54 protein-coding genes, 6 tRNA genes, 2 rRNA genes and 1 pseudogene (2 of these 63 only partly in view) are annotated in these 57,203 nt (G+C 40.4%); 26 read left to right on the forward strand and 37 right to left on the reverse strand.

Annotated features, from left to right (window positions below; genetic code table 11):
* From NYR60_RS09115 to NYR60_RS09450, 3 genes and pseudogenes are all read left to right on the forward strand, one after another.
* Positions 1-1,586 (forward strand): 23S ribosomal RNA (locus NYR60_RS09115) (it extends 1,315 nt beyond the left edge of the window).
* A gap of 175 nt (positions 1,587-1,761) precedes the next feature.
* A 5S ribosomal RNA gene (rrf, locus tag NYR60_RS09120) occupies positions 1,762-1,877 on the forward strand.
* 438 nt (positions 1,878-2,315) lie between these two features.
* A pseudogene (locus NYR60_RS09450) lies at positions 2,316-2,459 on the forward strand (glycosyltransferase family 8 protein); the annotation flags it as partial.
* A 157-nt stretch (positions 2,460-2,616) separates the two neighbouring features.
* Here the strand turns inward: NYR60_RS09450 and cysI are convergent.
* The 6 genes from cysI to cysG form a co-directional block, all read right to left on the reverse strand.
* Positions 2,617-4,383 (reverse strand): assimilatory sulfite reductase (NADPH) hemoprotein subunit, encoded by a 1,767-nt coding sequence (cysI, locus tag NYR60_RS09125; protein ID WP_279466876.1) that lies wholly within the window; start codon positions 4,381-4,383, stop codon positions 2,617-2,619.
* Positions 4,384-4,410: 27 nt separating this feature from the next.
* Complete coding sequence (locus NYR60_RS09130; RefSeq protein WP_279466877.1) at positions 4,411-6,222, reverse strand: assimilatory sulfite reductase (NADPH) flavoprotein subunit; 1,812 nt, start codon at positions 6,220-6,222, stop codon at positions 4,411-4,413.
* 301 nt (positions 6,223-6,523) lie between these two features.
* Complete coding sequence (locus NYR60_RS09135) at positions 6,524-7,816, reverse strand: sulfate adenylyltransferase subunit 1 (protein ID WP_279466880.1); 1,293 nt, start codon at positions 7,814-7,816, stop codon at positions 6,524-6,526.
* 93 nt (positions 7,817-7,909) lie between these two features.
* Positions 7,910-8,836, reverse strand: a complete 927-nt coding sequence (gene cysD, locus NYR60_RS09140; RefSeq protein WP_279466881.1) for a sulfate adenylyltransferase subunit CysD — start codon at positions 8,834-8,836, stop codon at positions 7,910-7,912.
* 14 nt (positions 8,837-8,850) lie between these two features.
* Positions 8,851-9,585 carry a phosphoadenylyl-sulfate reductase gene (locus tag NYR60_RS09145; RefSeq protein ID WP_279466884.1) on the reverse strand — a complete coding sequence of 245 codons (735 nt, stop codon included), beginning with the start codon at positions 9,583-9,585 and terminating at the stop codon, positions 8,851-8,853.
* 13 nt (positions 9,586-9,598) lie between these two features.
* Positions 9,599-11,023 (reverse strand): siroheme synthase CysG, encoded by a 1,425-nt coding sequence (gene cysG / locus NYR60_RS09150; RefSeq protein ID WP_279466886.1) that lies wholly within the window; start codon positions 11,021-11,023, stop codon positions 9,599-9,601.
* Positions 11,024-11,295: 272 nt separating this feature from the next.
* Between cysG and NYR60_RS09155 the strand changes: the two genes are divergently transcribed.
* From NYR60_RS09155 to NYR60_RS09170, 4 genes are read left to right on the forward strand one after another with little or no spacing between them, the layout of a single operon-like run.
* Positions 11,296-12,300: a sulfate ABC transporter substrate-binding protein gene (locus tag NYR60_RS09155; protein WP_279467982.1), complete on the forward strand. Its 1,005-nt coding sequence runs from the start codon at positions 11,296-11,298 to the stop codon at positions 12,298-12,300.
* Between the two features lie 18 nt (positions 12,301-12,318).
* Positions 12,319-13,131 (forward strand): sulfate ABC transporter permease subunit CysT, encoded by an 813-nt coding sequence (cysT, locus tag NYR60_RS09160; RefSeq protein WP_279466887.1) that lies wholly within the window; start codon positions 12,319-12,321, stop codon positions 13,129-13,131.
* 13 nt (positions 13,132-13,144) lie between these two features.
* Positions 13,145-13,960, forward strand: coding sequence for a sulfate ABC transporter permease subunit CysW (cysW, locus tag NYR60_RS09165; RefSeq protein ID WP_279466889.1), 816 nt, complete (start codon positions 13,145-13,147; stop codon positions 13,958-13,960).
* Between the two features lie 10 nt (positions 13,961-13,970).
* Positions 13,971-15,041, forward strand: coding sequence for a sulfate/molybdate ABC transporter ATP-binding protein (locus NYR60_RS09170; RefSeq protein ID WP_279466890.1), 1,071 nt, complete (start codon positions 13,971-13,973; stop codon positions 15,039-15,041).
* 35 nt (positions 15,042-15,076) lie between these two features.
* On the opposite strand, the gene NYR60_RS09175 is transcribed toward NYR60_RS09170, so the two are convergent.
* The 4 genes from NYR60_RS09175 to ilvC form a co-directional block, all read right to left on the reverse strand.
* Complete coding sequence (locus NYR60_RS09175; RefSeq protein ID WP_279466891.1) at positions 15,077-15,841, reverse strand: biotin--[acetyl-CoA-carboxylase] ligase; 765 nt, start codon at positions 15,839-15,841, stop codon at positions 15,077-15,079.
* 8 nt (positions 15,842-15,849) lie between these two features.
* Positions 15,850-16,878 (reverse strand): UDP-N-acetylmuramate dehydrogenase, encoded by a 1,029-nt coding sequence (murB, locus tag NYR60_RS09180; protein ID WP_279466892.1) that lies wholly within the window; start codon positions 16,876-16,878, stop codon positions 15,850-15,852.
* A 148-nt stretch (positions 16,879-17,026) separates the two neighbouring features.
* On the reverse strand, positions 17,027-18,109 hold the full coding sequence (gene ompA / locus NYR60_RS09185; protein ID WP_279466893.1) for a porin OmpA: 1,083 nt from the start codon (positions 18,107-18,109) through the stop codon (positions 17,027-17,029).
* Between the two features lie 410 nt (positions 18,110-18,519).
* Positions 18,520-20,001, reverse strand: a complete 1,482-nt coding sequence (ilvC, locus tag NYR60_RS09190; protein WP_279466895.1) for a ketol-acid reductoisomerase — start codon at positions 19,999-20,001, stop codon at positions 18,520-18,522.
* 234 nt (positions 20,002-20,235) lie between these two features.
* On the opposite strand from ilvC, the gene NYR60_RS09195 reads away from it, so the two are divergent.
* From NYR60_RS09195 to NYR60_RS09210, 4 genes are all read left to right on the forward strand, one after another.
* Positions 20,236-21,477, forward strand: a complete 1,242-nt coding sequence (locus tag NYR60_RS09195) for a paraquat-inducible protein A (RefSeq protein ID WP_279466896.1) — start codon at positions 20,236-20,238, stop codon at positions 21,475-21,477.
* 152 nt (positions 21,478-21,629) lie between these two features.
* The gene (locus tag NYR60_RS09200) at positions 21,630-22,730 is read left to right on the forward strand and encodes a transglutaminase-like domain-containing protein (protein ID WP_279466898.1); all 1,101 of its coding nucleotides are present in this window, start codon (positions 21,630-21,632) and stop codon (positions 22,728-22,730) included.
* Complete coding sequence (locus NYR60_RS09205; protein WP_279466899.1) at positions 22,702-23,055, forward strand: mercuric transporter MerT family protein; 354 nt, start codon at positions 22,702-22,704, stop codon at positions 23,053-23,055. Before NYR60_RS09200 ends, NYR60_RS09205 begins: the two co-directional genes overlap by 29 nt.
* The gene (locus NYR60_RS09210; protein ID WP_279466900.1) at positions 23,052-23,366 is read left to right on the forward strand and encodes a heavy-metal-associated domain-containing protein; all 315 of its coding nucleotides are present in this window, start codon (positions 23,052-23,054) and stop codon (positions 23,364-23,366) included. The genes NYR60_RS09205 and NYR60_RS09210 overlap by 4 nt, the downstream gene beginning before the upstream one ends.
* Before the next feature lie 124 nt (positions 23,367-23,490).
* Here the strand turns inward: NYR60_RS09210 and NYR60_RS09215 are convergent, their stop codons facing one another.
* Complete coding sequence (locus NYR60_RS09215; protein ID WP_279466901.1) at positions 23,491-24,813, reverse strand: aldehyde dehydrogenase family protein; 1,323 nt, start codon at positions 24,811-24,813, stop codon at positions 23,491-23,493.
* A 101-nt stretch (positions 24,814-24,914) separates the two neighbouring features.
* Between NYR60_RS09215 and NYR60_RS09220 the strand changes: the two genes are divergently transcribed.
* Positions 24,915-25,784, forward strand: coding sequence for an AraC family transcriptional regulator (locus NYR60_RS09220; RefSeq protein WP_279466903.1), 870 nt, complete (start codon positions 24,915-24,917; stop codon positions 25,782-25,784).
* A 234-nt stretch (positions 25,785-26,018) separates the two neighbouring features.
* Here the strand turns inward: NYR60_RS09220 and artM are convergent, their stop codons facing one another.
* The 5 genes from artM to NYR60_RS09245 form a co-directional block, all read right to left on the reverse strand.
* Entirely contained in the window at positions 26,019-26,702 is a 684-nt protein-coding gene (artM, locus tag NYR60_RS09225) for an arginine ABC transporter permease ArtM (protein ID WP_279466905.1), read from the reverse strand.
* Complete coding sequence (gene artQ, locus NYR60_RS09230; RefSeq protein WP_279466907.1) at positions 26,702-27,373, reverse strand: arginine ABC transporter permease ArtQ; 672 nt, start codon at positions 27,371-27,373, stop codon at positions 26,702-26,704. Before artQ ends, artM begins: the two co-directional genes overlap by 1 nt.
* Before the next feature lie 5 nt (positions 27,374-27,378).
* The gene (locus NYR60_RS09235; protein ID WP_279466909.1) at positions 27,379-28,098 is read right to left on the reverse strand and encodes a transporter substrate-binding domain-containing protein; all 720 of its coding nucleotides are present in this window, start codon (positions 28,096-28,098) and stop codon (positions 27,379-27,381) included.
* A 19-nt stretch (positions 28,099-28,117) separates the two neighbouring features.
* Entirely contained in the window at positions 28,118-28,852 is a 735-nt protein-coding gene (gene artP, locus NYR60_RS09240; protein WP_279466911.1) for an arginine ABC transporter ATP-binding protein ArtP, read from the reverse strand.
* A gap of 207 nt (positions 28,853-29,059) precedes the next feature.
* A complete protein-coding gene (locus tag NYR60_RS09245) occupies positions 29,060-29,557 on the reverse strand; it encodes a YbhB/YbcL family Raf kinase inhibitor-like protein (protein ID WP_279466913.1) in 498 nt (165 codons plus the stop codon).
* A 73-nt stretch (positions 29,558-29,630) separates the two neighbouring features.
* On the opposite strand from NYR60_RS09245, the gene NYR60_RS09250 reads away from it, so the two are divergent.
* Complete coding sequence (locus tag NYR60_RS09250; RefSeq protein WP_279466915.1) at positions 29,631-30,593, forward strand: calcium/sodium antiporter; 963 nt, start codon at positions 29,631-29,633, stop codon at positions 30,591-30,593.
* Positions 30,594-30,657: 64 nt separating this feature from the next.
* Here the strand turns inward: NYR60_RS09250 and NYR60_RS09255 are convergent, their stop codons facing one another.
* Positions 30,658-30,942 (reverse strand): helix-turn-helix domain-containing protein, encoded by a 285-nt coding sequence (locus tag NYR60_RS09255; RefSeq protein WP_279445789.1) that lies wholly within the window; start codon positions 30,940-30,942, stop codon positions 30,658-30,660.
* The gene (locus tag NYR60_RS09260; protein ID WP_279466916.1) at positions 30,923-31,234 is read right to left on the reverse strand and encodes a type II toxin-antitoxin system RelE/ParE family toxin; all 312 of its coding nucleotides are present in this window, start codon (positions 31,232-31,234) and stop codon (positions 30,923-30,925) included. Before NYR60_RS09260 ends, NYR60_RS09255 begins: the two co-directional genes overlap by 20 nt.
* A gap of 256 nt (positions 31,235-31,490) precedes the next feature.
* On the opposite strand from NYR60_RS09260, the gene NYR60_RS09265 reads away from it, so the two are divergent.
* Positions 31,491-33,239 (forward strand): protein-disulfide reductase DsbD, encoded by a 1,749-nt coding sequence (locus NYR60_RS09265; RefSeq protein ID WP_279466918.1) that lies wholly within the window; start codon positions 31,491-31,493, stop codon positions 33,237-33,239.
* Between the two features lie 58 nt (positions 33,240-33,297).
* Complete coding sequence (locus tag NYR60_RS09270) at positions 33,298-33,867, forward strand: elongation factor P hydroxylase (RefSeq protein ID WP_279466920.1); 570 nt, start codon at positions 33,298-33,300, stop codon at positions 33,865-33,867.
* A gap of 43 nt (positions 33,868-33,910) precedes the next feature.
* On the opposite strand, the gene rsmI is transcribed toward NYR60_RS09270, so the two are convergent.
* Positions 33,911-34,765: a 16S rRNA (cytidine(1402)-2'-O)-methyltransferase gene (gene rsmI / locus NYR60_RS09275; RefSeq protein ID WP_279466922.1), complete on the reverse strand. Its 855-nt coding sequence runs from the start codon at positions 34,763-34,765 to the stop codon at positions 33,911-33,913.
* 72 nt (positions 34,766-34,837) lie between these two features.
* Here rsmI and NYR60_RS09280 point away from each other — a divergent pair, with 72 nt between their 5' ends.
* Genes NYR60_RS09280 through dolP form a run of 4 tightly spaced genes read left to right on the forward strand, consistent with a single transcriptional unit; the run spans position 34,838 to position 38,131 of the window.
* Positions 34,838-36,586: a penicillin-binding protein activator gene (locus tag NYR60_RS09280; protein ID WP_279466924.1), complete on the forward strand. Its 1,749-nt coding sequence runs from the start codon at positions 34,838-34,840 to the stop codon at positions 36,584-36,586.
* Complete coding sequence (locus NYR60_RS09285) at positions 36,561-36,932, forward strand: YraN family protein (protein WP_279466925.1); 372 nt, start codon at positions 36,561-36,563, stop codon at positions 36,930-36,932. Before NYR60_RS09280 ends, NYR60_RS09285 begins: the two co-directional genes overlap by 26 nt.
* 6 nt (positions 36,933-36,938) lie before the next feature.
* Entirely contained in the window at positions 36,939-37,517 is a 579-nt protein-coding gene (locus tag NYR60_RS09290; protein WP_279466926.1) for a D-sedoheptulose-7-phosphate isomerase, read from the forward strand.
* Positions 37,518-37,543: 26 nt separating this feature from the next.
* Positions 37,544-38,131: a division/outer membrane stress-associated lipid-binding lipoprotein gene (gene dolP / locus NYR60_RS09295; protein WP_279466927.1), complete on the forward strand. Its 588-nt coding sequence runs from the start codon at positions 37,544-37,546 to the stop codon at positions 38,129-38,131.
* A gap of 60 nt (positions 38,132-38,191) precedes the next feature.
* On the opposite strand, the gene dsbA is transcribed toward dolP, so the two are convergent.
* Entirely contained in the window at positions 38,192-38,830 is a 639-nt protein-coding gene (dsbA, locus tag NYR60_RS09300) for a thiol:disulfide interchange protein DsbA (protein ID WP_279466928.1), read from the reverse strand.
* Positions 38,831-38,873: 43 nt separating this feature from the next.
* Entirely contained in the window at positions 38,874-39,143 is a 270-nt protein-coding gene (locus NYR60_RS09305; RefSeq protein ID WP_014992260.1) for a YihD family protein, read from the reverse strand.
* A gap of 85 nt (positions 39,144-39,228) precedes the next feature.
* Between NYR60_RS09305 and mobA the strand changes: the two genes are divergently transcribed.
* Positions 39,229-40,320: a molybdenum cofactor guanylyltransferase MobA gene (gene mobA, locus NYR60_RS09310; protein ID WP_279466929.1), complete on the forward strand. Its 1,092-nt coding sequence runs from the start codon at positions 39,229-39,231 to the stop codon at positions 40,318-40,320.
* A gap of 42 nt (positions 40,321-40,362) precedes the next feature.
* Here the strand turns inward: mobA and accC are convergent, their stop codons facing one another.
* The 7 genes from accC to NYR60_RS09345 form a co-directional block, all read right to left on the reverse strand.
* Complete coding sequence (gene accC / locus NYR60_RS09315; protein WP_279466930.1) at positions 40,363-41,706, reverse strand: acetyl-CoA carboxylase biotin carboxylase subunit; 1,344 nt, start codon at positions 41,704-41,706, stop codon at positions 40,363-40,365.
* A 154-nt stretch (positions 41,707-41,860) separates the two neighbouring features.
* Positions 41,861-42,325: an acetyl-CoA carboxylase biotin carboxyl carrier protein gene (gene accB / locus NYR60_RS09320; RefSeq protein ID WP_279466932.1), complete on the reverse strand. Its 465-nt coding sequence runs from the start codon at positions 42,323-42,325 to the stop codon at positions 41,861-41,863.
* A gap of 172 nt (positions 42,326-42,497) precedes the next feature.
* A complete protein-coding gene (locus NYR60_RS09325; RefSeq protein ID WP_279466934.1) occupies positions 42,498-43,286 on the reverse strand; it encodes a glycosyltransferase family 32 protein in 789 nt (262 codons plus the stop codon).
* Positions 43,279-43,743, reverse strand: a complete 465-nt coding sequence (gene aroQ, locus NYR60_RS09330) for a type II 3-dehydroquinate dehydratase (RefSeq protein ID WP_279466936.1) — start codon at positions 43,741-43,743, stop codon at positions 43,279-43,281. The genes NYR60_RS09325 and aroQ overlap by 8 nt, the downstream gene beginning before the upstream one ends.
* A 65-nt stretch (positions 43,744-43,808) precedes the next feature.
* Positions 43,809-44,633, reverse strand: coding sequence for a 2,3,4,5-tetrahydropyridine-2,6-dicarboxylate N-succinyltransferase (gene dapD / locus NYR60_RS09335; protein WP_279466937.1), 825 nt, complete (start codon positions 44,631-44,633; stop codon positions 43,809-43,811).
* 222 nt (positions 44,634-44,855) lie between these two features.
* A complete protein-coding gene (locus NYR60_RS09340; RefSeq protein ID WP_279445798.1) occupies positions 44,856-45,077 on the reverse strand; it encodes a sulfurtransferase TusA family protein in 222 nt (73 codons plus the stop codon).
* Between the two features lie 21 nt (positions 45,078-45,098).
* On the reverse strand, positions 45,099-46,127 hold the full coding sequence (locus tag NYR60_RS09345) for a YeeE/YedE family protein (RefSeq protein ID WP_279445799.1): 1,029 nt from the start codon (positions 46,125-46,127) through the stop codon (positions 45,099-45,101).
* 239 nt (positions 46,128-46,366) lie between these two features.
* On the opposite strand from NYR60_RS09345, the gene NYR60_RS09350 reads away from it, so the two are divergent.
* The 6 genes from NYR60_RS09350 (at position 46,367) to NYR60_RS09375 (ending at position 46,992) form a co-directional block, all read left to right on the forward strand.
* Positions 46,367-46,442 (forward strand) — tRNA-Gly (locus tag NYR60_RS09350).
* An 11-nt stretch (positions 46,443-46,453) separates the two neighbouring features.
* A tRNA-Leu gene (locus tag NYR60_RS09355) sits at positions 46,454-46,540 on the forward strand.
* A 26-nt stretch (positions 46,541-46,566) separates the two neighbouring features.
* Positions 46,567-46,642: transfer RNA gene (locus NYR60_RS09360), tRNA-Gly, on the forward strand.
* Positions 46,643-46,664: 22 nt separating this feature from the next.
* A tRNA-Leu gene (locus NYR60_RS09365) sits at positions 46,665-46,751 on the forward strand.
* A gap of 32 nt (positions 46,752-46,783) precedes the next feature.
* A tRNA-Leu gene (locus NYR60_RS09370) sits at positions 46,784-46,870 on the forward strand.
* Positions 46,871-46,916: 46 nt separating this feature from the next.
* Positions 46,917-46,992: transfer RNA gene (locus NYR60_RS09375), tRNA-Gly, on the forward strand.
* A gap of 244 nt (positions 46,993-47,236) precedes the next feature.
* On the opposite strand, the gene uvrD is transcribed toward NYR60_RS09375, so the two are convergent.
* The 9 genes from uvrD to NYR60_RS09420 all read right to left on the reverse strand — a co-directional run.
* Positions 47,237-49,435 (reverse strand): DNA helicase II, encoded by a 2,199-nt coding sequence (gene uvrD / locus NYR60_RS09380; RefSeq protein WP_279466938.1) that lies wholly within the window; start codon positions 49,433-49,435, stop codon positions 47,237-47,239.
* A 191-nt stretch (positions 49,436-49,626) separates the two neighbouring features.
* Positions 49,627-50,880, reverse strand: a complete 1,254-nt coding sequence (gene lolE / locus NYR60_RS09385; RefSeq protein WP_279467983.1) for a lipoprotein-releasing ABC transporter permease subunit LolE — start codon at positions 50,878-50,880, stop codon at positions 49,627-49,629.
* Positions 50,876-51,556: a lipoprotein-releasing ABC transporter ATP-binding protein LolD gene (lolD, locus tag NYR60_RS09390; protein ID WP_279440831.1), complete on the reverse strand. Its 681-nt coding sequence runs from the start codon at positions 51,554-51,556 to the stop codon at positions 50,876-50,878. The genes lolE and lolD overlap by 5 nt, the downstream gene beginning before the upstream one ends.
* A 209-nt stretch (positions 51,557-51,765) precedes the next feature.
* Positions 51,766-52,938, reverse strand: coding sequence for a lipoprotein-releasing ABC transporter permease subunit (locus tag NYR60_RS09395; RefSeq protein ID WP_279466939.1), 1,173 nt, complete (start codon positions 52,936-52,938; stop codon positions 51,766-51,768).
* A 129-nt stretch (positions 52,939-53,067) separates the two neighbouring features.
* Complete coding sequence (locus tag NYR60_RS09400; RefSeq protein WP_279466941.1) at positions 53,068-54,018, reverse strand: 2-hydroxyacid dehydrogenase; 951 nt, start codon at positions 54,016-54,018, stop codon at positions 53,068-53,070.
* 56 nt (positions 54,019-54,074) lie between these two features.
* Positions 54,075-54,929, reverse strand: coding sequence for a 3-deoxy-8-phosphooctulonate synthase (gene kdsA / locus NYR60_RS09405; RefSeq protein ID WP_279466942.1), 855 nt, complete (start codon positions 54,927-54,929; stop codon positions 54,075-54,077).
* Positions 54,930-55,014: 85 nt separating this feature from the next.
* Positions 55,015-55,881, reverse strand: a complete 867-nt coding sequence (locus tag NYR60_RS09410) for a SirB1 family protein (RefSeq protein WP_279466943.1) — start codon at positions 55,879-55,881, stop codon at positions 55,015-55,017.
* Positions 55,882-56,754 carry a peptide chain release factor N(5)-glutamine methyltransferase gene (prmC, locus tag NYR60_RS09415; protein ID WP_279467984.1) on the reverse strand — a complete coding sequence of 291 codons (873 nt, stop codon included), beginning with the start codon at positions 56,752-56,754 and terminating at the stop codon, positions 55,882-55,884.
* Between the two features lie 4 nt (positions 56,755-56,758).
* A protein-coding gene (locus tag NYR60_RS09420) for a glycoside hydrolase family 43 C-terminal domain-containing protein (RefSeq protein WP_279466945.1) crosses the window boundary here: on the reverse strand, positions 56,759-57,203 show its 3' portion. 95 nt of this gene lie beyond the right edge of the window; the window shows 445 of its 540 coding nt (coding positions 96-540); the start codon falls outside the window, past its right edge; it ends in the stop codon at positions 56,759-56,761.

Here is a 57,203-nt window from a genome sequence, read left to right on the forward strand (position 1 = left end):
TGTCCAACGTTAATCGGGGCAGGGTGAGTCGGCCCCTAAGGCGAGGCTGAAAAGCGTAGTCGATGGGAAACGGGTTAATATTCCCGTACTTGGTATAATTGCGATGTGGGGACGGAGAAGGTTAGGTAATCAGACTGTTGGATGTCTGTTTAAGCCGGTAGGTGGGAATTTTAGGCAAATCCGGAATTCTGTTAACACCGAGAAGTGATGACGAGTCTCTACGGAGATGAAGTTACCGATACCACGCTTCCAGGAAAAGCCACTAAGCTTCAGGTTATACTAAACCGTACTATAAACCGACACAGGTGGTCAGGTAGAGAATACTCAGGCGCTTGAGAGAACTCGGGTGAAGGAACTAGGCAAAATAGCACCGTAACTTCGGGAGAAGGTGCGCCGGCGTAGATTGTAAGCGTTTACCGCTGAAGGTTGAACCGGTCGAAGATACCAGCTGGCTGCAACTGTTTATTAAAAACACAGCACTCTGCAAACACGAAAGTGGACGTATAGGGTGTGATGCCTGCCCGGTGCTGGAAGGTTAATTGATGGTGTTATCGAAAGAGAAGCTCCTGATCGAAGCCCCAGTAAACGGCGGCCGTAACTATAACGGTCCTAAGGTAGCGAAATTCCTTGTCGGGTAAGTTCCGACCTGCACGAATGGCATAATGATGGCCAGGCTGTCTCCACCCGAGACTCAGTGAAATTGAAATCGCCGTGAAGATGCGGTGTACCCGCGGCTAGACGGAAAGACCCCGTGAACCTTTACTATAGCTTGACACTGAACATTGAATTTTGATGTGTAGGATAGGTGGGAGCCTTTGAAGCAGTCACGCCAGTGATTGTGGAGGCGTCCTTGAAATACCACCCTTTAACGTTTGATGTTCTAACGAAGATTGCGGAACGCGGTCTCGGACAGTGTCTGGTGGGTAGTTTGACTGGGGCGGTCTCCTCCCAAAGAGTAACGGAGGAGCACGAAGGTTTGCTAATCACGGTCGGACATCGTGAGGTTAGTGCAATGGTATAAGCAAGCTTAACTGCGAGACAGACAAGTCGAGCAGGTGCGAAAGCAGGTCATAGTGATCCGGTGGTTCTGAATGGAAGGGCCATCGCTCAACGGATAAAAGGTACTCCGGGGATAACAGGCTGATACCGCCCAAGAGTTCATATCGACGGCGGTGTTTGGCACCTCGATGTCGGCTCATCACATCCTGGGGCTGAAGTAGGTCCCAAGGGTATGGCTGTTCGCCATTTAAAGTGGTACGCGAGCTGGGTTTAGAACGTCGTGAGACAGTTCGGTCCCTATCTGCCGTGGGCGTTGGAGAATTGAGAGGGGGCTGCTCCTAGTACGAGAGGACCGGAGTGGACGCATCACTGGTGTTCCAGTTGTCTCGCCAGAGGCACTGCTGGGTAGCTACATGCGGAAGAGATAAGTGCTGAAAGCATCTAAGCACGAAACTTGCCTTAAGATGAGTTCTCCCAGTCTATAAGACTGTAAGGGTTGTTGGAGACTACGACGTAGATAGGTGTGGTGTGTAAGCGTAGTGATACGTTGAGCTAACACATACTAATTGCCCGAGAGGCTTAACTATACAACGCTCAAGTGTTTTTGGGCGTAGAGCGAAGTGAAAAGCTAGAAAAGACTAAAAACTAAAGAAGATGAAAAAATCAGTAAACAGCTTGTTTCGAATTTAAAGTGCGAATAAAAAGCAGATAAAGAACGAAGAGAAAGACAAATAAAGAAGATAAAGGTCATCAACAGAATATTCTGGCGACCAGAGTGCTGTGGCTCTACCTGATTCCATTCCGAACTCAGAAGTAAAACGCAGTAACGCCGATGGTAGTGTGGGGGTTCCCCATGTGAGAGTAGGGCATCGCCAGATTGAATTTAGCGCGAAAGCGAAGAGAGAACCCTAGAGTTAGTGATAGCTCTGGGGTTTTTGCTTTTTCGACACTTTATTTTTTCATTGTTTTATTCCTTTTATTGATTCATTTCTTTCTGCTTTTTTCTTTATTCTCTCATTTATTTATTCCTCGATTTAGCCCGAACTGTTTTATACATATGTGTATGATTTTTTATTGGATTTGCAACAAATAAAGGAAATTTGACCGCGTGTTTTGGGAAAATGATTCCATGTGTTGTTGAAGACTATATTTTGAGTAACCGTTACTTTTAAGCATTTCGATATTAGACTACTATCCTTATTTTCTTTAGTTCTGCGTGTTGTTAAATAATAAAAATGGCGAGAAATTCCAGATTTACAATAAAAGTGTTGGAAGCCATTGAATAATATAATCGCCAAGGTGGGTATTTAGGAGATCAAGATATTTTAAATATGCTGTTTCGGCATACTTGGTTGTCTTTACATCGAAAATATAATGATCAATTTGGTAATTATTATTACTTACAGCAATTAAATCATTTTAAATTGTATTCGGAGATTATAGATATTGATGGATTGTAGCCGTTAGTTATTCACTATAATTGTGCTTATAAATCGTTGGTTGTCGGCTGTGAAAATCGATTGGATATTAGAATAAACGTTAAGAATAAAAAAGCGGTCAATCTGCCCTACTTTACAGATTGACCGCAAGGTGGCGTGTTATGCCACGAGTTTTAGATTATTGTTGTTTTGTTGGAATAATTTTTGTGGCATCCCAGAAATCAATATGAGCATTGACAACCGGAGCAATGATATTAGTACGAATAACAAAGTCACCGAAAGCCTCATTCGCTTGACGTTCAGTTGCCCAGCGTGCAACTAATTGGTCAATTTCATTTACGATTTCCGGTAAAGTAATATTTTCTTTATATAAGCGAGGAATACGTAAACCGGCACGATCACCCCCGATATGCAGGTTATAACGTCCAATTGCTTTACCAACTAAGCCGATTTCCGCTAGCATTGCTCGCCCACAGCCATTTGGGCAGCCGGTGATACGGGTAATAATACTTTCATCGGAAACGTGGTGTTTACTCAGAACTTTATCGAGTTCAGTAATAAAATCCGGTAATACGCGTTCCGCTTCTGCCATGGCTAATGGGCAAGTTGGTAAGGATACGCAAGACATCGCATTCTCACGCAATTTTGAGATTTCTTGGATTAATCCGTATTGACGAGCTATCGCCTCAATTTGTGCTTTATCTTGTTCCGCCACATTAGCCACAATCAGATTTTGATTAGCTGTGATACGAAAATCACCTTTGTGTACTTTAGCGAGTTCCAGAACACCTGTCATTAAAGGTTTTTCTGGTTTATCGGTAATACGCCCACTTTCGATAAATAAGGTTAAGTGCCAGTTATTGTCGATACCTTTTACCCAGCCAATACGATCGCCTCGTTCTGTAAACTCATACGGGCGTGTCGGTTCGAATTTGATATTCATACAACGCTCTACTTCCGCTCTAAAGCCGTCAAGCGTCATATTTTGTACGGTATAACGTACACGAGCATTTTTACGGTCGGAACGGTTACCGAAATCACGTTGAGTTTTGACTACGCCTTCGGCTGCAGCAAGCGTGTGTTCCAATGGTACGAAGCCGAGTGAATAGGCCACATTTGGATAAGTTTTGGTATTACCGTGTTCGAAGGATAATCCGCCACCGACTAATACGTTAAAGCCACATAGTTGTCCGTTTTCATCTTGAATCGCAATAAAGTTTAAATCGTTGGCATATACATCCACATCGTTAAGCGGTGGAATAGCAACCGCGGTTTTGAATTTACGCGGTAGGAAGGTTTTACCGAGAATCGGCTCTTCTTCAATTTTGAGTAAATCGTCCGAACTTTCGACTTTTTTGCCATCGACCCAAACATCTAAGTAGCCACGAGAACGAGGTAGGAGATGTTCAGAGATTTTTTTCGCAAACTCATACGCTTGTTGGTGTAATTCGCTTTCAATCGGATTTGAAGTACAAAGTACATTACGATTCATATCAGCTGCAGTCGCAATAGAATCTAAACCGATACTATGTAACAAACGGTGCATCGGTTGTAATTTGCCTTTGGGTACACCGTGATATTGGAATGTTTGGCGATTGGTTAAACGAATCGACTGATAACGAGTATGTTCACGGGCAAATTTATCAATTTCAATCCATTGATAAGGTTTGATAATACCGCCAGGTAAGCGGCAGCGTAGTAGCATAAATTTTAACGGCTCAAGTTTTTCTTCTAAACGTTCGGCACGAATATCACGGTCGTCTTGTTCATACATTCCGTGGAAGCGAATTAATTGGAAATTATCGCCTTTAAAGCCACCGGTTAAACCGTCTTTTAAATCATCTAAAATCGTACCACGTAAGAAATTACTCTCTGTTTTTAAACGTTCGTTGTCAGACAACGGTTTCTCTTGCCACTCTAAGCCTTTGGTTTTTTTATCACTCATTTTCTCACTCCTAAATTCCACTGTTTTTTAATAAACATCACGTTGATAACGTTTTTCTTCACGTAAATTATCTAAATATTCTTCTGCCTCATCCGCATTCAGATTACCTTGTTGGGCAATTACATCTAATAAGGCTTGATTAACATCTTTCGCCATACGGCTTGCATCGCCGCACACATAAATATAAGCCCCTTGTTGTAGCCATTGCCATAGCGTTTTGGCTTCTTCACGGATTTTGTCTTGTACATAAATTTTTTGCTCCTGATCACGTGACCATGCAAAGCTATATTTATGTAGGAAACCGTCTTTAGCAAATTGTTGCCATTCGGTTTGATAGAGGAAATCGGAAGCAAAATGTTGATTACCAAAAATCAGCCAGTTTTTACCTTCAGCTTCATCAGCAGCACGTTGTTGTACAAAGGATCTGAATGGTGCGATACCAGTACCGGAACCGATCATAATGATCGGTTTGGAAGAATCTTGTGGTAATTTGAAATTGTCGTTATGTTTAATAAAAATTCGCACTTGTCCGTCTTCTTCCACACGATCGGCTAAATAACTTGATGCACCGCCGGCACGTGCTTTGCCATTATGTTCATAGCGAACAACCCCAACACTAAGATGTACTTCTTCGCTAACTTCAGCTTGTGCGGAAGAAATCGAATATAGGCGAGGGGTAATCGGACGCAATAAAGCAATAAATTGCTCAGCAGAGAGTGTTGCCGGATAGCGATTAAGTACATCGACAAGCGGTGTATTTTGTACAAAATTTTGTAATTGCTCACTGTTCGCTACAATCGCGTCTAATTCTGAGTGATTGGCGAGTGCTGCATAGTTTCTAACGAAAGCCACTGTGTTTTGAGTTAATTCAAATTGCGTTTGTAAAGCAGTAGATAACGGTAGCGTTTGATCTTGCAGAGTTACTTGTTCTTCTCCAGTTAAACCGATAGCAGTCAGGATTTCATTTACCAATGCAGGATCGTTTTCAAAATAAACACCCAGTACATCGCCAGATTGGTAGCTCAAATCGGATCCGCTTAAATCAAACTCTAAATGACGTACATCTTTTTCTGCATCCTTAGCCGTGATACGTTGATTAGTTATTAAGGTTGCAGGAAAAGGGTTCTCTTTATTGTATTTTGATTGGTTCGTTGCTACGGAGCTTTGAGATGTTGTTGATGCTAAATTCGCCGTTACACCTTCGTTATTTTTAGCTTTAATGATGTCGACAATCTCATTGATCCACTGATCCGCAGTTGCTTGGAAATCTAAATCGGCATCAACGCGATCAAATAAACGAGAACCACCTAACTCCTCAAAACGACGATCAAAATCTTTGCCGGCTTGGCAGAAATTTGGATAAGAAGAATCGCCTAAGCCTAATACGGCAAATTGCAAGCGGTCTAATTTCGGTGCTTTTTTACCATTGATTAGCTTTAATAACAGCACACCTTCTTCCGGTGCTTCGCCTTCGCCTTGTGTAGATGTTACCAATAATACGAGTTTTTCATCGGCAATATTTTTGGCTTTATAATCTTTTAGAGATGTACGTGTGACATTTACTCCGATAGCTGTTAAACGCTCCGTTAATTTATCGGCAACTGATTTAGCATTGCCGGTTTGTGAAGCGGAAAGGACAGCCACTTTCAGTGGTTCTGTTGCCACTAAAGCGGTCGAATCAGAAGTGTTTTTTGCAAAATGTTCACCAATACTCTTTACACCTTGAGCTTTTGCCCAGGCATAACCAGATAGCCACGCCAGTTGTAAATGATTTAAATTTGCTAAAACTTGGACAGTTTCAGTAGATAAAGGTAATTCCCCTTTATTTTCAACGCTCATATAAAATCCCCACGTTTAAAAAATATTTCAATAGTGTATTTATAGAGGGATTTTATTATTCTTAAAAATACTAACAGGGAATAGTTTAGAGCTGAATGGAATATAAAATGTTAAATGAGCGGTTAGATTAGCATTTATAAGAGAATTTATGGTTAGCTAAGATAAAACTTGAGATTCTTATTCATTTTAGGAATATTAATAAAGATTTTGCTATGTGTTTATGTCGTTTATAAGCATAAAAAAGCGGTCTAAATTTGCAAACTTTTAGCAAATTTAGACCGCTTGTGCTTAAGGTGAATCTTTATTCAGTCGCGAGAATCATCCCTGCAGCAACTGTGTGATAGGTTGCTTCATCAATTAAAATAAATGAGCCCGTCGCAACATTTTGTGCATAAGTGGTAGCGGTAATCGGCTTTTGTAAGCTGAGTTGTAACTCGCCGATATCATTTAATTTTAAACTGTCCGCTTCCGCTGAATTACTCAAGGTTTTTACATCCAATACGTGATCAACAGCGGTCACTTTGGCAAACACAGTTTGTGTAGTGTGTTTTAGCACATATTTACGAGCTGGATTTAACGCTCGTTGATCAAACCAGCATACCGTAGCGATTAAGCGTTTTGTTGCGGTAATCGGTGAATGTTGTGCCACAAAAGTATCGCCACGAGAAATATCAATATCATCCGCTAAACGAATCGTGACTTGCTCACCAGCAACCGCACTTTGCACGATACCATTCGGGCTAATAATTTCCGATACGGTCGAGGTGTAGCCATTCGGTTCAATTCGAATCGTATCGCCAACACTCACCGAACCTGCCTCAATTCTGCCTTGATAACCCCGGAAATCATCCGCTTTATCTTGATCTAAACGGCTGACTAGTTGCACCGGAAAATGAAAATCTGCTGTGCGTTCCGATAAATTCTCGTTGCTCGGTAAGTTTTCTAAAATGGTGAGTAACGGCTCTCCGTCATACCAAGGTGTGCGTTCGCTTTTATGAACGATATTGTCGCCTTGCAACGCAGAAACCGGTACAAATTGCACCTGTTGAATGCCAAGCTGATCGGCTAACTTGCGGTAAGCGGTGGTAATTGCTTCAAATTTTGCAACATCAAAATCCAATAAATCCATTTTATTTACCGATACAATAACATGTGGTGTCCGTAAATGTTTTAGGATTGCCGAATGACGTTTGGTTTGTGGCAACAACTCCAACTCTGCTTGGCTAAAATCTAATTGCGAAGCATCAATCAACACCACAGCAGCATTAGCAGTTGAAGCACCGGTCACCATATTACGCGTATATTGTTCGTGTCCCGGAGTGTCGGCAATGATAAATTTGCGTTTGGCGGTGGAGAAATAACGGTATGCCACATCAATTGTGATACCTTGCTCACGTTCTGCTTCTAAGCCGTCTGTCAGAATCGAAAAATCAATCACTTCACCGGCATTTTTAGATTTATTTAAACTTAATAACTGATCGCTTAATAACGCTTTGCTATCGTAAAGTAAACGCCCGATTAAGGTACTTTTACCGTCATCTACGCTACCGGCGGTGATGAAACGAAGTGGGGCATATTGGTTTAAATTGCTCATAATTTATTATCCTTTTATTCCTAGCACGGCAAAGCCACACTAGGTTACATCTTGTGTTCCCCCGTTGGGGCAAATTAGCTTGTTGAGTAGAATTTAGAAGTAACCTTGTTTTTTACGTTGTTCCATTGCTGCTTCGCTAGCTCGGTCGTCCATACGAGTGGCGGAGCGTTCTGAAATTTCGGCGACTGCGGTTTCTTTGATAATATCTGCCGGTGTCGCAGCGGTGCTAGCAACTGGGCAAGTACAGCTAATATCACCTACGGTACGGAAACGTACCGAAACCAGCTTGCTTTCCTCATTCGCTTGCTTTGGTGTGAGAGGAGTAACCGGCACGAGTAAGCCGTTGCGTTCTACTACTTCACGCTCATGTGCATAATAAATCGGCGGTAACTCGAGTTTTTCACGTTCGATATATTGCCAAATATCGAGTTCCGTCCAGTTAGAAATCGGGAATACACGCATATTTTCGCCTTTATGTAATTTAGCATTATAAAGCGACCATAATTCCGGGCGTTGTGCTTTGGGATCCCATTGACCAAATTCATCACGGAACGAGAAAATGCGTTCTTTGGCACGAGCTTTTTCTTCATCTCGTCTTGCACCACCCATTAAGGCATCAAAACCGTTGGCTTCAATCGTTTCTAATAAAGTGACCGCTTGTGCCGCATTACGAGAATCGGTTTCTTTGCGTAGCACCACCGTACCTTTAGCTATTGAATCTTCGACGTGACCGACGACTAATTTTGCATTTAATTTTTTCACTTGTTCGTCACGGAATTGAATCACTTCAGGATAATTATGTCCCGTATCGATATGCACTAATGGGAAGGGTAAAACAAGTTCTCTACCTTCCAACTGAAAGGCTTTACGAGCTAAAGCGAGTAATACGACTGAGTCTTTACCACCGGAAAATAGTAATGCCGGATTGCTACATTCCGCCACCACTTCACGAATGATGTAAATTGATTCCGCCTCAAGCCAATCTAAATGTCCGTTTTCAATATTATTTTGTGTTGTCATATTTTCAGATCCTTTTATTTATGTAATCCACACTCTTTACTGTCTTTGTTTTCCCACCACCAACGACCGGCTCGGATATCTTCTCCGGCTTTGACCGGACGGGTACAAGGCTCGCAACCAATACTCGGGAAACCTTGTTTATACAGTTCGTTATATGGAATTTGATGTTTTAAGATATACGCCCAAACTTCTAATTCAGACCAATCGAAAATCGGATTATATTTATCGATACCTCGGCTCGTATCTTGTTCGTGTAAAGCAAGTTCGGTACGAGTCACTGATTGTTCTCGGCGCTGTCCGGTTAGCCACGCATCCGCATCTTGTAAGGCTCGATTAAGTGGTTCGATTTTACGGATAAAACAACATTCTCGGCGTAATTCCACGCTTTCATAAAAGGCAAATTTACCTTTTTGTTGATCATATTCCGCCGCTTTTTGTGTATCGGGATAATAACGTTGGAAATCTAAAGCCGGATAAGTTTCTTTGACCTTATCGACCAAGGCTAATGTTTCCGGATTTAAACGCCCGGTTTCCAAAGTAAACACGGTTATGTCTGCTTGGCTTTTGGCGATCACATCGGTAATCAGCATATCTTCCACCGCTAAACTGCTAGCGAATTTCACATTGTGATGTTGTTGGCTAATCTGCTGCATACGCTCATATAAAGCGGTTTCTTTTTGGTTAAGATTTGCAAAATCCGCTTCGGACGGTGTTGGGATGGCCCATAATGTCGGATTAAAAAAATTCATATGATTCTCTCCATTATGCGGCTTGTTTCCATAGCGTTTCTTGGGTTGAAACAAATTGCACAGCTTCTTTGCCGAACCATTCAAGTTCTTTTTGTAATTTGACCACTTCGCCAATCACAATCAATGCCGGTGTTGGGGCATTTTCGGCAAGTTCTGCCAATTCACTTAATACGCCGGTTTGTACTTGCTGATTTGGCAACGTACCGTTACTGATAATTGCCACTGGTGTATCGGACGGTTTACCGTGTTTTTGTAATTCTATGGATAACTCGGCAGCTTTAATCATCCCCATATAAACCACTAATGTTTGATTGCCTTGGGCAAGCGTTTCCCATTTAAGTTGACTACCGTCTGGCTTCAAATGACCGGTAATAAACATTGCAGTCTGTGCGTGATCTCGATGGGTGAGCGGAATCCCAGCATAAGCGGTTGCTCCTAGTGCGGCAGTAATGCCCGGTACGACACTAAACGGAATATTTTCTGCTTTAAGCACTTCCAATTCTTCGCCGCCACGCCCGAATACAAACGGATCGCCGCCTTTCAAACGCACTACACGTTTGCCTTGTTTGGCATATTTCACCAGTAACTGATTAGTATCTTCTTGTTTGACGCTGTGTTTACCGGCTCGTTTACCGACAAACACTTTATCCGCATCACGGCGAACCAATTCTAAAATCGCCTCGGAAACTAGAGCGTCATATAACACCACATCCGCCTGTTGAATCGTTTGTAAACCTTTTAAGGTGAGTAATCCGGCATCGCCCGGCCCCGCACCAACTAACGAAACTTCGCCTAAAACCGGATTATTGTTATGTAATTCCGCTTCCAATACCGCTTCCGCTTGTTCGATTTGATGATTTTCAGTCAGACGCTGAAAACTTTGATGGGTAAATAATTTTTCCCAAAAACGGCGACGTTGGGTTAATTGTGGGAATTGGGTTTTGACCGCACTACGCCAACGAGTCGCAATATCTGCCATTGCACCTAAATTATGTGGAATTAACGCTTCTAGTTTTTCACGTAACAAACGAATTAATACTGGTGCTGCACCGCCGCTTGAAATCGCAATTTGCACCGGAGAACGGTCGATAATTGAAGGAAAAATATAACTACAACGAGGTTGGTCATCCACCACATTGACTAAACGTTGTTGGCTTTCAGCGGTTTCAAACACAAGTTGATTTAACGTATTGTCATCGGTTGCTGCAATCACTAAATAGCTAGAGGTAACTTGACTCGCTTCAAATGTTTTCGCAATCCATTCCACTTTTCCCTCATCCGTTAATGATTGCAGTGATGAATGGAGTTTGTCCGCCACCACTTTGACTGATGCACCGGCTTTTAATAATGCATCGATCTTACGCACAGCAACATGTCCGCCACCAACGACCAATACCGATCGGTTTTTTAAATCTACAAAAATTGGTAAGTAATTCATTTTTTCTCCACTCGCTTAAAACAAGCCACGATTTGTTGCATTAAGTTATAAGAGAAATTTGTTATTCTGAAAAATAATAACAGGATATAGATTATAGTCTTTTGGAATAAATCGCAGTTTTAAAGGCTTGATCTAAGGTCTTTTGTTTTAAAATAAGCAATTTGTGATGTTTTTTACTATTTTTATTCCATATGGTTATATCAATAAAGTTTCGGTTCTTTGTTAAAGCGACTTGAGCGGTTAGATTTTTAATCAATATGAGGATTTATATGATGATTGTAAAAAAATTCTACTTTTTAACCGCTTGTTTAATGCTGTCAGCACAGACTTATGCGGTTGAGTTATTAAACATTTCTTATGATCCGACCCGTGAGCTATACAAAGAATATAACCGCCTGTTTGCTGACTATTGGCAACAGCAAAGCGGTGAACAGATCACGATAAAAACATCACATGGCGGATCCGGTAAACAGGCTCGGGCAGTGATAGATGGTTTACAAGCGGATATTGTCAGCTTGGCATTAGCTGGCGATATTGATGCGTTGAACAAATATCAAGATCTTATTGATCCAAATTGGCAACAACGTTTGGCGGAACGTAGCTTACCGTATTATTCAACTATTGTGTTTTTAGTGCGTAAAGGGAATCCAAAACGGATCTATGACTGGCAGGATTTAGTGCGAGATCCGAGTATTGAAGTGATTACTCCAAATCCGAAAACTTCCGGTGGAGCAAGGTGGAATTTTTTGGCTGCTTGGGCGTATGCAAAACAGCATTTTGGTACAGAACAGCAGGCATTAGATTTTGTAAGTCAGTTGTATAAGCAAGTACCGGTATTAGATACCGGAGCAAGAGGGGCTACTATGAGCTTTATCCAACGAGGCTTAGGTGATGTCTTACTTGCTTGGGAAAATGAGGCTTATCTCGCTTTACAGGAAGAAGGCGGTGAGCAATTTGAAATAGTCACCCCAAAAGTTTCGATTGCTGCTGAACCGCCGGTTGCTGTGGTGGATAAAGTGGTAGATAAAAAAGGCACTCGTAAACAGGCGGAGGCTTATCTGAACTATTTGTATAGTGAGGCAGCACAACGCCTGATTGCCAAACATTATTATCGCCCTGCAAGCGGTCAAATTTTAGCGGAATTTCGCCAACAATTTCCTGATTTGACTCTGTTAAAAATGCACGAGATTTTTGGTGGCGGTTGGGAATTGATTCAGCCGAAATTTTTTGATGACAGTGCGATCTTCGATCAAATTTTAGAAAAAATTTATCAATAAATAGGCTAAGGAAATGTTATGCAGCAAACTCGAATTATTCCAGGTTTTAATCTTTCGTTAGGCTACACGCTGACCTTTTTAAGTCTTGTCGTACTGATTCCGTTAGCTGGTCTATTTATCTTTTCCGCTCAAATTTCAGCCGAACAATTTCTTAAACTGATTAGCAGTAAGCAGTTGCTACTTGCACTAGGTTTATCTTTTAAAACCGCACTAAGTGCCGCACTCATCAATAGTTTTATCGGTTTATTGCTTGCTTGGGTGTTAGTTCGCTATCAGTTTTGGGGCAAGCGTTTGATGGATACCTTTATTGATATGCCGTTTGCCTTACCAACAGCGGTAGCAGGTATTGCTCTTACGGCGATTTACGCTCGCAACGGTATTATCGGGCAATTTTTTGAAATCAAAATTGCGTATAGCTCATTAGGTATTACCTTAGCGTTATTATTTGTGACCTTACCTTTTGTCGTTCGTACGCTACAACCGGTGTTGGAGGATTTACCGAAAGATGTCGAAGAAGCAGCCTCAATTTTAGGAGCAAATGCTTTTCAAACCTTTCGCTATGTGATTTTTCCGGCAATTTTACCGGCTTGGATTACTGGTTTTACCCTCGCTTTTGCACGGGGCATCGGAGAATATGGTTCGGTGGTATTTATTTCCGGTAACTTACCGTTTAGAACTGAAATTCTACCGTTGGTAATTATGTCTAAGCTCGATCAATACGATTATATCGGTGCGGCAACTATTGGTGCATTAATGCTGATCATCTCATTTGTACTGATTTTTGTGATCAACCTGATTCAGCGTTACTTTGCTAAGCGGACAGCAAAATAAAAAGGAAAGAAATATGCAAAACTTACGTAAAAAACGACCGCTTGCCGAAACGCTCTTGATTGGTATAGCGATGATCTTATTCATTGTTTTCTTACTGTTACCGTTATTAGTTGTCATCTCACAAGGTTTGGCTAAAGGGCTAGATTTTTTCCTTGCAGCTATTGGCGAACAAGATACGCTTGCTGCCCTAAAACTGACTTTATTAGCTGCTGCGATTGCCGTACCGCTTAATGTGATTTTCGGGATTGCCGCAGCTTGGGCGGTAACTAAATATCAATTTAAAGGCAGACAATTTTTATTAACGCTCATTGATCTACCTTTTTCGATTTCACCGGTGGTGGCAGGACTGATTTACGTATTGTTATTCGGCGCACAAAGTTGGCTGTATCCGTACTTACAAGCGGTCGATTTTCAAATTGTTTATGCGATTCCGGGCATTATTTTAGCCACATTATTTGTTTCTGTCCCTTTTGTCGCACGAGAACTGATTCCAATTATGGAAGCACAAGGCACAACCGAAGAAGAAGCGGCGGCAGTATTAGGTGCAAACGGCTGGCAAATTTTCTATCACGTTACTTTACCGAATATCAAATGGGCATTATTACACGGTGTGGTGCTTTGTACCGCCCGTGCGTTAGGCGAATTTGGGGCGGTTTCGGTAGTATCTGGACATATTCGCGGATTAACCAATACCTTACCGCTACAAATTGAGATTTTATATAACGAATACAATATCGTGGCGGCATTTTCGGTTGCGATTTTATTACTCGGTTTATCTTTAATTTTATTATTTCTTCGTCAATGGACGGAAGCGAAGTTAGCACGATAGTGGGGCAGATATGGCAATTAGCGTTAAACAAATTAATAAAACATTCAATCAATTCCAAGCACTCAATAATATTGATTTTACCATTCAAAACGGCGAATTAACTGCTTTACTCGGACCTTCAGGCTGTGGGAAAACAACCTTACTACGTATTATTGCCGGGCTGGAAACCGCAACAAGCGGTCAAATTTTGTTTGATGATTGTGATGTAACCCGACTTTCAGCAAAAGAACGGGATATCGGCTTTGTGTTTCAACATTACGCTCTGTTTCGTCATATGACAATTGCCGATAATATTGCCTTTGGTTTGCGAATGAAGCCGAAACAAGAACGTTTGTCGGAGGCTGAAATTCAAGCAAAAGTTAAACATCTTTTGGAGCTGATTCAGCTAGAACATATTGGCGGACGCTATCCCGATCAGCTTTCCGGTGGTCAGCGTCAGCGAGTTGCCTTGGCAAGAGCCATTGCGACTGAACCGAAAGTGTTATTGTTAGACGAACCATTCGGTGCTTTAGATGCGAAAGTGCGTAAAGATTTGCGTCGTTGGCTACGTGATTTTCATCATGAGATTAATCTCACCAGTATTTTTGTCACTCATGATCAAGATGAGGCATTGGAAGTATCGGATAAGATTATTTTGATGAATAAAGGGCAAATTGAACAAATTGGAACGCCGGAACAGGTTTATAAACAGCCCAAAAGTGCGTTTGTGGCAAATTTTCTAGGGGATGTGAATATTTTACACGGTTATATTTTAGCCGGTGTATTACATATTGATACGTTTAACAAGCCGATTGAGCAATGTTATGCCGCCGATGATGTGGTGGTGTATGTACGTCCGCACGAAATCGCCATTAGTAAAATGCATAAAGAAAATTCGTTGAAAGGCATTATCTCCCGAGTGCATACCGCAGGTCCTACGGTATTTTTAGAAGTGTTACATAAAAATCACGAACCGATAGAAATATCCGTCAGTTATGCTCAATTCAGACAAGAACAATTTGCTGTGGGTGATGAAGTCTATTTCCAACCATTATTACTCAATTTCTTTGTACAAAATGAATTGATTGAATTTATGATTTAATGGCTTATCTGAGAAGAGCGGATTAGGCTAGGAATTTATTCCGCTCTTAACGACATTTCCCCAATCCCAAATGGTGTAATCACACCATTTTGATCAAGTAGTAATTCGCCATGTCGGTTAATACCACGTGAAATACCGTGAATTTCGTTGCCTTCAGTTACCAGTTTTACTGCTTGATCTCGAAAAATATCAAACATTTGCCAACGCTCTGCGTAGTGGTCAAAGCCGACAAGCGGATAAATTTTGAGATTTTTTTGTAATTCATAAGCCAGTCGACAAACAAGCGTATTACGATCAAATTGGTAATGTGATAAATCAGACCACGCTTGGGTGACGATATTTGCGTCTACTTGGGTCATACCCAAATTTAAACCGATACCGATCACTAAATGGATTCCGCTACGATCCACTTTAGTTTCAATCAGAGTCCCACCCATTTTTTTACCACAATAGTAAATATCATTCGGCCACTTGATTTGGATATTTTCAACCTGTTGTGCTTGCAAACTTTCGGCAATAATCAGCGAAATCACCAAACTCAAAGAGGATATATGTGCAGCGTCTTCGGTCGGGTAATGCCACAAAATTGAAAAATAGAGATTTTCGCTTTGCGGTGAATACCAAGTCCGCCCACGCCTGCCCCTACCGGCGGTTTGTTGTTCTGCTAAACAAACAGAGCCTTGTGGCAGGCTTTGATAATGTTTGAGCAAATATTCGTTGGTCGAATCAATTTCATCAAACACTATAGCTTGTCCGCATAATAATGCGCCTTGGATCTGAGATTGGTTTAATTTGCTCATCACTTTAGTTATCTTGTGATTTCTTCGCTATTTACTTCGCCATTTTTACCCATAAAACGCACTTCCGGATGCAGTTCAACTCCAAATTTTTCACGCACGCGGCGACGTACTTCTTTCGCTAATGCTACTACATCCGAACCGGTTGCGGATTGCTTATTAATGAGTACCAATGCTTGTCTTTCATGTACTGCCGCACCGCCGATTTGGAAGCCTTTTAATTCACATTGATCAATCAACCAACCTGCCGCTAATTTGACTGTGCCGTCTGTTTGCGGATAGTTTGGAATATTCGGGTAAGCGGTCTTAATTTGTACAAATTTTGCAGCCTCAATGACAGGATTTTTGAAGAAGCTACCGGCATTACCAAATTCATCCGGATTCGGTAATTTTGCCGAACGTACCGCACACACTTCGTCAAACACTTGTTGAGCCGTTACGCTTTGTGGATCAAATTGTGTTAATGAGCCGTAACTTAATACCGGTTGCCATGCTTTCGCCAATTTGATTCCGACCGAAAGAATCGCAAATTCGTCTTTGTATTGGTGCTTAAACACGCTTTCACGATAGCCAAATTGGCACTCTGGTTTGGTTAAACGGAAAATTTCGCCGGTGCGTAAATTCAGCACTTCAACAAAATCACACACACGTTCAAATTCCACCCCGTAAGCACCGATATTTTGAATCGGTGCAGAACCGGCAACACCCGGAATTAAGGCTAAATTTTCTAATCCGGCGATATTGTTTGCCAAGGTCCATTTTACTAACTCATGCCAATTTTCGCCGCCTTGCACATGCAAATAGTGGAACTGATCATCTTCGTGATGTTCGATCCCTTTTAATTTATTAATCAATACGCAACCGTCGAAATCGCCTAAAAAAATTACATTTGAGCCTTGCCCTAAGATGATGACTGGCTGATGATTTTTAACAGCGATTTGCCATTCGTTAAGTAATTGTTCAGCACTGCTAAATTCGACTATTTTGCTAGCGTTTGCCGCCAAATGAAAGGTATGGAAAGAGATCAAGCTATATTTCATTTTTTATATATCAGTGAATTAAAAGAGTAGAAAGTGTATCACAAACATGAGGAAAAAAGAGCGTTTAACGTTTTAATTGAGGATAAAAAATAACCCCCTTACTGAAGTAAGGGGGTTACTAAATTAAACTTTTAAAAAGTTAACTAAATTACATAGTTACTTCTTTAGCGCCTTGAACTTGAACTTCAACACGACGGTCAGGTGCTAAGCAAGCGATTAATGCTTTACGACCTTTAACTGCGTCACATGTTGCACCAGTTACTGGGTTAGCTTCACCGTAACCTACAGCAGTTACGTTTGCAGCCGGAGTACCTTTAGAAACGATGTAGTTAGCTACAGTTTCAGCACGACGTTGTGAAAGTTTTAAGTTTGAAGCTTCTTTACCGATACGGTCTGTATAACCATTAACTTGGATAGCAGCGTTCGCTAAACCAGCGTTGTTGATTTCAGTTTGCATTGCATCTAAAGCTGTTGCTGCAGCCGGTTTTAAGTTTGATTTACCGAATGCGAATAATACATCAGAGCTGAATGCGAAGTTTTTAGTTTCAACTGCTGGTGCTGCAACTGGTGCTGCACCTTGACCGAAACGGTATGATAAACCTGCAGATACAGAGCTGATATCTGGACGGTAGTCAGTCGCACCCATACGGTTTAATGTAGCTTGGCTTGCTTTACCAGCGTTGTTTAACCATTGGTATTCAACACGTGCTGCTAATTCAGGAAGAATTGCGTATTCAACACCAGCACCTAAAAGTAATGAACTTTGGAAACGACGAGTTTTTACTTTCTCTTGTGAAGCGTTGAATGTTTTATATGAATTATTTACTAATGCAATACCTGCTTTACCGTAAACATCTAAGTTAGGTAATACTTCGTAGCTAGGTTTTAATGCGATAGTTGTACCGTGTGCAGCATGGCGGAAAGTTTGTTTATCTTTTTTACCATTTAGTTTTTCTGTACCACGAACACGACCAAAATAGTCATAACCTAATTCAGCAGCTAAACCAAAATTATTTTGGTTTAAGATTTGGTAACCACCAAAAACACCGTAAGTTACAGAGTTTTTGTTGATACCATATTTACCATCTTTCGCAGCATCTAATTGTTCGATACCATCGTGGAATGATGCCCAACCTGCTTTGGCACCAGCGTAGAAAGTGTTTTGTTCTGGAGCTGCTTGAGCTACGGTTGCAGCTGATAATACTGCTAATGCAACTAATGATTTTTTCATTTTGATGATCCTCTAAATTTTATCGTCATCTATATTAAAGACAAACCCCAATAAAGGGATAACGAATAAAGCTATAATAACTATTTCTATCGCTATATAAAAATAGCATAGCTTTTATTACACGAACATTGTACCAAATAAAATTTGAAAAATACAATAGAACCTATAATTAAGGTTGTTTTTTATTCAAAAAAGACTAAAAAAGTGTGATTTTTACTCTATTTTGAAGAAAAGCAGATTGTTCGTTACTTTGGTTGATATTGATTTACAAAAATAGCCCGTAGTTTATAGGCTTTTCTTAAAATATATTCTTATTTATATTAAAGAATAATTTTGCAGAATGTAACTTCAATTAATATTAATACAAAGATAATATAAAGCCCCTTTTGAAGGGGCTTTATATTTAAAGATTAACCTTGTGAAGAAATACGCTTCATATCCGTCATATAACCACGTAATTCTTGACCGATTAATTCAACCGGGTGATTACGGATTGCATCGTTGATATCACGTAAGTAAACATTGTCGATTTCAGCTGCCGGTGTTGGTTCACCTAAGTCACCTTTTTGTAACATCGGGATTAATTTCTCTGCAAGAATTGGCGTTGCAACGTGAGAGAATAAGTAGTTACCGTATTCTGCCGTATCTGAAATTACTACGTTCATTTCGTATAAACGTTTACGAGCGATGGTATTTGCGATTAACGGTAATTCGTGTAATGACTCATAGTATGCAGATTCTTCGTAGATACCGCTTGCAACCATTGCATCGAATGCCATTTCTACACCTGCTTTCACCATTGCAACCATAACTACGCCGTTATCAAAGTATTCTTGTTCAGAAATTTTGATGCCGTCTGCTTTCGGTGAGTTTTCGAATGCGGTTTTACCGGTTTCTTCACGCCATTTGAATAAGTTTGCATCACCGTTTGCCCAGTCTGCCATCATGGTTGATGAGAATTCACCGCTGATGATGTCGTCCATATGTTTTAAGTAAAGGTCGTTTAATTGAACTTTGATTTCTTCACTTAATTCAAAAGCACGGATTTTCGCAGCGTTTGATAAGCGATCCATCATTAAGGTGATACCGCCTTGTTTTAACGCTTCGGTAATGGTTTCCCAACCATATTGGATTAATTTGCTTGCGTATGCTGGGTCTTTACCGTCTGCCACTAATTTGTCGTAACATACGATTGAACCTGCTTGTAACATACCGCAAAGGATGGTTTGTTCGCCCATTAAGTCAGATTTAACTTCTGCCACGAATGAAGATTCTAATACGCCTGCACGGTCGCCACCGGTTGCTGATGCCCACGCTTTTGCGATTGCCATACCTTCACCTTTCGGGTCATTTTCAGGGTGAACAGCGATAAGTGTTGGCACACCAAAACCACGTTTATATTCTTCACGTACTTCTGTACCCGGGCATTTTGGTGCAGTCATCACAACGGTAATATCTTTACGAATTTGCTCACCTTCTTCAACAATGTTGAAACCGTGTGAGTAGCCGAATGCAGAACCTTGTTTCATTAACGGAACAACATCTGCAACTACTTTTGAGTGTTGTTTATCCGGCGTTAGGTTGATCACTAAGTCAGCGGTTGGAATTAATTCTTGGTATGTGCCAACTTTGAAACCGTTTTCGGTTGCACGAGTATATGAAGCACGTTTTTCTGCGATTGCTTCTGCACGTAACGCATAGCTAATATCTAAACCGGAATCACGCATATTTAAACCTTGGTTTAAACCTTGCGCACCACAACCTACGATAACGATTTTTTTGCCTTTTAAGAAATTGCAACCGTCTGCAAATTCGCTACGGTCCATAAAACGACAGCGACCTAATTGATCTAATTTTTGACGTAAGTTTAATGTGCTGAAATAGTTAGCCATTTTGTGCTTCCTTATAAAATTTGTATGATGTTGAGTGTGTTTATGTGTTGTGTTTACACATTGTTGTTTTGTTATGGAATTGATTATACGCTCATTTAATATTGCGTAAATTGATATTATTGGGATTTTATATTGCAAAATTTGCAATTCACTTATGGCATTAATTAGATGAAAAATGACCGCTTAGCTAATGAATGTTAAACTAGTAAGAGAAGAAGATAATAGGATAAATAGATGAGAATAAATCAGATTAGCTTACAGCGTTGTCCTGAATGTGAAACGATTGTAAAAGTGCCGGCAAATGTGCCATTTCAGACGGCGGTTTGCCCGAATTGTCATGATGTATTACGTCCGGCAAACAGCTGGAGTTTACGCCGTTGTGCGATTATTGCGATTGCGATTTTAATTTTATTACCATTTGCACTCACTTTTCCGTTAATGAGTATTGATTTACTGGGCGTACCCGTTCATGCAACTGTATGGGGAGGTGTGTGGAAAATGGCAACCGAAGGTTATCCTTATACCGCCTTTATGGTGTTACTTTGTTCGGTAGTCTTTCCGATTGCTTTTGCATTATTGATTTTATCCATTCGCTTACAGCGATTGTTATTACAGCGTCCTCGATATACGTTGATATTATTATCTAAAATTCAAGAATGGGTGATGTTAGATGTTTATTTAGTTGCACTTGCGGTCGCAGCATTTAAAATTCGTGATTATGCTGATCTAACCTTTAGTATACATTTAACCGCATTTTTAATTGTTACCATTCTGACCACCTTACTTTTTATCAAGATAGATCCGAAACGAATGTGGGAAGAATTTTATCCTGAATATCATCCGTTAACTGCTAATCATCAAGGGCAAGTGTCTTTATGTCCGACTTGCGAATATAGTTTCGATGAAACGATTGTTGATTTAAAAGGTCGCCGTCGTTGTCCTCGTTGCGAAAGTAATTTAGCGATTCCCGATGGCGTAAAATTACAGCGTGTATGGGCAAGCTTAGTTGCCGGTGTGATTATGATGATTCCGGCAAATACGTTACCGATTTCCGCCACCGGATTAGCAGGTTCGGTTTCTGCCGATACGCTTTTTTCGGGCGTGCTAACTTTCATTGGATTAGGCAGCTATACGGTTGCCGCTATCGTTTTTATTGCCAGTATTGCCGTGCCATTCAGTAAAGTGGCGATAATTTTATATCTGTTGTTAGCGATTCATTATAAATGGAAACACCCGATTCATTGGCAAATGAAAGCATTACATTACGTGCATTTTGTCGGACGTTGGTCAATGCTGGATTTATTCGTATTGGCGTTGATGATGTCGTTGTTAGAACGAGGACAAATTCTTAGCTTCTCGGTCGGTGACGCGGCATTTTTCTTTGGTGCAGCAGTATTCCTCACAATGATAGCTTCTAGTAATTTGGATTCTAGAATGTTATGGCGAATCCACTATTCCAATGAGCCAAAACACTAATGACAAGCGGTTGAATTAAGCTAAAAATTAGCAAAATTTGACCGCTTATTTTTTGTTTGTATGCTTTCTTATTTATAAGTTTTGATCTATTATGCAATGGTCTCATTCATTCTGAATGAAATATAACAAGTTTGTTTATTTAAGGACTCATTATGAAAAAACTACTCTTAGCCACATTGCTGGCAAGCTCGGCTACATTCGCTAACCAAGTTCCAAATTATAACACCACCAGCCACACCTACGAATTTAATCAATCTTACGATCTTGTCGTGCCGCAAGGCTCAAAAGGCGAAACCAATTTATGGGTACCATTACCGTTCAATAATGATTACCAAGATGTCAAATCGATTGAATTTGAAGGTAACTATAACAAAGCCTATATCACAGAAAATAATCAATACGGTGCAAAAACGCTATTCGCGAATTGGGACGAAAAAGCTCAAAAACGTTTATTAAAAGTGAAGTTAGTGGTGCAAACTAAAGATCGTGAACCGATGGCAACAGGGGCTTTAAATGGCTATCAGCCGCCTGAAAAAATTATTTATTCGGTAGATGTGCAAGAGTATCTCAAACCGACTACCCATATCAAAACAGACGGTATCGTGAAGCAATATGCGGATAAAATTGTCGGCAAAGAAACCAATCCGCTGAAAAAAGCCGAATTGATTCACAAATGGATTGTGGAAAATATGGAACGTGATAATTCTGTATTAGGTTGCGGTGACGGTGATGTTGAAAAAATGCTGACTACCGGTGTGTTAAGAGGCAAATGTACTGATATTAATTCAGTATTTGTTGCTCTAGCCCGAGCTTCAGATATTCCGGCACGAGAAGTATTCGGTATTCGTTTAGGCGCTGCACCGAAAATGTCGAAGTTCTCCAAAACCGCTTTCGGCAGTTCAAAAGACGGTATTGCGAATGAAAATAGCGGACAACATTGCCGTGCCGAGTTTTATTTAGCCGGTTTCGGTTGGGTTCCGGTTGATTCAGCAGACGTGGCAAAAATGCGTTTAACTGAGAAAAAAGCGGTCAATGATGCCGATACACAAGCCGTTTCAAAATATTTATTCGGTAACTGGGAAGCTAACTGGATGGGCTTTAACCACGCGCGTGATTTTGACTTATATCCACAACCGGAATTAACTCCAATTAATAATTTCGGTTATCCATACGCTGAAGTGGGTGGTGATCCGCTTAATTCATTTGATGCAAAAGAGTTTGGTTATGAGCTTATCTCAAAAGAACTCAAATAACCGCTTTTTCGCTTCGCTTACCGCCGCATTATTGGCGGCGGTAAGCTCAACGGTCTGCTGTATAGCACCTTTGGTTTATTTGGTATTCGGTATTTCTTCGCCGTGGTTGGTTAGCCTTAGCGAATACGAATATTTACAGCTACCGTTATTGTTTGTTTCGCTCGGTGCGTTCGGTTATGGCTTTTGGTTACTGATGTTTTCCAAGAAAATTATCTGTACTAAATATTGTTCTCGCCGCACGTTGATCATTTTATATTGGATTACTTTTGCGATTATTTTGTTTTTCCTGAGCTATCCATTTGTTTTACCTTGGTTATTAGAATGAAAAAATTACTGTTTATTTTGCTTTTTTCGATGGGAATCTCACCGCTTAGTTATGCCAATGAAGCGCTACAAAGTGACAATGTAGCAACCGAACAGCAGGCTCAAAAAGAAGTAAATTTCTACATCAAAGAAATGAATTGCCAATTATGTGTCTATTTAGTCAATAAAGAATTACGTGCGATTGACGGTGTGGTTTCGACTAAAGCGAATATGAAAGAGCGTAAAGTTAAAATCATTGCTCACGAAAAGGTATCGACTGAGCAGATGATCAAAGCGATTGAAAAGCTCGGTTATACCGCTGAACAAATCTAAAAAAACAAGCGGTCAAATTTCCTCAATTTTTTGCAAAAAATCTGAGAAATTTGACCGCTTTTCCATGTTTTTCTATTTCATACAATACTTCTTTGTCTACTTGTTACAAGTAGTAAAGAATCATTTAAATGCGTTTAATCACGCTTTTTCCATGACTCATTTCATAGAAACTATGTGCGCCGTGATAACCACCCATACCGCTATCCCCCACACCACCAAAAGGTAAACCGGCGTGTGTTACGTGCATAAAGGTATCATTAATACAGCCACCACCGAATGACACTTCATTTAATACTTGTTCTTCTGTTGCTTTGTCTTGCGTGAATAAATACAACGCCAACGGTTTAGCATTTGCTTTCACTTGAGCAATCGCTTCATTCATCGTTTCAAAAGTCAACATCGGGAAAATAGAACCAAAGATTTCTTCTTGCATTACCGAGCTTTGCCAATTCACTTCATCGATTAAAGTAAATGCCAATTTGCTGGTTTCATCGTTGTATTCTCCGCCGACTAACACTCGTCCGTCATTTAAAAAGGCTTTTAAACGTTGATAATGACGAGGGGTAACCACTTTGACATGATCCGCTATCTCGGTTGGATTTTTACCTTGATAGATCGCATTGATACGCTGTCTGATCTCCTCAACTAAACGATCTTTTACGCTCTCTTGCACCAATAAATAGTCCGGTGCAATACAGGTTTGTCCGCTGTTAAACACCTTGCCGAATAAAATACGTTCCGCCGCTAATTTTAGATCTGCCGTTTCATCCACGATACAAGGGCTTTTCCCGCCTAATTCCAGCGTTACCGGCGTTAAATATTTTGCCGCCGCCGCCATCACGATTTTCCCAACCGGCACGCTACCGGTAAAGAAAATATAGTCGAATTTCTCGGTCAGTAGCTGTTGGTTTACCGCAACATCACCTTCCACCACAGTGAAATAATTCGGCTTGAAATATTCAGCAACTAATTTAGCCAAAAGTGCGGAAGAATGTACGGTAAATTCTGAAGGTTTTAGGATAATCGTATTACCTGCCGCCATCGCACCGATAATCGGCGAAATCGAAAGCTGTATTGGGTAATTCCACGGTGAAATATTTAAAAACACACCATACGGCTCATAAATAATTTGTGCGTCCGCTTTTGCACCCATCACCATTTCGGTAATCGCTGACTGTCCTGCCGATTTTGGTTTCGCTAACTCATCCAAGTTTTCTAACATAAAATCGATCTCATGTACGAGCATATCAATTTCAGTTAAACGGGCTTCCGATTCTGGTTTATTTAGGTCGTTAAAAAGCGCCGTTAAAATTGCCTGATCGTTTTCAATTAACATCGCTTTTAAGCACTGTAATTGTGCTTTGCGAAACACTAACGGTTTCGTTGCGTTACTATTAAAAAAATCTCGCTGCGCTTGCACGAGATTTGCAATTTGTTGTTGATTCATTTTTATTCCCTCCCTATTGGCTACGAATGGCTACATTATAGAAATTTGCTGATTTTAGTGTTAGCATAAACCACCAAAGTTTTTGCACAATTCTATAAAAAATGAAGTTGCTCGAAAAAGTTAAGCCGTTAATTGACCCTCAAAAATTTCATCATACTTTTGAAACATTGCTGCCTGATTTTCATATTTTTCACACCAATAAAACCGGCGGAGATGTAATTCAGATTGAAAAATCTGGCTTCTCAGTCGTATTGCAAGGTTCAAAAGAAGTGCAAATCGGTGAATATCATTACCAGTATAGGGCAGGCGATTTTGATTGTTATGCGGTAGATATGCCTATCCTTGCGCATTATCAGGCGACATCGGAACAGCCTTATATTGATTTACGCTTTTACCTGCCACCAGAGCAACTTCAGAAATTAACTGAAACTTTACTTAGCCAAGATTATATGTTTCCCGATTTTTCAGGCAAAAAACCGCTCAGTCAGCTTTCTCCTGCCTTAGAAGACGCTTTATGCCGTTTAATTGATTTACACAATTCACCAAATGACATACCGATTCTCTATCCGTTATTACAACAAGAAATCATTTATCGCTTACTTTGCAGCGAACAAGGAGGATTATTAAGAAAGATTGCCACACAAGGTTCAAATGCCCAACGGGTAGCAAGTGCGGTTGAATGGCTGAATCAGAATTATAACCAGCAGTTTAATGTAGAAGAATTAAGTACGAGCATCGGTATGTCCAGTTCCGGTTTTTATGCACATTTTCGCCAGCTTACGGGTATGAGCCCGTTGCAATATCAAAAGAATCTGCGCTTAGCACAAGCACATCGCTTACTGAAAACCGGCACGAAGACCATTTCTGAAATTGCCTATCAGGTAGGTTATGACAGCCTACCGCAATTCAGCCGTGAATATAAACGAGCATTTGGCAAAACGGCAAGGCAAAGTGTTAAAATAAATGAATAACTAGTGTCCAAATTTTCTTAAAAAATAATAAAGGCAGGAGAGGGAAGAACTGTGCCTTATCCGATTAAACCGTTATGAGGAAAATTTGACAGTTTATAGAATAATTTAGGTGGGAAGGCTATTGTTTTTAGGGGGCATTTCTGTTTCATTAGTATATTTCGTGGTTAAACATATTATCGCAGAACACTAGATAATAGGGACGGACATATTGGTCTGCCCCTACGTTATTTATGCTTATGCCTTTTCTACTGCCGGGCGTTCAAACGCTAATACTTTGTTTTCTACTCGGCGTAACAGGATTGTCATAATACCGGTAATCACTAAGTAAATTGCTCCGGCAATGCCGTAAATGGTGAGAGCATCGTATTCTGTACCGTATAGCTGGCGAGCATAACCCATAATATCTAAAAGCGTGATAGTTGAAGCTAACGATGTGCCTTTAAATACTAAAATAATCTCATTGCTATATGACGGTAATGCACGACGTAATGCGTATGGAATTAAGATTTTTAAGGTATCCAAACGGCTTAAACCAAGTGCTGCACAGGTTTCCCATTGTCCTTTCGGAATCGCTTTTACCGCACCGTGGAATAATTGGGTTGAATATGCTGCACTATTTAACGCTAACGCTAATGCCGCACAAAACCACGCATCTGATAAGAATTGCCACGCAAAGCTATCAACAATCCATTGGAATTGCCCCGGTCCGTGGTAAATCAAAAAGAATTGTACCAATAACGGTGTGCCGGTAAATAACGTTAAATAGGCGTTTACAATTGCTTTAGTTAACTTGTTTTCCATCGAAAGCAAGAACGTCAAAATCACTGCAAGAACAAAGGCAACGATTAAGGAAACGGCGGTTAAGCTTAAGCTGGTCGGAATCCCTTGTGCAATGACAGCTAGGTAATCTTGAAACATTATTTACCCCCTCTTTCAAAGCGAGTGAAACGTTTTTCAAGTTTAACAATAATCACTTGGCTGATTAAGGTAATCGCTAAATAAATTAATGCGGCTAAACCGTACCAAGTGAAAGGTTGATGTTCATTGGTATTAATTAAATCGGTTTGACGCATTAAATCGTCCACGCCAATTAATGAGATTAAAGCGGTATCTTTTAATAACACTAGCCATTGATTACTTAGCCCTGGTAAGGCGTGTCGCCAAACCTGCGGCATAATAATTTTTAAAAAAGTATATGAACGAGTTAGTCCTAATGCCGCACCACTTTCCCATTGCCCCTTCGGTACAGCTTGGATTGCACCACGCAAAGATTGAGAAGCATAAGCAGAAAAAATAAGAGAAAGTGCTAATACCCCACAGCTAAATGCACTAAATTCAACATATTCGCCGGTAATTTTCTCAACTAATTCGGTTGAACCGAAGAAAATGAGTAAAACGACTAAAATCTCCGGTAAACCACGCAATAGGGCTAAAAAAACAGAAGTCGGTTTACTCACACAAGGTTGTTTATTGGTTTCAAGTACCACAAACAACATTGAAAGTAATAAGCCGACTACCAGAGAGGCGAGTGCCAACCCTAAGGTCATTAGGGTTGCACTATAAATAAGCGGAAGATATTCTGCAAACATAAAAATTATTTAGTCATCCATTTATCGTAAATTTTTTGGTATTCACCGTTCGCTTTAATTGCCGCTAAACCTTTGTTTAACTCGGCAACTAATTCGCTGTTTGATTTGTTTACTGCAATACCTAAACCGTTACCGAAATATTTTTTATTGGTTACTTTGTCGCCGACAAATGCTAATTCCGCTTCTTTCGATAACATATCCGCTAATACTGCGGTATCGCCGAAGATAATATCAATACGACCATTTTTTAAGTCTAATACCGCATCTTGTAATGAGGCGTATGATTTCGGTGCATATTGTTTCGCTTCTGCTACAACATATTGTTGGAAAGTTGTGCCGTTTTGTACACCGACGTTTTTAGCTGTGTTTAAATCCGCTTTACCTTTTACCGCAATAAAACTTGCCGAACTATCATAATAAGCATCGGTAAATGCCACTTGTTTTGCACGGGCTTCAGTAATATCGATTGCTGAAATTGCACCATCAATACGTTTTTGTTTTACTGCTTGTACTAAACCGTCAAATGCTTGGCTTTTGAATGAGCAATTTGCTTGGATTTCTTTACAGATGGCATTGGCAATATCTACATCAAAGCCAATGATTTCACCTTTTTCATTAGTCAATTCAAACGGAGGGTAGCTTGGTTCCATCGCAAAAGTTAAGTCTTTTGCTTGTGCTGAAAATGCAGTAAGTGCGATCGCTGATGCTAATAATAATTTTTTCATAATGTGTCCTTGCATAAGTTTATTCTGAGTGAGAGAGATAATTTTCAAATTGAGCGGTTTTCGGATGTTCAAAACAGTCCGCTCCGCCTTGTTCGATAATTTTGCCTTTTTCCATATACACCACTTTGGTTGCCACTTTACGTGCGACACCGACTTCGTGAGTAACGATAACCTGAGTAATACCAGTTCCTTGTAATTCTTTAATAATATCAACCACTTGTGCAGTAATTTCCGGATCTAATGCTGCTGTCGGTTCATCAAACAGTAAGACTTGTGGCTGCATCATTAACGCACGGGCAATTGCCACACGTTGTTGCTGACCACCGGATAACTGTAATGGAAAACGATCAGCAAATTCGCCTAAACGTAAACGATCCAAATGTACTTTAGCACGTTGAATTGCTTCTTCCTTAGCTAAACCAAGCACCTTCATTGGCGCTTCAATCAGGTTTTGTAAAACGCTTAGATGCGGCCATAAATGATATTGTTGAAATACCATGCCGACTTCACGGCGTAATAATGCGATTTCTTTCGCATCGGTTTTTGCGGAAAGATTGAATTTATGTTGTGCAATTTCAAGCGTGCCGGATTGCGGGATTTCCATTAAGTTTAGAGTACGAATCAAGGTACTTTTACCTGCACCGCTCGGACCTAACAGCACCACTGTATCGCCTTTTTCAATATCTAAATTGATATCGAATAATGCTTGGCTTGAACCGTAAAAAAAGTTGACGTTGTGAATACGAATTGCCATTCGCGTAAAATCCTGTGTATTTCAAATAACTGAATGAATAGTAGGATTTATTGCATAATTATGCAAGTTATTTTTATGATGATTTTGTAAAATTTTTATAAAAAACGACCGCTTGCTGTCAAATATAACAAGCGGTCGTTGTTCTCAAAAGTTTTGCCATACTAGCTGCAGTCTATCTGATGCTTGCACCCGCAATTAGCTTGATACTTAAACATCATAAGTTCCCATGACACTTGCTGTCGCTAAAATATGGTCTTGCATTGCAAAATGCATATCGTTAAAGCGGAAACCGGAAGTTAAATTGAGTTTGGTGTCTAACGCATAAACAATAAGTTCATAGCGGTGCTTGCAATTCGGTGGTGCCATACCGCCATAATTTGAGGCTTCTTCAATAGAGAAGTTGCCCAGTTTACTTGCCCAAGAGTTAGCTCCTTGGACAAAATCGGTTGCGGTTAAACTTTCATTTTCTGTGATATTTGTCCGTGTTAAATCGGCAATAAGCCAATGAATCCACACAAAACCGCTGGCGGTGATCGCATCTTTATCCTCTAATACGACTGCAAAAGATTTTGTGCCGTCTGGTACCTCATTGATTTCAAATGGAATGGAATAGCTTGGCATACCGTTTGGGCTAAATTGCGTACCTCGTTTACCATATCTATCTTCAAATGTGCCGTTTTTGATGGCAGAACTCATTACTTTCATTGTCGATTCCTTATAGTGAATTGATAAATTTTGACCTATACTATACGCCCTTTTTTATTTGTTAGGAAATACGATGTTATATGCTTCATTGGCCATTGTGATTGGCTTAATTTTACTTGTTTGGAGTGCGGATAAATTTGTTGAAGGTGCAGCTTCTTCCGCGCGTCATTTTGGTATGTCGCCTTTATTAATCGGGATTGTGATTGTCGGCTTCGGTACCTCGGCACCGGAAATGCTGGTGTCGGCTTCTTCCGCCCTTAAGGGTGCTTCGGGTATTGCATTAGGTAATGCCTACGGATCGAATATTACCAATATTGCGTTAATCTTGGGGATAACGGCATTGATTAAGCCGATTATTGTCGCTTCCGAAGTGATTAAAAAAGAGCTTCCGATTTTAATTTTAATTACGTTAGTGTCAGTATATATGTTGTTTGATGCTCAAGTAACCCAAATGGAAGCGGTTATTTTATTGGCGATTTTCGCAATTTATATGGGCTGGACGATCTGGGTAGCGGTACGCAGTAAAGATGACACGCTTGCCCAAAGCGAATCATTAAATGAAGAAAGATTACCTATCGGTAAAGCACTTTTTTGGGTGGTTATCGGCTTATTGTTCTTAATGGCAAGTTCGCAATTATTGGTTTGGGGTGCGGTTGAAGTCGCGAAATATTTCGGTGTGAGTGATTTAGTGATTGGTTTGACGATTGTGGCGGTAGGGACATCTTTACCGGAACTGGCTTCATCCATTATTGCTGCTCGTAAAGGCGAATCGGATTTAGCGTTAGGTAATATTGTCGGTTCAAATTTATTTAATACCTTAGCGGTAGTTGGGATTGCCGGTACGATTGAACCGATGCAAGTGGAAGCAGAAGTATTTTCACGAGATATGCTTGTGATGTTGGCTCTGACCGTATTGCTATTATTATTTGCATTTAGTTTCCGTAAACAGCCAGGTAGAATTAACCGTGTTGAAGGTACGATTTTATTTGCGTGTTATGTCGCTTATACCTTATATCTTTTAAATACTGCAGTATAAAATCATTTTAAAAATGGCAATATTCTTATAAACATTTAGTTTTGTGGAATATTGCCATTTACTTTTATTTATCTGCATTCAGCGGTACGATTTGTAGCGTTTTACCTAGCGGAACCAGTAATTTTAATAGTGTTGCCAAAGAGGGATTGGACGATCCTTTTTCTACTCGGGCAATCATTGATTGCTTTACGCCGCTTAAACTTTCTAACTTGCGTTGAGAAATACCGAGTGCTTGACGGGTTTCTATAATTTCAAGAATAAGTTTTATGCGGAAATTTTGTTCTTCAATGTCTAAAGGATTCAACACTTGTTGTTCAAATGAATGCCAACTAGAACCAATAGGGCTCATCTTTTATCCTCGCTTGTAAGTCTGCTAATCTGCTTTTTGCTCGTTCGATTTCCCGTTTAGGGATACGATAATGGGATTTTGCTAAATAGTGCAATAAGACAAATTGCCCTCTGATAATACTAGTAAGTAATAAACAATCACTCATTGGACGAATCTGCCAAATGCGGTCTTCCAAATGTTTTATATAATTTTCGCCGGCTCGTGTACCGTGTAAATGTAAGATGCTTAAATGATGACTGATTTTTTGCAATTTTTCACGGTTATCGTTGTGCGATTGTTTTAGCAGTCCCACTAGTGACTCTTTGACAGGCTCTCGCCCCCGTTTATCTCGATAAAAGACTATTTCATACATCGTTTTTTTCTCCTTTTGAATGAAAACGCGTAAATTTATTATGGCTTTATCAATCGAGTTTCTCAATATTTTTGGTAAGTTTTTGTCAGTTTTTATTTTTTATAAACTAAAGGCTATTTTTAGTAAGAAATCAGACTTTTGCCTGACTTTATTGGTTTGTATTACAATAACGCACTTTTTATTAATTTAATTTTATATGTTAAAACGTCTTTTTTTCTTATTTATTGGTATTGCTGTCACAGCTTCCTCTTATGCTGGGTTGTTCGGTAATGATCAACCGAAATATTTAAATGGTGCAGAGGCTTTTACTTTTTCAGCGACACCGAAATCCGATAAACAAATTGAATTGAATTGGCAAATTGCGGATGGGTATTATCTGTATAAAAAAGAAATACAGGTCACACCGCAAAATGCTGAAATCCAGCCGTTGGTGTTTCCTGTCGCAGAAAATTATCACGATGAATTTTTTGGTGATGTAGAAATTTTCCGTAATCAGCTTACATTGTCGATAAACTTATCGGCAACGCAAGCGAACGGTAGGCTTTCAGTTCGTTACCAAGGCTGTACCAAAGGTTTTTGCTATCCGCCTGAAACGATCACCATTGCATTAGACGGGCAACAAGCGGCCGATTCCGCACAAAATTTTGCAAAAAGTAGTGAAAATTCAACCGTTTCTCAGTCGGTAGGTAATATGCCGAAAGCGGAACAGGATCAGCTTGCTGAGAACTTGGCGAATAATCACCTATCGATTTTCTGGTTCTTTGTGCTGGGTATCGGTTTAGCCTTTACCCCATGTGTATTACCAATGTTGCCGTTGTTATCTGCGATTGTGATTGGTAATAAGCAACGCCCTAATACGTTCAAAGCGTTATTACTCAGCTTGGCTTATGTGCAAGGTATGGCACTTACTTACACGCTATTAGGTTTAGTGGTGGCGGCAATCGGCTTACCGTTCCAAGTCGCGTTACAAAGTCCTACGGTGCTAATTTCACTTGCGATTTTATTCACTATTTTAGCCGCTTCGATGTTCGGCTTATTTGAAATCCGTTTGCCAAATTCATGGCAGCAAAAATTAAATGCAATGAGCCAAAAACAGCAAGGCGGTGCATTTGGTAGCGTTTTTGTAATGGGGATGATTGCCGGTTTAGTTGCTTCGCCTTGTACTTCCGCACCATTATCCGGTGCGTTATTGTATGTTGCCCAAAGTGGGGATTTGCTCACCGGTGGATTAGCGCTTTATTTATTGGCTTTAGGAATGGGGATTCCGTTAATTCTGATTACCTTATTTGGCAACCGTATTTTACCGAAATCGGGCGATTGGTTATTAAAAGTCAAAACCGCCTTCGGGTTTGTGATGTTAGCATTGCCAGTCTTTTTACTTAGCCGTATTTTACCGAGTCATTATGAGCTGTTTATGTGGTCGGCGTTGGCGATGGTATTTGTTGGCTGGTTGATTAGCGTGATTCCATCTCAAGGCTTAATTAAACAAGTGGTCAGAATTGTGTTGTTTTTTGTATTTGCCTTGTCTGCTTACCCTTGGGCAAACCTAGTTTGGAATCAGGGGAATAACCATTCGGCACAAGTAAGCAACCACTTAGCCTTTGAACGCATACAATCCCTTGCAGAATTACAAACAAAATTGACCGCTTCACAAGGTAAAAAAGTGATGTTAGATCTGTATGCCGATTGGTGTGTAGCGTGTAAGGAATTTGAAAAATACACCTTTACTGATAATGCCGTACAACAAAAACTGTCTGAAATGGTGGTGTTGCAAGTGGATATGACCAATAACTCGCCACAAAACGATGAGCTGATGAAACACTTTAATGTATTAGGATTACCGACTATTTTATTCTTTGATGAGAACGGTAATGAGCTGACACAATCAAGAGTTACCGGCTTCTTAGAAGCAAATCAATTTTTAAATTGGCTAAATCAGTTATAATCTCGTAGCACAAGTAAATTGCTTGTGCCATTTTTTCTCAATTACAGATAAATTTGCTATGAACCAAGACAATCATAAAATTGAAGACATAATTCGTATTTTCGATGAGTGTTTCGCTGAAGAATATAATACTCGCTTAGAAAAAGGCGAAGACTACCCGATTTATTTACCTGCATTTTTAGATGAGGACGGTGTGAAATCCGAACGTCCATATAATGTAATTTTATTTGCACATGGGTATTACAGTAGTGCATTACATGAAATTTCACATTGGTTGGTTGCTGGTGCGGAACGCCGTAAATTGGAAGATTTCGGTTATTGGTACGAACCGGACGGACGCTCGGCGGAACGTCAGCGTGAATTTGAATCGGTGGAAGTTAAACCGCAAGCAATTGAATGGGTATTAGCAACTGCCGCCGGATTCCGCTATTTTGCCAGTGCAGATAATCTTTCCGGCAATCCAGGAGATAATTCTGCATTTAAACAAGCAGTTTTTGATCAGGTAAAAATTTATGCGGAACGAGGTTATTTACCAAAACGTGCCGAAACGCTACGTAAAGCGTTAGCCAAATTCTATGGTACCGAAGATAAAATTGATTTAGCAAATTTTGATTTAGCGAGAATCTAACAAATAAGCGGTTAAATTTTTAGGAAATTTAACCGCTTGTATTTTAGTTATCGGAGAGATGTTCTAAACCGTATTGATAAAGTGCATTCTTTTTATAGCCGAATGTTTCTGCTACGATTGCCGCCGCTTTTTTCAGCGGTAATTCTTGGCAAAGTAAACCGAGTAATTTAACCGCTTGGGCGGAAAATGCTTCATCGTCTTGTTGTGGTTTTCCTTCCACGACTAACACAATCTCACCTTTAATACGGTTACTTTCTTCATTTAACCATGTAATTAAATTTTCCAATGTATCGCCGTAAATGGTTTCCCATGTTTTGGTCATTTCACGTGCCATTACCACATAACGATCCGCCCCCAACATTTTCTGCATATCTTCAAGCGTATCTAAAATGCGGTGGGTAGATTCGTAAAAAATCAGTGTACGAGGCTCATTTGCCACTTCAGCTAATTTATCACAACGTGATTTTGTCTTAGCCGGTAAGAACCCTTCAAAACAAAAGCGGTCAGAGGCAATACCGGAAGCACAAAGTGCGGTAATCGCCGCACAAGCACCGGGCAACGGCACAACTTTAATTCCAACTTGGCGGCAATGGCGTACCAAGTGGAAACCCGGATCGCTAATTAACGGCGTGCCTGCATCTGAAATTAGAGCAATATTCAGTCCCTGTTGGAGTTTTTCGACCAATACGGCTGCTTTTTGTTGTTCATTATGATCATGTAAGGCAAAAAACGGTTTTTTGATGCCGTAATGGCTAAGTAATAAACCGCTATGACGAGTATCTTCCGCAGCGATTAAATCGACTTGGGTAAAAGTATCCAATGCTCGTTGAGTTATATCTCCAAGATTACCGATTGGTGTTGCGACAATATACAAAGTACCGTTTTGTTCGTTTTTCATTTGCTTTTCACTCGTTTGATAAGTAAGATTTCAACATTATTACGCCCATTATAGTCTATTAGGAGCAATACGATGGCGACTATTTTAAAACAGAAACTAAAAACTGTCTTTGTCCCAACAGCAATGGCACTTTTTCTTTCTGCTTGTACCGGTACAAGTCTTTTTGAAAATCCATTAACTAAAACAGTAAAAGACGAAGCCTATGCTACTTCGGAGTTTTATATTAATAAAGCGGATAAGGCGACAGATAAAGAAGATCAGGTCACTTACCGTTTATTAGCAGTCCGCAAATTAATTGATGAAAATAAAGCAGCGGAAGCACAAAATACCTTTGATGAACTATCGCCGGCATTGGCTGAAATTCAGAAAAATGAGATTCAGAAAGTCGAGTATAACTTAGTGGCAGCACAACTTGCAGCGTTACAAGGCAATGAGGCACAAGCAGTTTCCTTATTAAAACTTGTCCCCATGGCACAACTGAGTCGTTCGCAAACATTACGTTTTTATCAAACTCAAGCACGTATCGCCGAAAATCGTAAAGACGTATTAGAGGCGGTTAAAGCTCGTTCGTTAATGACGACAAAATTAGCAGATAATAAATTACGTCAAGAGAACAATGACCAAATTTGGTCTTTATTACGTAATGCAAATAAAGGTTCGCTTTCTGTGGCAAATCCGGGACCGGGAGAAATTGAATTTGCCGGTTGGTTAGCATTAATTGCGGCATATAACCAAAATGTCACCACTCCGGCACAAATGCCACAAGCAATTAATAACTGGAAACAGCTTTATCCAAATCATAGTGCAGTTTCCTTTATGCCGGCAGAGTTACAAAATGTGTCTAATTTCCAACAAACTCAGTTAAACGGCGTAGCATTATTATTACCGTTAAGCGGTGAAGCAAAAATTTTAGGCGATATTATCAAGAAAGGTTTTGATGATGCAAAGGGCGATGATGCAACAGCAATTCAAACTTATGATACGGATGCCGGCTCGGTTGAAAGTATTTTAACGCAAGCGAAACAACAAGGGGTTCAAACAATTATTGGACCATTGCTTAAATCACGTGTCGATGAGATGTTAGTCAGTCCTGAAATTAAAGGAGTAAATGTCTTAGCATTAAATTCAACGCCGAATGTAAAAGCGATTCCGGGTGTATGTTATTACGGTTTATCGCCGGAAGCTGAGGCAAGAGCTGGGGCGGATCGTTTATATCGTGACGGTTATTCTCGAGCAATTGTTGCCGCATCACAAGATGATTTCGGTCAACGTTCGGCAGATGCGTTTGCACAGCGTTGGCGACAATTAACAAACGGCGATGCAGACGTGCGTTACTATAATTTACCGCAAGATGCGGTGGTTGCCATTCAAAATTCCGGTAGCGTTCAGGGGGCAGCATTATATGCGTTAGGTACGGCAGAGCAGTTACTTGAATTAAAACAGGGGATTGACGGTTCGACACTTGCCGGACAATTAAATATTTATACGTCTTCTCGCAGTAATTCACCGAATAACGGTATTGAATTTAGAACCGCAATGGAAGGGGTAAAATTTAGTGAAATTCCATTATTAGCGGATCCTAGTTCGGATGAATATAAGAAAGCGGAAACATTGGCGGAAAGTGATTTCTCAATGATGCGTTTATATGCAATGGGTTCTGATGCTTGGGCGCTAGCGAATAAATTTAACGAGTTCCGTCAAATACCGGGTTATAGCGTATCTGGTTTGACAGGGAATTTAACCGCAAGCCCGAACTGTAATATTGAGCGTGGAATGTCTTGGTTGCAATATCGTAATGGTGCTGTGGAAAACGCTAACTAAACGAGCTCAAGGCGCTAGCTTTGAACAAAAAGCCCGTGAGCTGTTAGAGCAGCACGGGCTAAAGTTTGTTGCCGCAAATCAGCAATTTAAATGCGGAGAGTTAGACTTGATTATGCAACAGGGCGATACTTTGGTATTTGTTGAGGTTCGTCAGCGTAAAAGTAATCGTTTTGGTTCGGCATTGGAAAGTATTGATTACCATAAACAGCAAAAATGGCTTGATGCGGCTAATATATGGTTGTTCCAACAGCGTAAACAGAGCTTGGATACGGCAAATTGTCGCTTCGATGTTGTCGTATTTGAAGGAAATGATCCGCCAGTTTGGATCCAGAATTTTTTAGGGTAACGTAGTATGCTTGAAAAAATACGAGATCGGTTTACGGAAAGTATTCAGATCCAAATTGCTGCAGCGGAATTATTACCAAAATCGTTAAGTGAAGCGGCAAATCGTATTGTTGCGTGTTTACTGAGAGGTAATAAAATAATTGTTTGCGGTCATGGGCGTTCTTATACTAATGCACAGCTATTAGTTAGCCATTTGTTGCACAAGTATGATTTGAACCGGCCAAGTTTTGCCGCCTTATTATTACAATTTGATGGGGTATTGGCAGGTGTCGTGGTACAAGATAATGATCTTGCTAATCTTTATCGTAAGCAATTACAAGCAGTTGCAAAACACGGTGATTTATTTATTAACTTTTCGCCGACAGGCAATGAAGAAGCGGTTTTAAATGCGATTCATTTAGCCAAAAATGAAGGGTTGGAGATTATCAGTTTTACCAGTAGCCGTAATGATCATACACAAGGTTTGCTCGATGAGCATGATGTTGAGATCTCGATGCCTTCTAATAGCGAGTTACGCGTTATTGAAGGACATCAATTTTGTGTCAATGTACTGTGTGAACTAGTCGATCATTTACTTTTTTCTTAATTTTCTAGTATAGAGAGGATATTGTTATGCTCACTTTAAAACGTATCGGTTTAATGAGTTTATGTGCGTTAAGCCTTTTATCTTTGCAGGGCTGTATTGCAACGGCAGTAGTGACTTCAGCAGCAGTAGCGACAAAAGTAGCGACTGATCCTCGTAGTGCAGGAACCCAGGTTGATGATGAGGTTCTCGAAGAACGTGTTGCTTATAATCTCAATAAAGACGCTCAACTTAAAGAAGAAACACGCATTAATGTTGTTGCCTATAACGGTAAGGTATTACTGGTTGGGCAGGCTCCGAATGATTCTGCAGTAGAAACCGCTAAGAATTTAGCAGCGGGAGCAGAAGGGGTTACTGAAGTCTATAATGAAATCCGTACCGGTGAAAAAATTGGGGTGGGACAAATCTCTGTTGATAGCTGGATTACTACCGCAACTAAATCAAAATTGTTAGTTAATTCAGAGGTAAAATCTACTGAAGTTAAGGTCATTACCGAAAATGGCGAGGTTTTCTTAGTCGGAAAACTTTCTCCATCACAAGCGGATGCGGCAGCGGAAGTTGCTCGTAATGTAAGTGGCGTAAATAGAGTAATTAAAGTGATTAATTACGCTCAATAAGTATAGTATATAAAGCAAGAAACCGTCTTTAAAGACGGTTTCTTAGTGATGACTAACGAGTTATTTTTTAATTAAGAAAGTTACCGCTTCAACATAACGTTTGATAAATTCGTTAGTTGATTGAGAATCAGAGAATCCTTCCAAATTAATTTGGTATTGTTCATTTACGAAAAATGCCGGCACACCGCGAATTTTAAAATCTTCTGCTAGTTGTACTTGTTTGTTGACCAAACCGTTTACCGCAAAGCTGTTAATACCATTATCAAAATCTGCCGCACTTACGCCGTTTGCAGTAAATACCGCTTTGATATCATCCATTGATTTGAACGCATCTTTTTGTGCTGCTTCGAATAATGCGGTTTTCACTTTATCTTCCACGCCTAATGCCATTGCTAATGCCCAAGCACGAGTTAAATTCTCAGATTGGCGACCTAAGAAATTCACGTGATACTGAACTAATTTTGCATCTTGTGGAAGTGCTTGTTTAATTTGACTTGGAATCTTGTAAGTTAATTCGAAATCATAGCAATGTGGGCAGTAGAATGAGAAAAACTCTACCACTTCTTTTTGTGCTGACGGAGCTTGGCGGACTTGAGTATATTCTTTACCTTCAACCGGATCCGCCGCAAAGGCGGTTGAGTTTACGGTGAAAAATGCAGAAAGAGCGACTAAAACTGATTTTAATGCCAATTTTTTCATTATTGTTCCTTACATAAAAAATAAATGCGTCTGTTAGACCCAATTAATCGTTTAAAATTCCACGGGCACGTAATAATGCCGTTTTGAAATCTTCTTCATAATCTTTTTTAATACCAGGAATCGGCTCGTGTTTATCTGCATTACGCATTTTTAATTGGTAAATTAACACTTCATCACGTAATGCGGCATAGTTATCAGGCTCACCGACTTCAACCGAAAGTTGTTGTAAAATATCCATCAGATGTAAATCCGGGTTTTTACGCCAATGTTCACCTAATAGCTCAAGTAATTCTTCTAAACGTTTGCATTTCATACTTTGCTTCCTTAAAAATCCTTGTTGAAAAGTGTTCGGAATCATATACTTTTAACCACACTTTTGCAAAAAACTTGGATATAAAATGCGACAAATAGATCAAATTACTGCAGTGATTTTATCCGGTGGGCTTGCTCGCCGTATGAACGGTGTAGAAAAAGGCTTACAACTATTACAGGGGAAACCCCTGATTTCACATATTGTAGAGCGTCTTACTCCACAAGTTGCACAAATTTATTTAAATATCAATCGTTCACGAGCGGAATATCAAACACAATTCCCGAATTTGCCTTTTTATTGTGATAGTTTGAGCGATTTCCAAGGACCTTTGAGCGGAATGTTATCTGGGTTTGAAAACATTCACAGCGAATACCTGTTATTCGTCCCGTGTGATACACCGCTCTTACCCAATAATTTAGTGAAAAAACTCTCGGTTGCATTGGCAATCAATCAAGCTCAAATTGCTTATGTGAATGACGGTGAGCGAGCGCATCCTACCATTGCCTTGATTCATCGTTCCGTAGCCGAACTGCTTCGTGATTATCTGGCAAATGGCGATCGCCGCTTATTTCAATTTTTCCAAACACAAAAAAGTATTGCGGTTGATTTCTCTGAACAAAAGCTGGCTTTTCAAAATATGAATACCTTTGCCGATTTGGAAAAGGCTAATCTGACATCTGCAACTATGCCGAAATTACTGGGTATTACCGGCTATAGCGGCACCGGTAAAACCACCTTGTTGGAAAAATTAATTCCCAAATTGACCGCTTGTCACATTAGAGTCGGACTGATTAAACATTCGCATCACAATGTCGAAGTAGATAAACCAGGTAAAGATAGTCATCGCTTACGTTTAGCCGGTGCGAATCCAACAATGATTGTGTGTGAAGAACGTTGGGCATTAATGACGGAAACACCGACACAAGCGGTCGATTTTCAGCAATTAATTGCAAAATTTGATCCTGAAACCGTAGATTTGATTTTGGTGGAAGGCTTTAAACACGAACCGATTGCCAAGATTCAGCTACATCGCCAAGCAATTGAAAAACCGTTACCGGAGTTAGATGAATGGACGATTGCGACTGCGACGGATTACCCGCTGGCACGGGCGAATCGCTTAGATATTAATAATATTGAGCAGATTGCGGATTTCATTCAGCAATGGCTTAAAAGCTAAAAGAAAGCGGTAAGATTTTCAGTAAATCTTACCGCTTGTTGCTTATTTAAGACCGAGTTTTTTCTCAAGATAGTGGATATTCGTACCACCTTTACGAAAGTTTTCATCTTCCATAATTAGATTGTGTAATGGAATATTGGTTTTAATCCCTTCCACAATTGTTTCTGATAAAGCATTTTGCATACGACGGATTGCAATATCACGATCTTCTGCAAAGGTAATCAATTTACCGATCATTGAATCGTAATGTGGCGGTACGCTATAACCGGTATAAATGTGAGAATCCCAGCGTACGCCTAAACCGCCCGGCACGTGTAAACGTGTGATTTTACCCGGTGAAGGTAAGAAGGTGTTTGGATCTTCCGCATTGATACGACATTCCATTGCGTGACCTTTTACTTTAATGTCTTCTTGTCTGATTGAGATCGGAAGACCTGCCGCCACACGTAATTGCTCTTTGACCAAGTCTACGCCGGTGATCATTTCTGTTACCGGATGTTCTACTTGTAAACGAGTATTCATTTCGATGAAATAAAATTCGCCGTTTTCAAATAAGAATTCAAATGTACCTGCACCACGATAGCCGATTTCGCGACACGCATTCGCACAACGTTCACCGATGAATTTACGTAATTCAGGGGTAATACCCGGTGCCGGTGCTTCTTCCACCACTTTTTGGTGACGGCGTTGCATTGAACAGTCACGTTCCGCTAAATAAACCGCATTACCGTGTGTATCCGCTAATACTTGGATTTCAATATGGCGTGGATTTTCTAAGTATTTTTCCATATACACCATATCGTTATTAAATGCCGCTTTCGCTTCCGCTTTGGTCATTGCGATAGATTCTTCGAGATCTTTCTCGTTATATACCACACGCATACCACGACCGCCACCACCACCAGATGCTTTAATAATCACCGGATAACCAATACGTTTTGCAATTTCTTTATTTTTAACCGGATCATTACCTACCGGACCGTCAGAACCTGGTACGCAAGGTACGCCAGCTTTTTTCATCGCATTGATTGCCGATACTTTATCGCCCATTAAACGGATTACATCCGCAGTAGGGCCAATAAAGGTAAAGCCTGAGTTTTCTACTTGTTCGGCAAAATCTGCATTTTCAGATAAGAAACCGTAACCAGGGTGGATTGCATCTGCATTAGTCACTTCTGCAGCGGCAATGATCATTGGGATATTTAAGTAACTTTTTACTGAAGGAGCCGGGCCGATACAAATGGTTTCATCCGCTAAAAGTACGTGCTTTAATTCACGGTCAGCTGTTGAATGAACTGCAACTGTTTTAATACCAAGTTCTTTACACGCACGTAAAATACGTAGTGCGATTTCGCCGCGGTTTGCAATGACAACTTTTTCTAACATTGGAGTTTTCCCCTTTTGTCAAGGAAAGAACGGAACACTCGGAAGAAGCTATAAGCGGTCAAATTTGCTGATTTTTTTACAAATTTTGAAAAAAATAGACCGCTTGTTCAACTTATGAAATTCCGTGTATTCCGTTATTTCCGTGCTAAATAAATTATTCGATAATGATAAGTTTTTGGTCGAATTCAACCGCTTCACCGTCGTTTACTAAAATCGCTTTAACCACACCGGCTTTGTCTGATTCAATACGGTTCATCATTTTCATTGCTTCAACGATACATAACGCATCGCCAACATTTACGGTTTGACCCACTTCGATAAATGCTTTTGCATCCGGACTTGGGCTACGGTAGAAGGTACCTACCATCGGTGAAAGCACAGCGTGACCGCTTACTTCTGCTGATGCAGCCGGTGCTGTAATTGCAGGAGCCGCTTGTGTAACAGGTGCTGCAGGCGCAACTGTCGTTGCTTGAGGTGCTGCTACGTATTGAACTGCCGCTGATGCAACCGGTTGAGCACGGCTAATACGTACTGTACCTTCTTCTTCAGACACTTCTAACTCAGTGATGCCTGATTCTTCAACTAATTCGATAAGTTTTTTGATTTTGCGAATATCCATAGTGAGATTCCGTTTTTATAGTCAATTAAAAAAGAGAAACTCTGCACAATGTTGTGCAGAGTGAATAACTTACCTAGATTACCCGAATTTCGCTAATTTTGCGAATAAAATCTCGTAAAATTAGTGAATTTATCGAAAATATGCCACTCATCGTAGCAGTTACAAAGCGAATCTATTTTAATAAATCTTCGTTCTTTTTGTAGTTCCATTTACTACGGGGTTTGTCGATATACTGAAAATACTCATTAGTGAAAGTACCTTGAGCACAAGTTACTTTATCACGGCGTGTATTTACTTGTTGATTACCAATAGCCGTATTTAGTGTATCAGGACCGGTCATCACAAACACGCCTCCTTCAATTCGGCGATTTTCGATATTGCTGATAATGATCTCCAGCGTGGCTTTTAAGATAGGATGATCTTTCTCACAAGCTAAAAAGAAATTGGTATATTTGTCACGGCGTTTAATTAAAACTTCCCGATCATTTTCCTGAATAATTTGTGAGATTGGGAAGACTAAATGTCCATCTATATCAATATAAATTCCACCTTCTTGTAATAACGTGAAAACACGCCAAAAATCCGCTTGTGCCGCACCATCGGTTAATTTACTGTATGCGGTAAAGGTACGTTCATCAGCATTTGCTTTAATATAGGTTTCACGTTCTTCCGTACTGACATAGCGATAATCGTAACTTAGCGACATTAAGCGATTGAACAGATAATTTGCATAGACAGGCAAGGTAACTTTATTTGAATAATTAGTTTGCCAGATAGTTTTAGTGATTCGGGTATTTTGATTCGGCTTAATTTTTGCCGGACTATATTTTGGAATCGTAAAACGAAGCTTAGGAAAAACCGCATGGAATGGGTAACTTAGTACTTTCACCACATTCCTGAATAAACGTTCTAAACCATTACAGACAACAATCAGCGACTCATATTTTACTGGATTAGCCATTCATTACCTCTTCTAATTGTATTTTGTTTAATTCTGAAATGGCAAAGTCTAACGCATAATCATAACCTTTTGCACCTAAACCGCAAATCACGCCTTTTGCAACATCACTTAGATAAGAATGATGGCGAAAAGGCTCACGTGCGTGAACATTTGAAAGATGGACTTCGATAAACGGAATAGATACTGCTAATAACGCATCACGAATCGCCACGCTCGTATGAGTAAAGGCACCAGGGTTAATGATAATAAAATCAGTATTTTGAAATGCTTGGTGAATACGATTAATTAACGGTTCTTCACCGTTTGCTTGAAAGTAATCTAATTCGTAGCCTTGTGCCTGTGCCGATTGTTGTAAGTGTTGTTCAATATCTGCTAAGGTTTGAGAGCCGTAAATATGCGGCTCACGTTTGCCTAACATATTTAAATTCGGACCGTTTAGGAGAAGAATTTTTTTCATATAGGTTCCTTACAAGCGGTAAAAAAATCCCCCTCTTTTGCAAGGAGGGGGGCGGGAAGATTTAATTATTCTTCGATAGTACGAAGTAATTCGTTGATACCCACTTTACCTAATGTTTTCGCATCAACTTTTTTCACGATAACTGCACAATATAGGCTGTATTTACCGTCTTTTGATGGAAGGCTACCTGATACAACTACAGAACCTGCCGGTACACGACCGTAGTGGATTTCGCCGGTTTCACGATCATAAATACGGGTTGATTGTCCGATAAATACACCCATTGAAATGACACAACCGTCTTCAACGATTACGCCTTCAACCACTTCTGAACGTGCGCCGATAAAGCAGTTATCGCCGATAATAGTCGGATTTGCTTGTAACGGCTCTAACACACCACCGATACCTACGCCACCAGATAAGTGAACGTTTTTACCGATTTGTGCACATGAACCTACGGTTGCCCAAGTGTCAACCATGGTACCTTCGCCTACGTATGCACCGATGTTTACATAAGATGGCATTAATACGCAGTTTTTAGAAATGTATGCACCTTTACGTACGGTTGCAGATGGTACTACACGGAAACCTTCTTGTGCAAAACGTTCTTCAGTGTAATTTGCAAATTTTAAGCCTACTTTGTCGTAGTATTTGGTTTCCGCGCCATCAATGATTTGGTTGTCATTGATACGGAATGAAAGTAAAACCGCTTTTTTTAACCATTGATGAGTGACCCACTCACCGTCAATTTTTTCTGCTACACGATATTTACCGCTATCTAAACCTTCGATAACTTCTTCGATTGCTGCACGAGTTTCTGCATCAACGGTTTTTGGCGTAATTTCAGCACGACGCTCGAATGCCGCTTCAATAATTGCTTGTAAAGACATTGTTGTGTTCCTTTAATGTAAATGGAGATTGTGGCCCTATTTTTTACCACAGATAGTTATTTTTTTCTACTATAAAAAAGGAAATCAATCAGATTGGTAGAACTTTTGCAAAGGTTTGATGAAATTTGACCGCTAATCTCAATAAATCAGTACAATTTCATTATGTAAGAAAAATAGCGATGTGATTCGATTAAATTCACATCGCTATTTAGGTGGATAAGTCTATTTTATAACGGTGATGCTCCACTTAGCATCATCAATTTGTTCATAATCTGTTACTTCATAACCTTCTTCCGCTGCCCAGTTTGGAATGGCTTCAGTAGCTTGAGTACAGTCAAATTCAATCACCAGTTCATCACCTTTATTCAGTTTTGCCATTGCTTCTTTGGCTTCTACAAGCGGAAAAGGGCAAACTAAGCCGGCAGTTTCTAATTTTACTTGCATATATTATTCCTTATATGTTGTTTATGCGTTGGTACGCGGTTTAATAATGGTAAAGTAAGCGGCAACCCAAGTGCCTAAAATCATTACAGGTAAAGATACCCAACCTTGCCATGAGAAAAATGAGGTTTCCACCAAGCCGTTACCGATAGAGCAACCGCCGGCAAGTGTTGCACCGATTCCCATCAGAATGCCGCCTACAGCACTATAAATCACGGTTTTACTGTCTGGTACTCTGACTCTAAATTCATTTGCACCTTTTGCGGCAATAAAAGAACCTAGCAAAATACCTAATACTAATAATACACCCCAGTTAATAAATTTACTTTCACCAGTCACTAAAAATTGTAATAAGTTAGCAGATGGACCAGTAATTCCTAAGCCAAATTCACGTCCGGTCGGTACACTAGAAATCCAAGCGAAGATAGCAATAATACCGATGAGGATTGCCGTCACAAACGGATCCCAGCGTTTTTCAAATAAAATATGGGCTAACCCTGTTTTTTTAGGTTTGAGCGTTGCAATTTTAGCTTTCGGTTTACGAAGTTGCTGGAAAACTGAAAATGCCGTGATTCCTACGAGTAAAATAACTAACAACCAAGGTGAAATACCTAAACTTTCATAAATGGTTTTATGCTCCGTATTAATACTGCGTAATTCACTATTAAATGAACCTAGCGGACCGGTTCTTAGCATCGCACTAAATAACATATAGGTTGCGAGTGCGACCCAACTACCAACCAAGCCTTCTCCAGCACGATACCAAGTTCCGGTAGCACAACCACCGGCAAGAATGATGCCAATGCCAAATAAAAATGCACCGCTTATGACTGCGATAGGGGCAAAATTTTCAGCTGGTTGGAAATTAATAAAACCGGCTTCTTTAAGAATAAAAAAGCCAACAGATTGAACACTGATCGCAATCAATAGTGCAATAAACATCTTTTTGCTTTTTGTGACATAGAGATCTCGAAATGCTCCAGTAATACAAAATCGTCCGCGTTGCATAACGAAACCAAGTAGGAAGCCACAAAGTAGACCTGAAATTAACATAAGCTCTCCTAAAAATATAAAGTGTAATTATTATTAGGAAAATTGATGTATAGATTCCAATAACTATTCTGTTTTTTTTATTGCTATTTGGAATAACAAACGGTTTTCTTGCAAAAAATCGCCAAATGGATTGAATTTTCGCCTAATGAAATTTTTTTTGAAATTTGTATTTGACAACGTTTTAAAAATGCCTAAAATACCGCACATAAATCGCTACGCAATAACGTAGCGTTTTTATTGCGGGAATAGCTCAGTTGGTAGAGCACGACCTTGCCAAGGTCGGGGTCGCGAGTTCGAGCCTCGTTTCCCGCTCCATTTTAAGATGAGCCCGAGTGGCGGAATCGGTAGACGCAAGGGATTTAAAATCCCTCGCCTTTCGGGGCGTGCCAGTTCAAGTCTGGCCTTGGGCACCATTTTAGAATGACAAAATTTAAATTATGCGGGAATAGCTCAGTTGGTAGAGCACGACCTTGCCAAGGTCGGGGTCGCGAGTTCGAGCCTCGTTTCCCGCTCCATTTTAAGATTTAAAACGGTTGTGCCCGAGTGGCGGAATCGGTAGACGCAAGGGATTTAAAATCCCTCGCCTTTCGGGGCGTGCCAGTTCAAGTCTGGCCTCGGGCACCATTTTAAAGCTTAAAATAAAATTAATTATCGAAGCCCGAGTGGCGGAATCGGTAGACGCAAGGGATTTAAAATCCCTCGCCTTTCGGGGCGTGCCAGTTCAAGTCTGGCCTCGGGCACCATTCGATAATAAACTTCAAAATTATTTAAATTTAAAATAATTTCAATGCGGGAATAGCTCAGTTGGTAGAGCACGACCTTGCCAAGGTCGGGGTCGCGAGTTCGAGCCTCGTTTCCCGCTCCATTTCATCATATCAAAGCAGATAGCACCATAAGGTGCTTTTTTTATATCTAAAATTACCTCTGTTATTCTTACACAAAATTTTTCGTGATTTATTTTCAATTTTACAGCGTTTGCCTATGACATTATTTATTTCGAGTGGAATGGAATGATCGGGGTAAACTGTTATCGTATATAAAATCAATGCCGCAACAAATAGAACATTGTTGCGGCATTTTAAATTGAGCAGTTAACTGAAGTATAAACTTTATACTTTTTCGAGATTCGCCATTTTAGCAATCAACCATTTAATACCGTTACCGGCAAAAGCGATTTGTAAGCGAGTTGCTTCGCCACTGCCTTCTACATTGATAATCGTGCCTTGTCCGAATTTAGCGTGTTGCACTTTTTGTCCCATTTTCCAGCTATTGTCTTCTAAACAAGAAGCGGTCATTTTTGCTGAATTTTTTGCAAAAGGTGTGCTTTGAGCAAAACTTGCCGCACGGTTGATAGAGCCTCTCAAACGCACTTCTCGAATATGCTGTTCGGGCAATTCTGCAATAAAACGAGAAGCAATATGGCGTTCTTCTTTGCCGTATAAACGTCTGAGTTCGGCATAGCTGATCGTTAATTTTTTCTTCGCTCGGGTAATACCGACATAAGCCAAACGGCGTTCTTCTTGCAGTCTACCTTCGTCAAAACTCATCCCGCTCGGGAAAATGCCTTCTTCCACACCGACCATAAATACACGGGGAAATTCTAAGCCTTTTGCTGAATGTAGCGTCATTAATTCGACATAATCTTGATGCGGAGAGGCTTGTGCTTCACCGGCTTCTAATGAGGCGTGAGTTAAAAATGCGGTGAGATCCGACATTTCTTCCGCTTCGTCAGGTTTACTGAATTGTTTGGTAGCGGTGACTAGCTCTTCTAAGTTCTCGATACGAACTTCGCCTTTTTCACCTTTTTCTTGCTGATACATTTCGTATAAACCGGATTTTTTGATCACAAAATCGGTTTGTTCAAACAGTGGCATTTGTTCGGTTTCTTGTTCGAGCGCATTAATTAATTCGACAAAACGTAATAAGGCAGATGCGGCTCTGCCAGACAACTGTTCTTCCTGTACCGCCACTTGAATTGATTGCCATAAGGTTATTTGGCGATTACGGGTAATTTGACGGATCGTATCTAGCGTACGTTCGCCAATTCCCCTTGGCGGCGTGTTAATCACACGTTCAAATGCGGCATCATCTTGGCGATTCGCAATTAAACGTAAATAGGCTAACGCATCTTTGATTTCTTGACGCTCGAAGAATCGCATACCGCCGTAAATTCGATAAGGAATATTCGCTTGAATTAACGCTTCTTCAATCACACGAGATTGACTGTTACTGCGGTATAACACAGCACATTCGTTTAAATCGCCCTCGTCTTCTTTCCATTGTTTGATTTGTGACGCAACAAAACGAGCCTCGTCTAATTCATTGAAAGCACAATAAATTTCAACCGGATCACCATCGCCTTGATCTGTCCATAAATTCTTACCTAAACGGTCTTCGTTATTGGAAATTAATTCGTTGGCGGTGGCAAGAATATGTCCGGTTGAACGGTAGTTTTGCTCAAGACGAATGGTTTCCGCTTTTTGGTAGTCATTCAAGAAACGCTGAATATTTTCAACCTGTGCACCACGCCAGCCGTAAATCGATTGGTCGTCATCGCCGACAATCATCACATTACCGGTTTCACCGGCAAGCAGACGGATTAAGTCATATTGAATATTGTTGGTATCCTGAAACTCATCGATCAAAATCTGCTGAAAACGTTGTTGATAGCGTTGCAAAATCGGCGGTTTATCTCTAAATAGCTCATAAGCTCGAATCAATAATTCGGCAAAATCTAACAAGCCAGCACGATCACAGGCATCTTGATAAATTTGGTAGATTTGGACTAATTTCTTTTCATTCGGATCGTTATGATGATCAATATCTTTCGGGCGTTTGCCTTTATCTTTCTGCGAACTGATATACCACGCTACGTGCTTCGGCGGAAAATGTTTCTCATCAATATTGTGTAACTTTAACAACCGTTTAAGTAAACGTTGCTGATCTTCGCTATCCATAATTTGGAAATCTTGTGGCAGATTAGCGTCAAGATAATGCGAGCGTAATAAGCGATTAGCAATGCTGTGGAATGTACCGACCCACATACCGAACAGGCGGTGATGACTGCTGGAAGAAAGAGTATGTTCGATACGATGACGCATTTCCGCCGCCGCTTTATTGGTAAAAGTAACCGCCAGAATATTCGATTCCGGTACGTTTTCTACACCGATTAACCACGCAATACGATGGGTCAGCACCCGTGTTTTACCGGAGCCGGCTCCGGCCAAGACTAAATAATTGCCTAATGGAGCAGCGACAGCCTCTCGCTGTTTATCATTTAAACCGTCTAATAATAAAGAAAAATCCATTACCGCCTCGTATTTAATTAATGTTTGTTTATACAGTTAATCCTATTATAGATCAAAGCGGTTAAATTTAGCGAAAGTTTTGCAAAGAGTTTGGAAATTTTTAACTTATGTACTCTGACATCACATTATAGGGATATAAAAAATACCAATCTGATTTTATACAGATTGGTATTTTGGTAAAAAGCTGAGAATTAATGACCGCTTAACACTTTTGCCGGCTCTAATTTTGCTGCTCGGGTTGCTGGATAGAGGCTAGCGAATAGACTTAACACAACGGTGGCGATTAACACATAAGCGACATCTTGCCAGTGTAGTTCACTTGGTAAGAAATCTACGAAGTAAACGCCATCGGATAACAGTTTGATCCCGAAAAATCCTTCCATCGCTTTAATTATTGCGGTTAAATTCAACGACAATATCACGCCGAGTATAATCCCGACCAACGCTCCTTTCATACCGGATAGTAAGCCGTACCACAGAAAAATGCGTTTGATAAACCCATTATTCGCACCGAGTGTACGCATAATCGCAATATCGCCTTGCTTATCTTTTACCGCCATAATTAGTGTCGAAATAATATTAAAACATGCCACACCAATCACTAGAACCATTGCAATATACATTACGGTACGCACTAGCTGAATGTCGTTATACATATAACCGAATTTTTCAATCCAAGTGTTGAGATACAGCGGTTGATTAAAGTTGGCAAGTTCCGGCATTTGCAATTCTTGTACTTTAAACGGTGCTTTTAATGCTAACTCAATACCCGAATATTCATTTGGTTGATATTCCAATAACTCTTGGGCTTTTTCAATCGGTAATAACGCATAGCTATGGTCGAGTTGCCCCTCCAGTTTCAGTACGCCGGTTACCGGTAGACTGAAACGTAACGGTTGAGACAATTTGCCGTCCTCGGTTGGTTGCGGCAATAACAATGTCACTTCATCACCGGCGGCTACTTCCAAATCTTTAGCAATACCGGCACCAAGAATCAAACCGCCTTGTTGATGGAACGCTTGCCATTGTTCACTTGGAATATAATGGCTAAGCGAACTGACTTTATCTTGCTTAACCGGATCAACGCCTCGAACTTGGGCGATTTTTAGTTGCGTACCGTTTTCAATCAAGCCGGTAAAGCTGACGAAGGGCGAAGAAGCGGTCACATTCGGATTACTATTTGCAAGATTTTCCAGTTTTTTACCCGCTTGTATCGGGGCGTTTTCATTACCGTTGTAGGAATACAGTTCAGCGTGCGGAACAACGGAAAGCACTCGCTGATTTAACTCTCGCTCGAAGCCGTTCATTGCACTTAAGCCGATAATTAATACCGCCACACCAAGTGCAATCCCAATACTGGAAAATAGTGAGATCAACGAAACTAGCCGATTTTTTTGTCTGCCTCGTTGATAACGCCAGCTAATAAAAAAGGGGTATTCATTAATCTGCCTCACTTAATACACCATCTCGCATCACGAAGCGGCGAGATAATTTATTTGCTAAATTTAAGTCGTGAGTGACCAATAAAAAGGCGATATTTTGTTCAGCATTCAGTTGTTTGATCAGATCAAAAATACTTTCGGTGGTTTTTTGGTCGAGGTTACCGGTTGGCTCATCAGCTAACACGAGTGCCGGATTATTAACTAACGCACGGGCAATCGCTACACGTTGGCGTTCGCCACCGGAAAGTGCTGAAGGGCGGTGGGTAATTCGGTGCGATAATCCGACCGCTTGTAGCATTTTTTCGGCACGATCTCGAGCTTCGCTTTTGTTTTGATTACCGATTAGCATTGGCATCATCACGTTTTCAAGCGCAGTAAAATCTGCCATTAAGTGATGGAATTGGTAAACGAAACCGAGATTTTGGTTACGCAGTTGCGCCAGTTTATTCGCACTTAATTTTTGTAGTGATTGTTGTTTGATCCAAACTTCGCCGGCACTCGGTTGATCCAAACCGCCAAGCGTATGTAATAGGGTGCTTTTGCCTGAACCGGATGAGCCGACAATCGCGACTAATTCACCGCTATTCATCGAAAATGAAACGTCTTTGAGGACTTGCACCTTTTGGTTGCCCTCATCATAAAATTTGCTGATATTTTCACAGCGTAATAATTCGGTCATATTGTTTTTATCTTCATTTAAGTGGAAATATTTAGAACCACGGAACACACTGAATACACAGAAATTTTTTCCGTACTATCCGAGTATTCCGTAGTTAATAGTATTTATATCCCAATCCGAGGTTTATCTTGTAAACCACAGAACACACTGAATACTCAGAAATCATTGCATTTTATTTTCCGTGTTATCTGTGTATTCCGTGGTTGAAATTATTCATATCTCAATGCCTGAGCCGGTTCGATTTTTGCCGCTCGGTATGCAGGATAAAGGGTACAAACCAATGACAACACAATCGAAGTCACGATAATGGTTGTCACCTGCATTGGTGAAATTAGTGTCGGTAGATGAATATTCGGATTGAGTAATGCCACAATCTCATCCAAATTGAGAGTGATAACCGCACCGATAATGCCACCCAAAATCGAACCGATTACGCCGACAATCGCACCTTGGAAAATAAAAATTTGTGTTACTTGTCGTTTAGTTAAACCTTGGGTTTGTAAGATGGCGATTTCACCTTGTTTGTCCACCACCATCAGACTGAGTGAAGTCACGATATTGGAAATAGCAACGATAATGATCAGGCTGATCAATAAACCCATCATATTTTTTTCCATTCTAACAGCTTGGAAAAATTCGCCTTTTTGTTCTCGCCAGTCACTAATTTGGTAGTTATTTGCAGCGAAATGTTGGCTAAGTTCGGTAACTTGGAACGGATCTTGCAAATATAGACGCATACCTTGCACTTGGTCTTCGGTTATCCGCAATAAACGCCCAACGTCGGCAAGGTTGGCAAAAAGGGTATATTCGCTCGCTTCATTGTTGCTGTGATAAATCCCAACCACGTTAAATAAACGCTGAACCGGTACACGTCCCATCGGCGTATATTGACTGTTTTCGGTAATCATCAAGCGGATCTTTTCGCCAGTACCGATATTCAACTTATTTGCAAGGCGTGAACCGATCAATATATTAAATTCACCTTGTGGCAGTAGTGCTTTGACATCTTCACCAATCAACATTGGATCATCGTTTTCATTTTCAACACCGAGTAATTGACCGGCATTGATTCCTTGCTGGCTTTGGATAATTACATTCGCTTTATTAATCGCTACGCTTTTACTTGCAAATGCCGGTAAGTTAATTGATTGATTTTTATCGAAATTTCCTTCTTGTGGCAACACAATGGCGTGCGGCAGTGTTGAAAGCAAATTGCGCTTTTGCATATTCTCCAAGCCGTTCATTACCGACAGCACGATCACTAATGCCATTACGCCAAGCACGATCCCGAAACTTGCCAAATTGGTGACTAAGCGCCCGAAGCGATCGGCACTTTTAGAACGCCAATAGCGGAAAGCAATAAAAAGAGTTGTTAAATTCATAGTTTATATTGTTAGCTATTTATACCTAATACTTAAAAAGCAAGCGGTCAAATTTACCGAATTTTTTGCAAATTTTCGCTAATTTTAAACCGCTTGTATCTTTTAGGAATCAGGCTATTTCGTGGAATATTATTTTCCGTTGAGTACAAATTCTTCCATATTCTGCGTCACTTTATTTACTAAAGTAGTAACTGCCGAATCGCTTGCCCACGCAACGTGCGGGGTAATTAATAAATTCGGTAAACGTTTTGCCGCCTGCATTAACGGATTGTCTTTTTCCGGCGGTTCTTTGACTAATACGTCCAACGCCGCTCCGGCAATCTTGCCGTTCTCTAAAGCTGCTAATAATGCCGCTTCATCTACTAACGGACCTCTGCCGGTATTAATTAAATAAGCGGTCGGTTTCATTAATGCTAAGGTTTCGGCGTTAATCAGGTTTTGAGTTGAATCGCTGAGCGGACAATGTAATGAAATAATATCCGCTTGTGTAAACACTTCTTCAAAAGCGGTATAACCTTCACGAATTTCAGTTGCACCTTTGTGTTCTGCAAAAATGACCTTCATTCCGACCGCTTGTGCTAAGTGAGCCACTTCCGAACCGGTGTTGCCTTTACCGAAAATACCTAAGGTTGAACCACGAATATCGGTTACCGGATGATCGACATAGCAGAATTGCCCACAAGTCGCCCAACGATCCGAGGTAATTTGGTCTCGATGATAACCAATTAAGCTGTGCTTTAACGCAAAAATCATACCTAAAACGTGTTCCGGCACGGTTGTGGTGGAATAGCCGGTTACGTTTTTTACTGCAATACCCAGCTCTTTCGCTGCGACTAAATCAACATTATTAGTGCCGGTGGCGGTAATCGCAATTAATTTAAGTTTCGGTAATTGAGCCAGTAATTCTCTGCCGAGTAATACTTTGCTGGTGACGATAATATCGGCATCTTTAGCACGCTCAAAGGTTTGTGAAGCATCGGTACTGTCGTATTCCGTCCAAGTATGAGGAAAAGAAGGGCGAGGGATTTCGTGGGTGGGTACACCGGTTTTATCTAGAAAAACGATATTAAGCACAGTCATGGAAGGCTCCTTAAATTTTTACCACGAGAAGTGATGACTCCCCGTGGTAATAGGCATTAGTTTGACGTATCAATTTCTTCGAATGATTTAACTAAATCATCGATTGCTTTCATTTGGCTAACGAATGCTTCTAATTTTGATAACGGTAAGGCTGATGGACCGTCACATTTTGCATTATTCGGATCCGGATGTGCTTCAAGGAATAAACCGGCTAAACCGATTGCCATACCGCTACGAGCCAATTCGGTTACTTGATCACGGCGACCACCGGATGCTGCACCGAATGGATCACGACATTGTAACGAGTGAGTTACGTCAAAAATGACCGGACAGCCTTTTGATACTTTTTTCATAATGTTAAAGCCGAGCATATCCACCACTAAATTATCGTAGCCGAAGTTAGTACCACGGTCGCAAAGAATCACGTTTTCGTTACCACATTCTGCAATTTTTTCTACGATATTACCCATTTGACCCGGGCTTAAGAATTGTGGTTTTTTCACGTTAATCACCGCACCGGTACGCGCCATTGCTTCGACTAAATCCGTTTGGCGAGCTAAGAACGCTGGTAACTGGATAATATCCACCACTTCCGCTACCGGTTTGCATTGATAAATTTCGTGTACGTCAGTAATAATGCTCACGCCGAAGGTATCTTTTAATTCTTGGAAGATTTTTAAACCTTCTTCCATACCCGGACCACGGTAAGAATGAATTGACGAACGGTTCGCTTTATCGAAAGAAGCTTTAAATACATAAGGCACACCCAGTTTGTTGGTGACTTCTACGTATTGTTCACAGACGCGCATTGCCATATCACGGCTTTCTAATACGTTCATACCGCCGAATAAAGTAAACGGCTTGTCATTCGCCACTTCGATATTGCCGACTTTTACGATTTTGTTGTTCATGTTCTATTTCCTTAATCCAAAAGGATTTTAAGTAAGTTAAAGGATTTTTATGTTGATGTTCTTGCTACAAAAAAGTGATTTGGAATTAATGTAATCTACTTTCTTTACTCTTTTGCTCTAAACCTTTCATTTCGAGTTTGAGCATCACCGCAGAAGGATCTTCTGGACATTGATCGATAAAATAGCTGAGATCTTCATAAGCAGCTTGGAAACAATCCATACTGGCTAGCACCATTCCTCGGTCACGAATTTCATATGGATCTTCCGGGCTGAATACTAAACGATATTCGATTAAGCGTAAGGTTTCTTCATATTTTCCTTCACGAGTGAGTGCCATTTTAAACACGGTTTCTACTCGTTCCAGTAATTCTGAAGGTTTTGCTTGGCGGAGTAATTCAGGGGTAAGCTCTGTACCATAACCGATTTCACCTTCAAGCCATTTAGTGAGTAATTCCAATGGCATAAAACTGCCGTCCCACGGATTAATAAAACGTACGGTTGTTTTACCTTTTTCATCTTTCATTTCGGCACGCAGAATTAACTGAGTCGGGAAATTGACCGGATAAATCGGTAAATCAAGAGAAGCTGCTAAATAAAGCACGATTGCCCCCAGCGAAACTGGCATACCGGAATGAGTACGAATCACTTTATTCAGTAACAGATTATCCGTATGGAAATATTGCTGATAATGACAATGGAATCCCCACTCTTGATAAACTAATGTGAGTAATTGCTGGATTCGCTCCGCATCAGATTCCGCATTCACTTGATAACGTGCTTTTTTTACTAGCGCCGACATTAAGCCGAAAACCTGCGGTTCACTGAGTGAATCATCCACCAATAACGTTAAGCGGACCATTTCACGATATAAATATTTCTGTAATTCTTTCGGGCTGATTTCAACTTTCGGCAGATCTAATTCTTTTAACAGTTCTTCAATCACATCGTCCATTTATTTTGCCTTTCTTACTGCTTTAGTTAAGCGGTCATTACCGCCGTAATCTTGGAATGATTCGATCTCATCCCATTGATATTGTTTGAAAATTTGTTGAACCGCTTGGGCTTGCTGCCAACCGTGTTCCAACATTAATGCACCGTTATCAACTAAGTAAAGCGGTGCGTTTTGGATAATTTTTTGCAAATCACTTAAACCGTTCTGCTCAGCAACAAGAGCAGAGAGCGGTTCAAAACGTACATCGCCATATTTCAGATTTTCATCGTGTTGATCAATATAAGGTGGATTGCTCACAATAAGATCAAATTGCTGATTTTCAAGAGCAGAGAACCAATCGCTTTGTAAAAAACTGACGTTGCTAAAACCTAAATGTTGGCGATTGGTTTCGGCAAGTGTAACCGCTTCCGCTTTAAAATCTACACCGAGAATTTCGGATTGTCTTCCAAGTTCCGAAGCCAAAGCTAAAGCGATAGCACCGGTTCCTGTACCAAGATCTAAGATTCGTAAAGTTTGCTGAATTTCCAACCGCTTGTAGGCCCAATCCAAAGCGACTTCAACCAAACGTTCCGTATCCGGACGAGGAATTAACGTATGCGGCGAAACTTTCAATGGCAATGACCAAAATTCTTTTTCACCTAAAATATATGCCATCGGCTCGCCTTGCAAACGACGAGTTAATAGTTGCTCAAGCTCCGTCAATTCTGTTTGCTTCAGCTCGGTTTCGCCAAATGCAAAAATTGCAGATTTTGTGCGTTTTGTGACCGCTTGCAAAAGTAGATTGGCATCGGTTTTAGGATTCAGATAAGGATCTTGGGCAATATTGGCATTAAGTGCTGCTATTGCCTGATCAAGCCATTGAGTATAGTTCATTCGGTTACTTGGTTGAGTGAACACAAAGTCCGGTACGATCTGTGCCGGCGACATTTTGTTTAATACTGAAGGCATTGCCTGCAAAATTACTGATCGCAATATTTAGCGGTTTTTGTTCTGCTTTTGCTAGCTGATTAGTAATCGCTTCGTAGTATTTTTGTTCGGTATTACGTAAAGTTTTATCCGTTTTTAATGCTTGTTGAATTTCAGCTCGGTGAGAACGACTAATATTTCCGTCCATAAATTTGTAAGTAAGCGTTTTATTCTCATAAGACCAAGTACCGTTACGTTTTACATCATATTGGAATAATGGTTTTTCATTCGGTAACATCACTTTGCCCAAATAAGTTGCTTTGCCATCTTCCGCTAAAGTCACGTTATTGCTGGTTGCGATATTTCCGCCGTCCATACGACATTCCCAATCACCGATAAAGCTTTTTGATGTTACG

The organism is Actinobacillus genomosp. 2, assembly GCF_029773605.1.
GTDB lineage: Bacteria > Pseudomonadota > Gammaproteobacteria > Enterobacterales > Pasteurellaceae > Actinobacillus.

Excerpts from the sequence above, each read along its gene's own strand:
- cysI (WP_279466876.1), bottom strand. The coding sequence starts at position 4,383 with ATGAGTGATAAAAAAACCAAAGGCTTAGAGTGGCAAGAGAAACCGTTG.
- NYR60_RS09130 (WP_279466877.1), bottom strand. The coding sequence starts at position 6,222 with ATGAGCGTTGAAAATAAAGGGGAATTACCTTTATCTACTGAAACTGTC.
- NYR60_RS09135 (WP_279466880.1), bottom strand. The coding sequence starts at position 7,816 with ATGAGCAATTTAAACCAATATGCCCCACTTCGTTTCATCACCGCCGGT.
- cysD (WP_279466881.1), bottom strand. The coding sequence starts at position 8,836 with ATGACAACACAAAATAATATTGAAAACGGACATTTAGATTGGCTTGAG.
- NYR60_RS09145 (WP_279466884.1), bottom strand. The coding sequence starts at position 9,585 with ATGAATTTTTTTAATCCGACATTATGGGCCATCCCAACACCGTCCGAA.
- cysG (WP_279466886.1), bottom strand. The coding sequence starts at position 11,023 with ATGAATTACTTACCAATTTTTGTAGATTTAAAAAACCGATCGGTATTG.
- NYR60_RS09155 (WP_279467982.1), top strand. The coding sequence starts at position 11,296 with ATGATTGTAAAAAAATTCTACTTTTTAACCGCTTGTTTAATGCTGTCA.
- cysT (WP_279466887.1), top strand. The coding sequence starts at position 12,319 with ATGCAGCAAACTCGAATTATTCCAGGTTTTAATCTTTCGTTAGGCTAC.
- cysW (WP_279466889.1), top strand. The coding sequence starts at position 13,145 with ATGCAAAACTTACGTAAAAAACGACCGCTTGCCGAAACGCTCTTGATT.
- NYR60_RS09170 (WP_279466890.1), top strand. The coding sequence starts at position 13,971 with ATGGCAATTAGCGTTAAACAAATTAATAAAACATTCAATCAATTCCAA.
- NYR60_RS09175 (WP_279466891.1), bottom strand. The coding sequence starts at position 15,841 with ATGAGCAAATTAAACCAATCTCAGATCCAAGGCGCATTATTATGCGGA.
- murB (WP_279466892.1), bottom strand. The coding sequence starts at position 16,878 with ATGAAATATAGCTTGATCTCTTTCCATACCTTTCATTTGGCGGCAAAC.
- ompA (WP_279466893.1), bottom strand. The coding sequence starts at position 18,109 with ATGAAAAAATCATTAGTTGCATTAGCAGTATTATCAGCTGCAACCGTA.
- ilvC (WP_279466895.1), bottom strand. The coding sequence starts at position 20,001 with ATGGCTAACTATTTCAGCACATTAAACTTACGTCAAAAATTAGATCAA.
- NYR60_RS09195 (WP_279466896.1), top strand. The coding sequence starts at position 20,236 with ATGAGAATAAATCAGATTAGCTTACAGCGTTGTCCTGAATGTGAAACG.
- NYR60_RS09200 (WP_279466898.1), top strand. The coding sequence starts at position 21,630 with ATGAAAAAACTACTCTTAGCCACATTGCTGGCAAGCTCGGCTACATTC.
- NYR60_RS09205 (WP_279466899.1), top strand. The coding sequence starts at position 22,702 with ATGAGCTTATCTCAAAAGAACTCAAATAACCGCTTTTTCGCTTCGCTT.
- NYR60_RS09210 (WP_279466900.1), top strand. The coding sequence starts at position 23,052 with ATGAAAAAATTACTGTTTATTTTGCTTTTTTCGATGGGAATCTCACCG.
- NYR60_RS09215 (WP_279466901.1), bottom strand. The coding sequence starts at position 24,813 with ATGAATCAACAACAAATTGCAAATCTCGTGCAAGCGCAGCGAGATTTT.
- NYR60_RS09220 (WP_279466903.1), top strand. The coding sequence starts at position 24,915 with ATGAAGTTGCTCGAAAAAGTTAAGCCGTTAATTGACCCTCAAAAATTT.
- artM (WP_279466905.1), bottom strand. The coding sequence starts at position 26,702 with ATGTTTCAAGATTACCTAGCTGTCATTGCACAAGGGATTCCGACCAGC.
- artQ (WP_279466907.1), bottom strand. The coding sequence starts at position 27,373 with ATGTTTGCAGAATATCTTCCGCTTATTTATAGTGCAACCCTAATGACC.
- NYR60_RS09235 (WP_279466909.1), bottom strand. The coding sequence starts at position 28,098 with ATGAAAAAATTATTATTAGCATCAGCGATCGCACTTACTGCATTTTCA.
- artP (WP_279466911.1), bottom strand. The coding sequence starts at position 28,852 with ATGGCAATTCGTATTCACAACGTCAACTTTTTTTACGGTTCAAGCCAA.
- NYR60_RS09245 (WP_279466913.1), bottom strand. The coding sequence starts at position 29,557 with ATGAAAGTAATGAGTTCTGCCATCAAAAACGGCACATTTGAAGATAGA.
- NYR60_RS09250 (WP_279466915.1), top strand. The coding sequence starts at position 29,631 with ATGTTATATGCTTCATTGGCCATTGTGATTGGCTTAATTTTACTTGTT.
- NYR60_RS09255 (WP_279445789.1), bottom strand. The coding sequence starts at position 30,942 with ATGAGCCCTATTGGTTCTAGTTGGCATTCATTTGAACAACAAGTGTTG.
- NYR60_RS09265 (WP_279466918.1), top strand. The coding sequence starts at position 31,491 with ATGTTAAAACGTCTTTTTTTCTTATTTATTGGTATTGCTGTCACAGCT.
- NYR60_RS09270 (WP_279466920.1), top strand. The coding sequence starts at position 33,298 with ATGAACCAAGACAATCATAAAATTGAAGACATAATTCGTATTTTCGAT.
- rsmI (WP_279466922.1), bottom strand. The coding sequence starts at position 34,765 with ATGAAAAACGAACAAAACGGTACTTTGTATATTGTCGCAACACCAATC.
- NYR60_RS09280 (WP_279466924.1), top strand. The coding sequence starts at position 34,838 with ATGGCGACTATTTTAAAACAGAAACTAAAAACTGTCTTTGTCCCAACA.
- NYR60_RS09285 (WP_279466925.1), top strand. The coding sequence starts at position 36,561 with ATGGTGCTGTGGAAAACGCTAACTAAACGAGCTCAAGGCGCTAGCTTT.
- NYR60_RS09290 (WP_279466926.1), top strand. The coding sequence starts at position 36,939 with ATGCTTGAAAAAATACGAGATCGGTTTACGGAAAGTATTCAGATCCAA.
- dolP (WP_279466927.1), top strand. The coding sequence starts at position 37,544 with ATGCTCACTTTAAAACGTATCGGTTTAATGAGTTTATGTGCGTTAAGC.
- dsbA (WP_279466928.1), bottom strand. The coding sequence starts at position 38,830 with ATGAAAAAATTGGCATTAAAATCAGTTTTAGTCGCTCTTTCTGCATTT.
- NYR60_RS09305 (WP_014992260.1), bottom strand. The coding sequence starts at position 39,143 with ATGAAATGCAAACGTTTAGAAGAATTACTTGAGCTATTAGGTGAACAT.
- mobA (WP_279466929.1), top strand. The coding sequence starts at position 39,229 with ATGCGACAAATAGATCAAATTACTGCAGTGATTTTATCCGGTGGGCTT.
- accC (WP_279466930.1), bottom strand. The coding sequence starts at position 41,706 with ATGTTAGAAAAAGTTGTCATTGCAAACCGCGGCGAAATCGCACTACGT.
- accB (WP_279466932.1), bottom strand. The coding sequence starts at position 42,325 with ATGGATATTCGCAAAATCAAAAAACTTATCGAATTAGTTGAAGAATCA.
- NYR60_RS09325 (WP_279466934.1), bottom strand. The coding sequence starts at position 43,286 with ATGGCTAATCCAGTAAAATATGAGTCGCTGATTGTTGTCTGTAATGGT.
- aroQ (WP_279466936.1), bottom strand. The coding sequence starts at position 43,743 with ATGAAAAAAATTCTTCTCCTAAACGGTCCGAATTTAAATATGTTAGGC.
- dapD (WP_279466937.1), bottom strand. The coding sequence starts at position 44,633 with ATGTCTTTACAAGCAATTATTGAAGCGGCATTCGAGCGTCGTGCTGAA.
- NYR60_RS09340 (WP_279445798.1), bottom strand. The coding sequence starts at position 45,077 with ATGCAAGTAAAATTAGAAACTGCCGGCTTAGTTTGCCCTTTTCCGCTT.
- NYR60_RS09345 (WP_279445799.1), bottom strand. The coding sequence starts at position 46,127 with ATGTTAATTTCAGGTCTACTTTGTGGCTTCCTACTTGGTTTCGTTATG.
- uvrD (WP_279466938.1), bottom strand. The coding sequence starts at position 49,435 with ATGGATTTTTCTTTATTATTAGACGGTTTAAATGATAAACAGCGAGAG.
- lolD (WP_279440831.1), bottom strand. The coding sequence starts at position 51,556 with ATGACCGAATTATTACGCTGTGAAAATATCAGCAAATTTTATGATGAG.
- NYR60_RS09395 (WP_279466939.1), bottom strand. The coding sequence starts at position 52,938 with ATGAATTTAACAACTCTTTTTATTGCTTTCCGCTATTGGCGTTCTAAA.
- NYR60_RS09400 (WP_279466941.1), bottom strand. The coding sequence starts at position 54,018 with ATGACTGTGCTTAATATCGTTTTTCTAGATAAAACCGGTGTACCCACC.
- kdsA (WP_279466942.1), bottom strand. The coding sequence starts at position 54,929 with ATGAACAACAAAATCGTAAAAGTCGGCAATATCGAAGTGGCGAATGAC.
- NYR60_RS09410 (WP_279466943.1), bottom strand. The coding sequence starts at position 55,881 with ATGGACGATGTGATTGAAGAACTGTTAAAAGAATTAGATCTGCCGAAA.
- prmC (WP_279467984.1), bottom strand. The coding sequence starts at position 56,754 with ATGAACTATACTCAATGGCTTGATCAGGCAATAGCAGCACTTAATGCC.